Annotated in this window: 44 protein-coding genes, 3 tRNA genes and 1 pseudogene (1 of these 48 running past the window's edge); 17 read left to right on the forward strand and 31 right to left on the reverse strand. The window is 59.0% G+C overall.

Annotation, left to right across the window (positions count from 1 at the left end; genetic code table 11):
- Positions 1 to 29 precede the first annotated feature (29 nt).
- The 3 genes from ACESTR_RS12655 to ACESTR_RS12665 all read right to left on the reverse strand — a co-directional run bounded on the left by ACESTR_RS12655 (position 30) and on the right by ACESTR_RS12665 (position 2,198).
- A complete protein-coding gene (locus ACESTR_RS12655) occupies positions 30 to 1,235 on the reverse strand; it encodes a site-specific integrase (protein WP_130063650.1) in 1,206 nt (401 codons plus the stop codon).
- A 179-nt stretch (positions 1,236 to 1,414) separates the two neighbouring features.
- A tRNA-Gly gene (locus ACESTR_RS12660) sits at positions 1,415 to 1,487 on the reverse strand.
- 108 nt (positions 1,488 to 1,595) lie between these two features.
- Positions 1,596 to 2,198 carry a nitroreductase family protein gene (locus ACESTR_RS12665; RefSeq protein WP_014776542.1) on the reverse strand — a complete coding sequence of 201 codons (603 nt, stop codon included), beginning with the start codon at positions 2,196 to 2,198 and terminating at the stop codon, positions 1,596 to 1,598.
- Positions 2,199 to 2,355: 157 nt separating this feature from the next.
- Here ACESTR_RS12665 and ACESTR_RS12670 point away from each other — a divergent pair, with 157 nt between their 5' ends.
- The 4 genes from ACESTR_RS12670 (at position 2,356) to ACESTR_RS12685 (ending at position 4,923) form a co-directional block, all read left to right on the forward strand.
- Positions 2,356 to 3,339 carry an acyl-CoA reductase gene (locus tag ACESTR_RS12670; RefSeq protein WP_279067177.1) on the forward strand — a complete coding sequence of 328 codons (984 nt, stop codon included), beginning with the start codon at positions 2,356 to 2,358 and terminating at the stop codon, positions 3,337 to 3,339.
- Positions 3,340 to 3,387: 48 nt separating this feature from the next.
- Positions 3,388 to 3,897: an IS1096 element passenger TnpR family protein gene (locus ACESTR_RS12675; protein ID WP_009598246.1), complete on the forward strand. Its 510-nt coding sequence runs from the start codon at positions 3,388 to 3,390 to the stop codon at positions 3,895 to 3,897.
- Positions 3,890 to 4,795, forward strand: a complete 906-nt coding sequence (gene miaA / locus ACESTR_RS12680) for a tRNA (adenosine(37)-N6)-dimethylallyltransferase MiaA (RefSeq protein WP_279067176.1) — start codon at positions 3,890 to 3,892, stop codon at positions 4,793 to 4,795. Before ACESTR_RS12675 ends, miaA begins: the two co-directional genes overlap by 8 nt.
- 42 nt (positions 4,796 to 4,837) lie before the next feature.
- Positions 4,838 to 4,923 (forward strand) — tRNA-Leu (locus ACESTR_RS12685).
- A gap of 185 nt (positions 4,924 to 5,108) precedes the next feature.
- Here ACESTR_RS12685 and ACESTR_RS12690 read toward each other — a convergent pair.
- The 13 genes and pseudogenes from ACESTR_RS12690 to glpK all read right to left on the reverse strand — a co-directional run bounded on the left by ACESTR_RS12690 (position 5,109) and on the right by glpK (position 18,182).
- Positions 5,109 to 5,879, reverse strand: a complete 771-nt coding sequence (locus ACESTR_RS12690; RefSeq protein ID WP_237958913.1) for a S1/P1 nuclease — start codon at positions 5,877 to 5,879, stop codon at positions 5,109 to 5,111.
- Positions 5,880 to 5,915: 36 nt separating this feature from the next.
- A complete protein-coding gene (gene rho, locus ACESTR_RS12695) occupies positions 5,916 to 7,646 on the reverse strand; it encodes a transcription termination factor Rho (protein WP_014776527.1) in 1,731 nt (576 codons plus the stop codon).
- Between the two features lie 377 nt (positions 7,647 to 8,023).
- Positions 8,024 to 9,376 carry a hypothetical protein gene (locus tag ACESTR_RS12700; protein WP_373179343.1) on the reverse strand — a complete coding sequence of 451 codons (1,353 nt, stop codon included), beginning with the start codon at positions 9,374 to 9,376 and terminating at the stop codon, positions 8,024 to 8,026.
- Between the two features lie 31 nt (positions 9,377 to 9,407).
- Positions 9,408 to 9,809, reverse strand: coding sequence for a hypothetical protein (locus tag ACESTR_RS12705; protein ID WP_373179344.1), 402 nt, complete (start codon positions 9,807 to 9,809; stop codon positions 9,408 to 9,410).
- 26 nt (positions 9,810 to 9,835) lie between these two features.
- The gene (locus ACESTR_RS12710; protein WP_282197079.1) at positions 9,836 to 9,970 is read right to left on the reverse strand and encodes a hypothetical protein; all 135 of its coding nucleotides are present in this window, start codon (positions 9,968 to 9,970) and stop codon (positions 9,836 to 9,838) included.
- A 74-nt stretch (positions 9,971 to 10,044) separates the two neighbouring features.
- Entirely contained in the window at positions 10,045 to 11,400 is a 1,356-nt protein-coding gene (locus ACESTR_RS12715) for a fimbrillin family protein (protein WP_373179345.1), read from the reverse strand.
- A 43-nt stretch (positions 11,401 to 11,443) separates the two neighbouring features.
- Positions 11,444 to 11,599 (reverse strand): hypothetical protein, encoded by a 156-nt coding sequence (locus tag ACESTR_RS12720; protein WP_014776523.1) that lies wholly within the window; start codon positions 11,597 to 11,599, stop codon positions 11,444 to 11,446.
- A gap of 71 nt (positions 11,600 to 11,670) precedes the next feature.
- Entirely contained in the window at positions 11,671 to 11,943 is a 273-nt protein-coding gene (locus ACESTR_RS12725) for a hypothetical protein (protein WP_009597718.1), read from the reverse strand.
- A gap of 20 nt (positions 11,944 to 11,963) precedes the next feature.
- On the reverse strand, positions 11,964 to 13,133 hold the full coding sequence (locus ACESTR_RS12730; protein ID WP_130063681.1) for an OmpA family protein: 1,170 nt from the start codon (positions 13,131 to 13,133) through the stop codon (positions 11,964 to 11,966).
- 67 nt (positions 13,134 to 13,200) lie between these two features.
- Positions 13,201 to 13,644: a hypothetical protein gene (locus tag ACESTR_RS12735; RefSeq protein ID WP_014776521.1), complete on the reverse strand. Its 444-nt coding sequence runs from the start codon at positions 13,642 to 13,644 to the stop codon at positions 13,201 to 13,203.
- A gap of 412 nt (positions 13,645 to 14,056) precedes the next feature.
- Positions 14,057 to 15,028 carry a site-specific integrase gene (locus ACESTR_RS12740; protein ID WP_009598960.1) on the reverse strand — a complete coding sequence of 324 codons (972 nt, stop codon included), beginning with the start codon at positions 15,026 to 15,028 and terminating at the stop codon, positions 14,057 to 14,059.
- Positions 15,029 to 15,932: 904 nt separating this feature from the next.
- Complete coding sequence (locus ACESTR_RS12745; protein ID WP_373179346.1) at positions 15,933 to 16,676, reverse strand: MIP/aquaporin family protein; 744 nt, start codon at positions 16,674 to 16,676, stop codon at positions 15,933 to 15,935.
- A 21-nt stretch (positions 16,677 to 16,697) separates the two neighbouring features.
- Positions 16,698 to 18,182 (reverse strand): annotated as a pseudogene (glpK, locus tag ACESTR_RS12750) (glycerol kinase GlpK).
- An 817-nt stretch (positions 18,183 to 18,999) separates the two neighbouring features.
- Here glpK and ACESTR_RS12755 point away from each other — a divergent pair.
- Positions 19,000 to 19,965 carry a hypothetical protein gene (locus ACESTR_RS12755; protein ID WP_373179347.1) on the forward strand — a complete coding sequence of 322 codons (966 nt, stop codon included), beginning with the start codon at positions 19,000 to 19,002 and terminating at the stop codon, positions 19,963 to 19,965.
- Between the two features lie 113 nt (positions 19,966 to 20,078).
- On the opposite strand, the gene ACESTR_RS12760 is transcribed toward ACESTR_RS12755, so the two are convergent.
- The 3 genes from ACESTR_RS12760 to lepA form a co-directional block, all read right to left on the reverse strand.
- A tRNA-Gly gene (locus tag ACESTR_RS12760) sits at positions 20,079 to 20,150 on the reverse strand.
- 66 nt (positions 20,151 to 20,216) lie between these two features.
- A complete protein-coding gene (locus ACESTR_RS12765) occupies positions 20,217 to 22,124 on the reverse strand; it encodes an AMP-dependent synthetase/ligase (protein ID WP_014776519.1) in 1,908 nt (635 codons plus the stop codon).
- 11 nt (positions 22,125 to 22,135) lie between these two features.
- Entirely contained in the window at positions 22,136 to 23,926 is a 1,791-nt protein-coding gene (lepA, locus tag ACESTR_RS12770; RefSeq protein WP_014776518.1) for a translation elongation factor 4, read from the reverse strand.
- Between the two features lie 213 nt (positions 23,927 to 24,139).
- On the opposite strand from lepA, the gene ACESTR_RS12775 reads away from it, so the two are divergent.
- The 3 genes from ACESTR_RS12775 to ACESTR_RS12785 all read left to right on the forward strand — a co-directional run bounded on the left by ACESTR_RS12775 (position 24,140) and on the right by ACESTR_RS12785 (position 27,194).
- Positions 24,140 to 25,012 carry a UbiA-like polyprenyltransferase gene (locus ACESTR_RS12775; RefSeq protein WP_373179348.1) on the forward strand — a complete coding sequence of 291 codons (873 nt, stop codon included), beginning with the start codon at positions 24,140 to 24,142 and terminating at the stop codon, positions 25,010 to 25,012.
- A 49-nt stretch (positions 25,013 to 25,061) separates the two neighbouring features.
- A complete protein-coding gene (lysA, locus tag ACESTR_RS12780) occupies positions 25,062 to 26,222 on the forward strand; it encodes a diaminopimelate decarboxylase (RefSeq protein WP_014776516.1) in 1,161 nt (386 codons plus the stop codon).
- Between the two features lie 72 nt (positions 26,223 to 26,294).
- A complete protein-coding gene (locus ACESTR_RS12785) occupies positions 26,295 to 27,194 on the forward strand; it encodes an EamA family transporter (protein ID WP_237958917.1) in 900 nt (299 codons plus the stop codon).
- Positions 27,195 to 27,339: 145 nt separating this feature from the next.
- Here ACESTR_RS12785 and ACESTR_RS12790 read toward each other — a convergent pair whose 3' ends face one another.
- A complete protein-coding gene (locus ACESTR_RS12790) occupies positions 27,340 to 28,701 on the reverse strand; it encodes a TrpB-like pyridoxal phosphate-dependent enzyme (RefSeq protein ID WP_014776514.1) in 1,362 nt (453 codons plus the stop codon).
- A 523-nt stretch (positions 28,702 to 29,224) separates the two neighbouring features.
- Between ACESTR_RS12790 and pheT the strand changes: the two genes are divergently transcribed.
- Entirely contained in the window at positions 29,225 to 31,690 is a 2,466-nt protein-coding gene (gene pheT, locus ACESTR_RS12795; RefSeq protein ID WP_227042814.1) for a phenylalanine--tRNA ligase subunit beta, read from the forward strand.
- A gap of 129 nt (positions 31,691 to 31,819) precedes the next feature.
- Positions 31,820 to 32,461, forward strand: a complete 642-nt coding sequence (locus tag ACESTR_RS12800) for a lysoplasmalogenase (protein WP_130062764.1) — start codon at positions 31,820 to 31,822, stop codon at positions 32,459 to 32,461.
- A gap of 135 nt (positions 32,462 to 32,596) precedes the next feature.
- On the opposite strand, the gene ACESTR_RS12805 is transcribed toward ACESTR_RS12800, so the two are convergent.
- Entirely contained in the window at positions 32,597 to 34,753 is a 2,157-nt protein-coding gene (locus ACESTR_RS12805) for a beta-N-acetylhexosaminidase (protein WP_373179349.1), read from the reverse strand.
- A gap of 151 nt (positions 34,754 to 34,904) precedes the next feature.
- On the opposite strand from ACESTR_RS12805, the gene mazG reads away from it, so the two are divergent.
- The 6 genes from mazG to ACESTR_RS12835 all read left to right on the forward strand — a co-directional run bounded on the left by mazG (position 34,905) and on the right by ACESTR_RS12835 (position 42,156).
- Positions 34,905 to 35,714 (forward strand): nucleoside triphosphate pyrophosphohydrolase, encoded by an 810-nt coding sequence (gene mazG, locus ACESTR_RS12810; RefSeq protein WP_009598948.1) that lies wholly within the window; start codon positions 34,905 to 34,907, stop codon positions 35,712 to 35,714.
- Positions 35,715 to 35,845: 131 nt separating this feature from the next.
- The gene (locus ACESTR_RS12815; protein ID WP_014776507.1) at positions 35,846 to 36,379 is read left to right on the forward strand and encodes a gamma carbonic anhydrase family protein; all 534 of its coding nucleotides are present in this window, start codon (positions 35,846 to 35,848) and stop codon (positions 36,377 to 36,379) included.
- 7 nt (positions 36,380 to 36,386) lie between these two features.
- Positions 36,387 to 37,694, forward strand: a complete 1,308-nt coding sequence (locus ACESTR_RS12820) for a sensor histidine kinase (protein ID WP_009598958.1) — start codon at positions 36,387 to 36,389, stop codon at positions 37,692 to 37,694.
- The gene (locus ACESTR_RS12825) at positions 37,691 to 38,452 is read left to right on the forward strand and encodes a LytR/AlgR family response regulator transcription factor (RefSeq protein ID WP_009598997.1); all 762 of its coding nucleotides are present in this window, start codon (positions 37,691 to 37,693) and stop codon (positions 38,450 to 38,452) included. Before ACESTR_RS12820 ends, ACESTR_RS12825 begins: the two co-directional genes overlap by 4 nt.
- Before the next feature lie 134 nt (positions 38,453 to 38,586).
- Positions 38,587 to 39,051 carry a DUF4890 domain-containing protein gene (locus ACESTR_RS12830; protein ID WP_130062762.1) on the forward strand — a complete coding sequence of 155 codons (465 nt, stop codon included), beginning with the start codon at positions 38,587 to 38,589 and terminating at the stop codon, positions 39,049 to 39,051.
- Positions 39,052 to 39,201: 150 nt separating this feature from the next.
- Positions 39,202 to 42,156: an outer membrane beta-barrel protein gene (locus ACESTR_RS12835; protein WP_130062761.1), complete on the forward strand. Its 2,955-nt coding sequence runs from the start codon at positions 39,202 to 39,204 to the stop codon at positions 42,154 to 42,156.
- Between the two features lie 168 nt (positions 42,157 to 42,324).
- Here the strand turns inward: ACESTR_RS12835 and ACESTR_RS12840 are convergent, their stop codons facing one another.
- From ACESTR_RS12840 to ACESTR_RS12865, 6 genes are all read right to left on the reverse strand, one after another.
- On the reverse strand, positions 42,325 to 43,560 hold the full coding sequence (locus tag ACESTR_RS12840) for an ABC transporter permease (RefSeq protein WP_014776504.1): 1,236 nt from the start codon (positions 43,558 to 43,560) through the stop codon (positions 42,325 to 42,327).
- Position 43,561: 1 nt separating this feature from the next.
- Positions 43,562 to 44,740, reverse strand: coding sequence for an ABC transporter permease (locus ACESTR_RS12845; RefSeq protein ID WP_014776503.1), 1,179 nt, complete (start codon positions 44,738 to 44,740; stop codon positions 43,562 to 43,564).
- Between the two features lie 9 nt (positions 44,741 to 44,749).
- A complete protein-coding gene (locus ACESTR_RS12850; protein WP_195291505.1) occupies positions 44,750 to 45,739 on the reverse strand; it encodes an HlyD family secretion protein in 990 nt (329 codons plus the stop codon).
- A gap of 12 nt (positions 45,740 to 45,751) precedes the next feature.
- Positions 45,752 to 47,209 carry a TolC family protein gene (locus ACESTR_RS12855; protein WP_373179350.1) on the reverse strand — a complete coding sequence of 486 codons (1,458 nt, stop codon included), beginning with the start codon at positions 47,207 to 47,209 and terminating at the stop codon, positions 45,752 to 45,754.
- A gap of 104 nt (positions 47,210 to 47,313) precedes the next feature.
- Complete coding sequence (locus tag ACESTR_RS12860; protein WP_227042810.1) at positions 47,314 to 48,390, reverse strand: dihydrofolate reductase family protein; 1,077 nt, start codon at positions 48,388 to 48,390, stop codon at positions 47,314 to 47,316.
- Entirely contained in the window at positions 48,381 to 49,550 is a 1,170-nt protein-coding gene (locus ACESTR_RS12865) for a metallophosphoesterase (protein WP_227042809.1), read from the reverse strand. The genes ACESTR_RS12860 and ACESTR_RS12865 overlap by 10 nt, the downstream gene beginning before the upstream one ends.
- Before the next feature lie 385 nt (positions 49,551 to 49,935).
- Here ACESTR_RS12865 and ACESTR_RS12870 point away from each other — a divergent pair, with 385 nt between their 5' ends.
- On the forward strand, positions 49,936 to 51,291 hold the full coding sequence (locus ACESTR_RS12870) for a DcaP family trimeric outer membrane transporter (protein WP_014776498.1): 1,356 nt from the start codon (positions 49,936 to 49,938) through the stop codon (positions 51,289 to 51,291).
- Positions 51,292 to 52,601: 1,310 nt separating this feature from the next.
- On the opposite strand, the gene ACESTR_RS12875 is transcribed toward ACESTR_RS12870, so the two are convergent.
- The 4 genes in view from ACESTR_RS12875 to ACESTR_RS12890 are tightly spaced (at most 14 nt apart) and all read right to left on the reverse strand, a layout consistent with a single transcriptional unit that may run on beyond the window.
- Entirely contained in the window at positions 52,602 to 54,353 is a 1,752-nt protein-coding gene (locus tag ACESTR_RS12875) for a right-handed parallel beta-helix repeat-containing protein (protein ID WP_009598410.1), read from the reverse strand.
- A gap of 14 nt (positions 54,354 to 54,367) precedes the next feature.
- Positions 54,368 to 56,416, reverse strand: a complete 2,049-nt coding sequence (locus ACESTR_RS12880) for a hypothetical protein (protein WP_014774953.1) — start codon at positions 56,414 to 56,416, stop codon at positions 54,368 to 54,370.
- Positions 56,417 to 56,423: 7 nt separating this feature from the next.
- Complete coding sequence (locus ACESTR_RS12885) at positions 56,424 to 57,389, reverse strand: alpha/beta hydrolase (RefSeq protein WP_195285180.1); 966 nt, start codon at positions 57,387 to 57,389, stop codon at positions 56,424 to 56,426.
- Positions 57,373 to 57,671: the 3' portion of a hypothetical protein gene (locus ACESTR_RS12890; RefSeq protein ID WP_373179351.1), read on the reverse strand. It continues 1,273 nt past the right edge of the window; the window shows 299 of its 1,572 coding nt (coding positions 1,274-1,572); its start codon lies off the right edge, out of view — the gene reads right to left on this strand; its stop codon occupies positions 57,373 to 57,375. Before ACESTR_RS12890 ends, ACESTR_RS12885 begins: the two co-directional genes overlap by 17 nt.

The following is a 57,671-nucleotide window of genomic DNA, read 5'->3' on the forward strand; positions in this document are numbered from 1 at the left end:
CGTATATTCGTCGGAGTGCCCTTTTTCGTTCACAATAGATTCTGCATCGCCGCGTCGATTTGGCTGTTCTCGAAACTGTCCAAATAGATTTGGGTAGTCGATAAATCGGAGTGTCCCAACGATTCGGAAATTATCGCAATATTCACTCCCGATCGCTTCAGCACGGTTGCGAACGTGTGCCTTGCGACATAGGTAGTCAGTTCGATTTTCAGCCCCAATAATCGGCTCCACTCATGCAGGGCCTTGTTCACATGTTTCAGCACCTTGCGTACTCGGTCGTAAATCTGTTGCTCGGTCTTGTGTATGCGGCGGTCGAGTATCGGGAAAATATAATCCTCGTCCGCATGGTCGGATTTGGCGTATTTGCCGATAATCGCTTTCGACTGCTCCGAGAGGTGGCAGGTCATCTCCTTGCTGGTTTTGTGGCGGGCATAGTAGATTCTTTCCTCGTCCATATCGCAGTAACGCAGGGTGGCGATGTCCTTAAAATTGATGCCTGCCGAGAGGTAGGAAAACAGGAAAATGTCCCGTGCGAAATCCAAATAGGCTGAACCGTCGGCGGGTATCTCCGCCTGCATCAGCCGTTGCACATCCTCCTTGCGGATAGCACGTTTGCGGGTGGCTGTCCACAACCGTCCGATTTTGAATTGCAGAAACGGACTGTGCGGCGTGGTGAAAATCCCCTCGGCAAGAGCCTTATTATAGACGGCTTTCAGAACGCTGAATTTCGTGGCTATCGAATTGCTTTTGTTCCCCTTTTTCATTAGGAACAGTTCGAAATCACGCAGGTAGCCGACCGTAATTTCGTCGAAACGGATGTTGGTCGAGCGGAATTGTTGCAGGAGTGAAAACGTGACCTTGTGTTTTGATGTCGAGCCGATTTTACCGACTGATTCCAACTGTGCAATCGTGCGACGGAAATATTCGGCTATCGTGCAATAGACCCTCCGTCCGTCGGTTTCCAGCACGTTGTCCAGCGTTACGGGGACCTCCAACGCTTCAAGCCGTTTGATGCGCTTGTCGTATTTCTCGATTTGCTCGTAAATCCGTAGCTGAACGGCAGGATTCTGCGTTTTAAGCGTTTGGGTGTCGAAATCCCAATCGTCGGCAGGGATATTGATTCCCGTGCTTACATAGCGGCTGCGGCGATTGACGGTAAAACGCAGGTAGATGTTCGTGGTGCGGTTTTGATTGATGCGGTCTTTTCTGCAAATGGCATTAATGCTGACACTCATAATGTTGCGGCATTATGCAGACAAGCGCGAACGGTGTTTTACCGCCGTAAAACATGGTTAAACAAATGGTAAAACATTCTTCGGAAAACGGCGCGAAAAAGGCATTACGGGGAGTTTCATTTCGCACCCGTAAAAAGAAAAACGAGCGATAATTTATTGATTATCACTCGTTTATCGAGAGCGGAAAACGGGACTCGGACCCGCGACCTCAACCTTGGCAAGGTTGCGCTCTACCAACTGAGCTATTTCCGCATGGCGTGTTTCGTAATTGCGAGTGCAAAGGTAAACAAAAAATCCGAAACTCCAAATTTTTTCTGCGGGTTCTGCGGATTTTTTATTGCGAAACCGGCCTGAATGCCCTTATCTGAACACCCGGATGCGTTCGTCCAGCGGTTTGAACGTTTTTTCGCCCGGCTCGCCCGCCGGAGTGCCGAACGGCATCTGCGCTATCAGCCTCCACTCTTCGGGCAGACTCCAGCGTTTGCGTACCTCGTTGTCGATCAGTGGGTTGTAATGTTGCAACGACGCGCCGAACCCAGCGTCTTCGAGCATCGTCCATATCGCCAGCTGGTGCATGGCCGAGGTCTGTTCGGACCAGACGGGGAAGTTGCCGGCGTAACCCGGAAATTTCTGCTGCAGGTCGCGGACGACGTTCGTATCTTCGAAGAAGAGCACCGTGCCGTATCCCGCCGCGAAACTGCGCTCGATCTTCTCCTCGGTGCGTGCGAACGCATCTTCGGGAACGATCGCCCGCAGCGTGCGCTTCACGATTTTCCACAACTCCTCGTGGTGTTCGTGCAGCAGCAGCACGGCGCGCGTGGACTGCGAATTGAAGGCCGACGGTACGTGCTTGATTGCGAAGCGTACGATTTCCTCTATTTGTGCGTCTTCGACGGGCGATTCGGGGGCCAGCGCGTAATAACTGCGGCGGTGGCGGAGTGCCTCTTTGAATGTTCTTTCCATAGTCGTGAGTTTTACTTTCCGTATAATACAAATATAGCACAACTTTGGATATTTTATGCGGTTTTCACGATCTTTACGGAAAATAGGATGCGCCTCAGGCAAAAAAATGCAAACGAGTTTTTCTTTTTGCCGTTCGGCTTTCACTATCTTTGTCCCCATGAAAAGCGCAATCGAACTCTTTTCGGCCTTGGGCCGCAGGCTGGCCGACTTCGGCGGCGACGTCCCTACGCAGGAGGTCGCGGAGCGTGCCTGCCGGGCCAACGGCTGGTTCACGCCTGCGGATGTCCGCCGCGCCGTGGCCGCAATCGCCGACGGCATGCTTCGCCGCGACCGGCTCGAAACATGGCTCGCCCCCTACCCCGTTCCGGTCGCCGTGCCGCGCCGCGTGCTGGTCGTCATGGCCGGGAATATTCCGCTGGTCGGCTTCTTCGACTTGTTGTGCGTCTTGGCCGCCGGCCATCGCTGTCTGGTCAAGCCTTCGGCCAAGGACCGGGTGCTGACGGAATATGTCGTCGGGATGCTGCGGGAGCTTGATCCCGAAGTTCCGGTCGGGTTTTACGACGGCTCGTCGCCGGTCGATGCGGTGATCGCCACGGGCAGCGACAACGCTAACCGCTATTTCCGGACACAGTACGCCGGAATCCCCGCCCTGCTGCGCGGCAGTCGCCAGTCGGTCGCCGTGCTGTCGGGCCGCGAGACCGAAGCGCAGTTGGAGGGCCTTGCCGACGATATCTGGGCCTATTCGGGGCTTGGGTGCCGCAGCGTGTCGCTGCTTTTCGTTCCGGAGGGGTACGACCTGCGGCTGCGGATGCCTGCGGTGAACGAAAAATACCGGAACAATTACCGCCAGCAAAAAGCCCTGCTGACGATGACGGGCCGTCCTTTCCGGGATCTAGGGAGCGCCGTCGCCGTCGAAGAGCGGGCTTTTCCCGCCGCGCTGAGCCGCATCGCCTGCTCGCGCTACAAAACGCTCGGCGAAGTCGAAGCGTGGCTCGCGCAGCACGACGCCGAACTGCAATGCGTCGTTTCGGAGTGCGTTTCCCACGGCCGCCGCACGGGATTCGGCCGCGCCCAGTCCCCGGCGCTGACCGATTATCCCGACGACCGGGATGTAATTGCGTTTCTCGCGGCGCTGAATTGACAAAAAGTATTATATTTGTATAGAGATATATTCTAAACACCTACAGCTATGTCGATGGTTTTCCGATTCCGGATGTTGAGCGATGAAAACGACAACTTCGTGCGCGATTACGAAGTGTTGTACGACACGACGTTGCTCGAATTTCATGATTTCATTCTGCGTTCGCTCGAATACGAGGAGTGTATGGCGTCCTTCTTCACGGCCGACGACCGCTGGGAGAAACTGCGCGAATTCACGCGGATGGATATGGACGACGGTGCGGAAGACGCCCCGCTGGCGATGGAAAAGGTGACGCTGGGGCAGATCATCCACAACAACCGCGACCGGCTCATCTATCTGTTCGACATCTTCGGCGACCGGGCCTATTTCCTCGAACTGACGGGCAGCTTCGAATCGAAGCCCGGCATCTCTTACCCGCGCGAGATCTATGCGCAGGCCGAAGCCCCCGACCAGTACGATCCGTCCAAGAATGTCGTTTCGGGTGAAGGCTCGATCTTCGACGACGTGATGAGCGAATTCAGCGATTTCGAAGGGGACGACAATTACGACGATGAGTGACAAACGGCTTATCGTCGTCGTGGGACCGACGGGATCGGGCAAGACGGACCTGAGCATCCGTCTTGCGCTCAACTACGACGCCCCGATTCTCTCGACCGATTCGCGGCAGGTCTACCGTGGGCTGCCTATCGGCACGGCCCAGCCTGCGCCCGAACAGTTGCAGACAGTTGAGCATCATTTTATTGCATCCCATGACATAAACGACAACTTGAACTGCGGCGAATATGAGACGCAGGCGTTGGCGCGTCTCGGCGAACTGTTCGCCGCACACGATTACGTCGTGGCCGTCGGCGGCTCCGGACTCTATGTCCGCGCCTTGTGCGAAGGCATGGACGACCTTCCGCAGGCCGACGAAACCCTGCGGCGGAATCTCGCCGCGCGGCTGGCGTCCGAAGGCGTGGAGAGGCTCGCCGAAGAGCTTCGGACGCTCGATCCGGCCTATTACGTCGAAGTGGACCGCAGCAATCCCGCGCGTGTCGTCCGGGCTTTGGAGGTTTGCCTGCTGACCGGACTGCCCTATTCGCAGCTGCGGACCGGCATGCGCCGCGCGCGCTGGTTCGACATCGTGAAGGTCGGCGTCGATATGCCCCGCGGGGAGCTGTACGACCGGATCAACCGCCGTGTTGACCGGATGCTTGCCGACGGACTCGAAGCCGAAGCGCGCGCCGTGTACCCCTACCGCAGTCTCAATGCCCTGCAAACCGTCGGTTACCGCGAGTTTTTCGACTATTTCGACGGGCGTATTTCGTACGACGAAGCCGTCGAACTCATCAAGCGCAATTCGCGCCGCTATGCCAAGCGCCAGCTGACGTGGTTTCGCCGCGACGGGGAGATCCGCTGGTTCCGGCCCGACGAAACCGACGCGATTATAAGTTACATAGATTTTGGTAAATCGTAAAAAAATCGTACTTTTGCCGACGTCTTTCGCCGAAAGACAGTGGCTCGGATGGTGGAATAGGTAGACACGCCGGACTTAAAATCCTGTGACCAGCAATGGTCGTGCGGGTTCGATTCCCGCTCCGAGTACGCAAAACTCCGGTCAATCGACTGATTGACCGGAGTTTTTTTCTGCCGCGAAGGTGGCTGCACTTCCGGGGCGGACCCGCAAGGTTCATATCTCCTTTCGGTCCTGTATGCCGGTCCCTGCATACGAAAATCCCCGCATATGCTGCGGGGATTTTTCCGTAATTTCATCGTTTGATCCGGCCGGATTATCGATAAATCTCGTTCAGCAGACGTGCCAGCCGGTAGCCGCCGCGCAGGAACTGCAGTTCGATTACGGGCGTGTACTTGTATACGTAGTCGTAGGAGATCTTCGTGCCTTCGGGCGAATCCTCGTAGATGCCGACGCATATCGCGTGCGTCTCCTTGAGCCAGTCGTAAGGTTCGCCGGCCTGAATCAGCATCGCTTCGTCGTCCGTCAGCCGGTCGATCTGCTCCTGCCATTCGGTATAGCTCCATTTGCGGGCGGCTTCGGGAATGGCCGTATCCCATGCCGAATGGAGGTTTGTTTTCTTGCCGAACATCAATACCGGACGCAGGTTGCCGCCGATATCCGAAAGCCGTCCCGCGTGCATCGGACAGTGCATGTCCCCTACGAGGTGAATCAGCATCTTGAGCTTGAGCGTCTCCTCTTCGGGCGGCAGTCCGCCGGCCTTCAGCTCTGCGACGAGCGTCGTAACGGCTTTCAGCACGTCGCCGTCCGGGTTCTCCGGCATCGTGTCGATCGTTTTGCCTTCGTCCACGTTCCGGTAGTGCCATGTTTTCGTGTATGCGTATTCCGGCGTGTGGCTGGCGATGTCGAGCCAGTTGGCATAGTATACCGGTGAATGTCCGTTCAGCGCCTTGTCGATTTTTTCCGCCGCTTCGGGCGTCAGATGACATTCGGCGATGTAGGCCGTGACGTCGTGTCCCTTCTGTCCCCATGCGAATGCGCCGTGGGCGAAAAGGACGCAGGAAAAGAGAATAAGCAGCTTTTTCATTTATGTTCGGGATTTGTGTTGCGGGCGGATCGGTTGTCAGTGGTTCATCGTGGCTAGGAACTCCTCGTTGGTGTCCGTGAGACTCATCTGTTTCTGGAGGAATTCCATCGCTTCGACGGGATTCATGTCCGAGAGGTATTTGCGCAGCACCCACGTACGGTTCATCACGTCGCGCGGCAGCAGCAGGTCTTCGCGGCGCGTGCCCGATGCGATGACGTCCACGGCCGGATATACGCGCTTGTTGGCGAGCTTGCGGTCGAGCTGAAGCTCCATGTTGCCCGTACCCTTGAACTCCTCGAAGATCACTTCGTCCATCTTCGACCCGGTGTCGATCAGGGCCGTGGCGATGATCGTCAGCGAACCTTTCTCCTCCGTGTTACGGGCTGCGCCGAAGAAACGCTTGGGTTTGTGGAGCGCGTTGGCGTCCACGCCGCCCGAAAGCACCTTGCCCGACGCCGGCTGCACCGAGTTGTAGGCGCGCGCCAGACGGGTTATCGAGTCGAGGAAGATCACCACGTCGTGACCGCACTCTACCATGCGTTTAGCCTTGTCCAGTACCATTTCGGCCACCTTCACATGGCGCGAAGCCTGTTCGTCGAAGGTCGATGCCACGACTTCGGCCTTGACGTTGCGCGCCATTTCCGTAACCTCTTCGGGGCGTTCGTCGATCAGCAGTACGATCATGTATACTTCGGGATGGTTGTCGGCGATGGCGTTGGCGATAGCCTGCAGCAACACGGTCTTACCGGTCTTGGGCTGCGCCACGATCAGGGCGCGCTGGCCTTTGCCGATGGGCGAAAAGAGGTCCACGACGCGGGTGGAGAGGTTGTTGTGGCCGTTTCCCGTCAGACAGAACTTCTCGCTTGGGAAGAGCGGCGTCATGAATTCGAACTGTACGCGGTCGCGGATGTATTCGGGCGCCAGCCCGTTGATTTCGTTCACGCGGACCAGCGGGAAATACTTCTCGCCCTCCTTCGGCGGACGGATCGCTCCGTTCACGGTGTCGCCGGGCTTGAGTCCGAAAAGCTTGATCTGCGACGGCGAAACGTAGATGTCGTCGGGCGAGTTCAGGTAGTTGTAGTCCGCCGAACGCAGGAATCCGTAACCGTCGGGCATGATCTCCAGCACGCCCTCGCCTTCGATCTCTCCGGCGAAGTCGTCCTTGGTAATCACCTCCTCCTCTAACGGCCGGGGTGCGGGAGTCTCTTCCGCCTGAGTCTGCCCCTGAGCCGCCTGTGCGGATTCTTGCTCTTGTCCCTGCTCCTGCTTGGGCTTGCGGCCGCGCCGCTTGGGCTCCGGCTGAGCGGCTGTTTCCTGCACGGGCTTCGCCGCAGGTTCGTTCTGCGCGCCATTCGTCGGGAACTCCAGTTCGGCGGGCATTTCCGGTGTCAGCGCCGTTTGCGGCTGTACCGGTGCGGTGTTCTCCGCCTTGGTCATGCGCGGCCTGCGTCCCCGCGGTTTCGCGGGCGCAGCCGGAGCTTCCGCTGCCATCGGTTCCGGTTCCGCCGCTGGCGTCTCGGCCGTTTTCGCAGCCGCTTCTGCCACGGCTGTTTCAGGCGTGGTCACGGCCGGAGTTTCCGCCGCGGGCGTTTCTTTCTTTCGTCCTCGCTTGCCTTTATTCTCTGCGGGGATCTCCTGTGCGGAACCTCCGGTGATCTTTTCAATCAGTTCGCGCTTCTTTACCATGACGTCTTCGATGCCGAGAGCTTTGGCGATTTCGCGCAGTTCGGCGAGACTTTTCCCTTCGAGCGCTTTCAAATCCTGCATATATTTCTATTTCAAAGTGATTTTTTCGAAAATCCCGGCGGTCGCCGGGCGTGTTGGAATTCGCCTGCAAAGATAGTGCATTATTTCGAAATTCAAAATAAAAAGTTGCTGTTCACCTCTTTCCGTCCGACCTTTTCACCATAATTCGGGAGCCGCCGCTCCGAAAATCCCCATTATTGGCGATTGCGCCGTTCGGAAAATACCCGCATCTTTGTACCGAACAAATAATTCAGCCATTCGCGTTGTTTGTATTGTTAATGTTTGTGTGTGCGAAACCTCCCGGCTTTTCCAAGGCCGGGAGGTTTTTTTGGGGGGGGGTAAGGGTGTTTCGGACGGGGAGCGGAAAATGCGCGGTCCGGAGGGCCTGAGGGCGGTTGTTATTCGCTGCGCCGCAGGTCCCATTTGTTGTTGACGCCGATGACGGCCTTCACCAGATCGTCGCCGTATACCCGCATGTTCGAGTAGGTCTGTCCGTAGGTCATCGTGGCGTTTTCGGCTCCGGCGAAGTCCATCAGGACGATACCGGCGTTTCCGCGGAAGTCCTTCCGGTTCAGTTTGTCCGCCGTGTATCTGTTATACAGGTTGGCGCAGTAGTCGTAATCCCCCACGGCTCCGAATATACTGATGCCCGATACGCTGCAGTGCGCCGTGTCGTAACAGCTCACGTAGTTCATGCACCAGCGCGTGACGTCCGTCGCGCCGTACGTGTAGGCGATGCACTCGTCGATCGCGGCGTACTTGCTCACGCCGTCCGACGAGCCGTTCTTGATGTTGTACAGATCATTGACCTTGATCGGCGCCGTTTCGCCCGTATTGCCGTGGAGCGTGGTCTCGAACACGACCTTGTCGTGCGTCCAGTTCAGGTAGGCGCCCAGATACCGGCCGCCGTTGGCGGACTTGTAGTCTTCGCGGATCATGAACAGGATCTTGCCGCGGGCGTCGGCCAGCGTCATCCGGGGATGGAAATCGGCGATATGTCCGCTGCAGTGCGACTTTATCAGGTCTACGACGCTCTTGTCCCAGCCCGTTTTTCCGGTGCCGCTGGTGTTCTCGTATTTCATATGTATCAGCACCGTCTCGTCGGGATGCTCGTTCAGGAAGTTCACGAAGCGGTCGAGCAGGTGCGAGAGCATGAAGGGCGACAGCTCCTGCCGCCCGGAACCGCCCGGCGTGTAGCCGCCGCGGGTCGGGTCGCCCAGCGCGGCGATGCCGTGATGAATCGGAAGGTCCTGCAGCGAACTGCCCGACGCCGACGGACGCAGGTCGAACATGCGGACACCGGCCGCCAGCTGTTTCTCGATCGAAAGTTCCTGCGCCTTGATGATCTTGGTTACGTTCATGTAGCCGAATACGACGTTTTGCAGCCATTTGAAATGATACCTTTCGCCGGGCATGCCGCTCTTGTATTCATAATGCGAGCCGTACATCGTGCATGCGTCGTGTGAGCCGGGCATGGATACCTGCGACAGGTATACGTTGTCGGGCAGGTATTTCATCCAGTCGGAATAGTCCTCCGTGGTCTGCTGCGCCTGCTTCTGCATGTCGCTGATCGTAAACGAATAACGATTGCCTGCCTTAAGTGTCGCTTGAGTCGTGTAACTGTAGGTTTTCCCCTCCGTCGTGACGGCCGTCAGCGTCAGTCCCCGAATGTCCTGCGGCAGCAGGAACGCCGTGACCACGATCTTCGATCCGGCGCCGATCCGGATGTAAGGCTCCTCTCCCGTCAGCATGTGCAACGCCAGCACTTTGGAGCATCTGTCCTCAATGACGGCGGCCCGATGCGTTGCGATGTCGAACGTGAAAGCCCTGCGAGTCGCTGCCCCATGCCATTCCCGTATTGCTCAGGTCGGCTTCGCTTTCGGTCGCGCCCGACACGGCGACCTCCACTTCGGCCCACTGCGGAGTCGTCTGCGGACTGATGATTCCCACCCGGTCGCCCGTGCGCCAGTAAATCGGGAAATAACCGTCGGTAAGGGGACCGTAGGCCGTGCGGGTTTCGTTTTCCGGTCCGGATGTCTGGTCGTTGCCGATCGCAAGACGGCAGCTGACGGCGTCGCCGCCGGCCGCCCGATCTGCGGGACGGGGCTGTTCCGTCGTATCCTTTCCGCAGCCGGAGAGCAGTCCTGCGAGTATCAGCAGGCGGAAGATAGGTTTGTGTGTCATGGTGTCTGGTTTGAATTGGCGTTCGGTCAATACTCGCAGTCGTCCGCATAATCCGCCGAACTCGGACCCAGTTCGCCGCCGTGGGGCTGGGAGATCGCGAATCCCGCTTCCGTCCTGACTGTGAGTATCTCCAGTTCCGGCTTTGTGTAAGCTGTTTTCATCAGATAGGTATTTTTACAGCTGAATCGGGACGGCTGTCACCTCCGTCCCGATAGCTGCATTCATGTCGCCGAAACTATTCGACCGTGTAGGTGAAGTCCGCGAACTCGACCTGGTAGGCGCCGCCCGTACTCAGTATCTTGAGCATGATGCGCTGTCCGTTCGTGACCGTGAACGTGTGGGTCTGAACTCCCGACTTGCATTTCCTGTCGTTGCCGTTCAGAATGTTATTCCGGTCGCGGAGCCAAGCTTCCGTAATCGGGCCGTTGCCCGTTACGCCGATCCGATATTTTATATTCACCAATGCCCGGTTGGTCGCTACTTCAAAGGATATTTTCACGGTTTTCGAACCGTCGCACTGGATCGGAGCCGTCACGAACGCGCCGTTGTTGTCGTCGTTGAATCCTGCCGGAACCTGCAGCTGGATGCGGTTTTTCTTGAGTTTGTCGTCGCCGTTCCTGTCGCTTTTGAGCTCTCCGCGGTAGAAGTACCAGCCGTCGAAGATTCCGTCCGGATCGTACTGGGGATCGACGAAATAGAATCCGTTGTCCTTCCATGTCCCGGTGCCGTACTTCTTGTCGATCGCGTCGGGTACCCCGATCGTTACCGTCTTGCTGTTGCAGGGTACGCTCATCGTATAGTGATGGTTGCGCTTCAGGCCGGCGAGGGTGAACGACTTGTCCGAATAGGTCAGTCCGTCGGCGGTCATGACCTGCACGTTCATCGTCGAATGGATGCTTACGGGCAGCATGCCGATCGTAAACTCTTTCCGGTCCGTGGGAATGGTGATCGAATTGGTTGCCGACGATGCGGTGAAGTTGCCCAGACGGTCGATCGTGCCCGCGGTCGGCATTACGTCGCCGCTGGTGCTGATGATGATCTTCTTGGGCGTCTCGTTGCTTTCCAGTCCGAGACTCATCCTGATGCGTGCCATCAGCGGCCGGAAGGTGAAGTTGACGGGCAGCACCGTCGAATCCTCGTTGATTTCGAACGGGGTCTCCCAGACGTTCGTGTACATGAAGTCGTAGTCGGCCAGATTCTCCGTACAGTAGGATGTGCCCCACGTGTGGTTGAAGACCTTGTTTACGGCGTCGAACGTGGCTCCGCAGCTGTACGGATAGTGTGCCGCCGCCAGCGAGTAGCTGCCTACGGGCACGTCGCCGGTAAAGGTGGTTGTGGCGCCCGTTTTGTCGGCCGTGAATTCGAACTTCTGCGTCGTGGAGCCGTTGTAGAGGAATACGGCGACTTTGTCGCCCTGCACCCAAGTCGTCTCCGTGCCGTCTACGGCGGTGCGGGTTTCGCCGGCGATCGCATCCTCTGGAATGGTTACCTGAATGTATTTCGCCTCTGCCGGAGCCGTCGCAGTCTCTTCCTTGCTGCATGCGCTCATGCCGGCTGCGGCGAGCATCGCTATAACGAATAGTTTTTTCATAAGGCTTTTTGTTTTGAACGTTAATATTCGGAGCTTCGGACCGCTATTCGTAATCGTCGTAGGAGAGCGATCGCGTACCTCCCAGTTCACCGCCGCCGGTTCCCGGCTCGATGTCGCTGCTTACGGCAAATCCTTTTTCGACGCGCACGGAGATCTGGACCAGCTCCGGTGCTTCGTAGGGCATTGATTGTTTTTTCATGGTCATTGCTTTTTTTAATTGATGAGTGTGGCGTTGATTTTATCTGTTCGTGCGTTTCCGATTCGTGCGGATCAGGCCCTTACGCAGAGCACCCTTACGCGGAACGTCTCTTCGTCCCTGCGGAGCTGCACCTCCACCACGGCCGTCCGCCGCCCGGTCCGGTGCAGTTCGCGGAGCTGGGTTTCGATCCTCAGCTCCTCCGCCTGCGGGAGCTGCTGCATGATCCAGAGGCTCTGCCGGCGGGGAGCGTACACGCGCACCCTCCCCTCCTCCAGATATGCCAGCAGGTGATGCGCCGCCCCGGAGGGCGTTTCATTCGTGACGGTTGCTGCGGTCCGGGACATGAATCGGTCGTTTTCGGGGGTTATTCCACGATGACGGCGCGGTTCAGCTCCGGCTCGGCAAAACGGTTGTTCGTATCGCCTTCGGCCTTCTTGATCAGGCGTTCGGGCGCGATGCCGTATTTGTTCTTCAGCAGGTCGTAGACATACTCCATCCGCTGTTCGCTCAGACGCTGGTTCAGCTCCTTGCTGCCCGTGGCCTTGTCCGCCGAACCGATCAGCGTGAAGGTCTTCTCCTTGTCGGCCTTCATGGCGTTCCTGACATAGAATTCGAGGTTCGTCAGCTCCTTGCTGTCGAGCGTGGCCCTGCCGATCTTGAAGAAGAGCGCTACGGGCGATGCGGCGACCTTCTTCTCTGCTACGACCTTGGGCGGCATGTTGCGCAGCTTCTCGTTCTCGTCGCTGAGCGCCGTGTTTTTCGATGCGAGGTCGTTGTTGTTCTCTTCGAGACGCCTGATCCGGTCGAGGTAAGGCGTGAAATCCACCGCTTGCGGTTTCGAGGCGCGTGTGAATCCGCGGCGGTTGAATTTGTACGCCAAACCTGCGGTGACCGAAAGCATTCCCTCTCCGATGCGGCCGCCCGATACGCCGTCGAAACGCTGGTTTACCAGCAGACAGCGCGCTTCGAGCGTGAGGTCGAGCGCCTTGCACAGACGCACGACGTTCAGCAGGCCGACGTCGAATCCGATTTCGTTGTCATGGGTGTCGTTGCCGTAGGAGCGGGCCCAGCCCACGCCGGCGAAAGGCACGAAGTTCCACGTGCGCTCCTCCTTGTAGCCGCCCACGGCGTTCGAGAAGTTCCACAGAGCGTCCGCATGCAGATACGACACGCCGAACTTCTCCTCAAACCAGTCGCCGTCCTGCTTTTTCGCGTACATGGTTCCGGCGGTGGTCCGGCCTTTGGCCTGCAGGCCGGTGTACCCGACGCGCGCGCCGATCGAGGGGGTGAACCATTTGCCGACGTGAATGTCCAGCGCCGGAGCCAGCCGTTTGCCGAATTTTCCCTGAGAGTCGTGCTCGCCGAAATAGAGGTTTATACCTCCGGCGATGCCGACGAAGATGTTGTCGGAGAGCCGGTTGGTTTCGTAGGGGCCGCGTACGACGCGGTTTTGCGCATCCCGGTTGCCGTTCTCCTGCGCCGAAGCGCCGCCGCAGACGAGGGCGAATAATGCAATGAGGTAGAGACGTTTCATTTTTTAATGTTTATTGGTGATTGATGTGTCGTTCCGTCGGTCCGGCCGCAGGCAGGTATGTGTGCGGCTATTTGGCCCGGTTGCGCGCGGAGAGCGCCGGGGAGTCGAGTTCGTCGATATGGATATTGGAAAGATATTCGCGCGTCAGCGATTCGTACTGCTTGTTGGCCTTGTATAAAGGCTGCATGACATGGCGGTTCTCGCACGACCAGAAGCCGTTCGTGACCTCGTGCATTCCGCCCTCCAGCCGCAGCGTCAGGTCGTAGAGCGTCGGCCGCAGGTTGCGATTCCATTCATAGTAGGTCCTTCCCGACTGGATGATGCAGGTCGCATAGTCGGTTTTGGCGGCGAGTTCGCGCAGGACCCGGCGGTACATGTAGGTGTCCGCGCCCGGATTCAGACATGCCGCCATCAGTTCGCGGCTCTTCATGGGAGGGGCGCCGGCTTCCGACGCCTTGCGGAGTGCGAGCAGAATCTTTACTGCCCATAAAATCTTAAGTGAAAGTGTCAATTTGTACCAGCCTTTTAGTCAGATAGTTACACTGCGTCTCCGAGACTCCTTACTGTAAATAATGGGTCTTGTTCGTGTAAAATGCTGGTTGTCAGATGCTAAATAGCAGATTCGGACACAATTGCGGGAGAAAAAATCGAATGCGGTGTCCGGATTTTCGATTTTTTAAACAAGGGACGGGTTATTACGCTAAAAGTCAATTAATTAGCTGTGATGCGTAAATTTTTTTGCATGAAATGTTTGGTTGTGATTATAAATAATCCTATTTTTGCCGATGACGGGAAATGATTATAAAACAATTGTTTACGTTCCGAAGACCCATTATTTACAGTAATGGGCCTTGTTTCTCGCTTCTGCAAAATTTTTTCCTGATACCAGAAAAATCCGAACGCTGCCTGAATCGGCCTGATCGTTACAGGTTGATGATTTTCCGATTGGCCTTGTCGATGACGTCGTGATCGAGCTGCGCCAGATAGATGCGCGTCGTTCGTTCGGAGGTGTGTCCCATGCCGGCGCTGATGACCGTCAGCGGCGTGCCGCAGTCGCGTGCCAGTGTCGCCCATGAATGGCGTGCCGCATAGAATGTCAGCGGTTCGGAAATTTCCAGCATCGCGCCGATCTTCCGGATGAATTTGTTCAGTTCGCGCTGTTGCTGACGGTAGGCGCGGTAACTGTCGTCGCGGGCGAGCACGGGCAGTATATAAGGTGAATCGCCGTTGTAACGGTCGATGATGCGCTGCAGGGGCGGTTCGATGCGCAGCGTGAGTGTCTGGCCGGTTTTCTTTCGTTTGTATGTCAGCACACCGTCGCTGATGTCGCTTTTTCGCAGATAGATCATGTCCACGAACGACATGCCGCGGGTGTAGAAGCTGAACATGAAGAGGTCGCGCGCCAGCGCATATTTCGGATGCAGTTCTGACAGGTCGGCGTCGCTGATCCGCCTGAGCGTTTCGCGCGGCAGCGCGCGCTTGCGGGTCGCCACCTGCCTGATATGCCTGCGGTAGAACGGATTGCCGCGGGATGCGATGAAGCTGCCCCTGTCCGCGGCCTTGTTGTAGACGGCCCGCAGGTAGCGCATGTGGAACACGACGCTGTTTGTCCCCAGTCCTCTTGCCAGAAGCCATCGTTCGTAACGTTCGAGCCATTCGGCGGTAAATTGTTCGGGCAGCAGTTTGCGGCCGTTCATGTATTTGACGAGCATGCGGTATGCCGTCAGGTAGTTTGCGGCGGAACCGTCTCTTCCCGTTTGTTCGCACTCGGCGACGTGGAGTGCGAAGCAGGACATGAAATCGGGGGGCGTTTTACTGCGGGGCTGCCCCGTGAATGCGGGCCGCCCCGTAAACGTGTGTCGGTGCATGCCGACTGAATCCGGTGAATACGTCATAGAATAGAATTTTGTGTGAAATCGTGCACAAGATAGAAAACCGCAAATCAAAGGCCGCACGATGCCTGCGAAGATTTGCGGAAACGGAGACCCGCTCGGCCTCCGGGCACAGTTCCGGGAACGGGAAAGACCACGGAAGGGGCCGGCTGTGCGCTTGGAAAGAATGATCGGAATGTAAAAAGATCGAAAAGTTGCGTTCTATTATTTTACTAACGGCGGCCGTGCGGATAATATTGCACCCTTCCCGGTGTCCGAACAGCGTATTGAGAACCTGTGCGTTGGCCTTTTGCAGATGCCGGGCTGCTTCTCCGTGCGCTTTTTCGCTGTCCGGCGGCTCCCGGCGGTTGGAATCCCGTTTTTTTGTTTGTGCGGGCGGCGCCCCCGGACCTGTCCGCTGCGATGACCCGGCTTTGCCCTCCCCCTCTTTTTCTGCCGCTCCGTCTTGCCGCTCCGTCTTGCCGCTCCGTCCTGCTGCTCCGTCTTGCCGCTCCGTCCTGCCGCCCTGTTCTGCCGCCTTGTTCTGCGCCCCGTCCTGCCGCTCTGTCCTGCTGTCCATCTTACTGCCCCTTCCTGCCGCTCTGTCTTGCTGCCCTGTTCTGCCGTTCAGTCCTTCCGTCTCGTCCTGCCGTCCATCTTACTGCCCCTTCCTGCCGCTCTGTCTTGCCGCCTTGTTCTGCGCTCTGTCCTGCTGTCCATCTTACTGCCCCGTTCTGCCGCCTCGTTCTGCCGCCCCACCGTCCGGGTTCGGCAGGATTCGCCCGGACGGCGCATGCCATTTCCTCCCTCTTCCCTCGGTCCGGGGAAAATCCGCCTGCGGTGAAACTCCGTTTTTGCATGACTTGACACGTGCGGCAACAAAAAAACGACCCCGTCGAGGGTCGTTTTCATCGTGTCGCGTCTCCGCTCAGCCGCAGATATAGACGCATCCGTAGGCCAGCGCCGCCGCGAGCGCGCCTAGTACGGGGCCTGCGACGGGCACCCAGCTGTACTCCCAGCCGCTCGGCCCTTTCGCCCTGATGGGCAGGATGCTGTGGGCTATGCGGGGCGGCAGGTCGCGCGCCGGATTGATCGCATAACCCGTCGTTCCGCCCAGCGACATGCCGATCGCCATGATCAGCATCGTCACCGGCAGGCTCCCCAGACTTCCCAGTCCTATTTCGGGCGTGTTCTGTTCGTTGCCGATGGCCAGAATCACGAATACCAGCAGGAACGTTCCGACGAATTCGCAGAAGAGGTTCCGCGGCTTGTCCATGATGGCGGGCATGGTGCAGAACACGCCGAGCTTCGCGCCCGGATCGTCCGTCGCGTCGAAGTGGTCCTTATAATAGATGTATACCAGCACTGCGCCGCAGAATCCGCCCAGCAGCTGCGCCGCGACGTATCCCGGCACCGACGCCCACGGAAACGTACCCGCGGCGGCCAGCCCGATGCTGAGCGCCGGATTGAGGTGCGCGCCCGAATAGGGTCCCGCGATCAGTACGCCGCACATCACGGCCAGTCCCCACGCGATGGTGATTACGACCCAGCCGCCGTTGTACCCTTTCGATTGTTTCAGGACCGTCGAGGCCACTACCCCGTCGCCCAGCAGTACCAGCACGAGCGTTCCGATGAACTCGAACAGGCATTTTGTGAAAAATGTGATTTCCATATGCGGTTCCGATTGGTTGGTTTAACTGCGCAATACCCGCCGTACGGCGTCTTTCCACCCTTCCACGGCCTCGGCGATATGTGCCCGGTCGGTCGTCGGCTCGAAGATACGCTCGGCCTGCCACTGCCGTTTGATGTCGTCGATGCTGTCCCAATACCCTACCGCCAGCCCTGCGAGGTAAGCCGCGCCCAGCGCCGTGGTCTCCGTCACGCTGGGGCGTATGACGCGCGTGTCCAGCAGGTCCGACTGGAACTGCATCAGCAGGTCGTTGCGCGCCGCGCCGCCGTCCACTTTCAGCTCCCGGAGCGTGATGCCCGAATCGCGCTGCATGGCCCCGACGATGTCGAGCGTCTGATAGGCAATCCCTTCCAGCGTCGCCCGCGCGATATGCGCCGCCGTCGTGCCGCGGCTGATGCCGCTTATCGCGCCCCGCGCATACTGGTCCCAGTACGGAGCCGCAAGCCCCGTCAGCGCGGGCACGAAGTAGACGCCGTTGGTGTCGGGCACCGACGCCGCCAGCTCCTCGATTTCCGACGACGAGCGGATGATCCCCAGCCCGTCGCGCAGCCACTGTACGACCGACCCGCCGACGAAGATGCTCCCTTCGAGGGCGTAGTCGACCTTGTCGCCGATCTTCCATGCGATGGTCGTCAGCAGGTTGTTCGCCGAGGCGATCGGCTTCTCGCCGCTGTTCATCAGCAGAAAACACCCCGTGCCGTACGTGTTCTTCACCGACCCCGGCTCGACGCACATCTGCCCGAACAGGGCCGCCTGCTGGTCGCCCGCAATACCCGCGATGGGCACCTTGTGCGCGAAAATCGTGGTCTTGGTCGCTCCGTACACCTCGCTCGACGACTTCACCGCGGGCATCATCGAAGCCGGAATGTCGAACAGCTCCAGCAGCTCCTCGTCCCACTGCAGGGTGTGGATGTTGAAAAGCATCGTGCGCGACGCATTGCTCACGTCCGTGACGTGCACCTCGCCGCGCGTCAGCCGCCAGATCAGCCACGTATCGACCGTGCCGAACATCAGCTTGCCCTTCTCGGCCCGTTCGCGCGCTCCGGCGACGTTGTCCAGAATCCATTTTATCTTCGTCGCGCTGAAATAGGCGTCGATTATCAGTCCCGTTTTTTCACGGATGAATTCGGTTTTGCCGTCGGCTTTCAGCCGGTCGCAGTACTCTGAGGTCCGGCGGTCCTGCCAGACGATGGCGTTGTAGACCGGCTCTTCGGTCTCCGCATCCCATACGATCGTGGTTTCGCGCTGGTTGGTGATGCCTATGCCCGCGATGTTCAGTCCGTTGATGTCGATTGCGGCGATCGCTTCGGCGATCACCGACGCCTGCGACGATCATATCTCGTGCGGATTGTGCTCGACCCATCCCGGTTTGGGAAACAGCTGGGTGAATTCGCGCTGCGCGACCGACCGAATCAGCCCTTTGCGGTCGAATACGATCGCACGGGAACTGCTCGTTCCCTGATCCAATGCCAAAATGTACTGTTCCATATGCTTGTGTTTTTGTGCTGCTTTCTCCGCCCGGCGCGGCGTTTCTATCCCCTCCGTCTACAAATCTATCAAAAAATTCCGGGATTCGAAACGAAACCGCAAAGTTTTTTTTCGAAACCGTCCCTTGCTTTACATACGGGCGTCGGACTGACAGCCCCGGCGCGAAAGTTGCTCGCTCCACAGTCAGGCCTTCGTCTGTCGCACGCCACGCGCTGTGCCTTCGCACACTCCACGCCGGGTCGATCGCGCCGAACGGATGCCGCAATGGATAAAAAATGCCCGTGTATTGTTGCCCGAATGGATTTTTTGTGCTACATTTGGACGACGATTCGCTGTAAGGGCGGATTGTTGCTTTGCTTCACGTGAAAACGGCTAATTTTCTAATGTCGAGGCGAAGGCACATGGACGCTCCCACGGATCGCCGGGTTCACGCTCGGCAGCGCGGGGAAAATCTATCGTACACGGACTTCACGTTACCGGCGTGGGCCTCTTGTGCTTGTATTTCGACATGGGTTTTAGCCGACCTTCACGTGAGTATAAGTACAATGCCCACGCCCTTTTTATGCGCTGTCGTGCCCCTGCGATATGTTACGGCTTCGGTTCCATCTTCCGCTCTTCGACGGCGCCCGGCGCGATCCGGACGTCGCATGCGTCCGCGGAAAATCGGCCGCGGCAACTTGCAGGATAGACGCTGATGCGGGCAGGTTCCATGTGTCGGATACGGCGGTCGTGCCGAGGCGTCACGATCCGTCGGGATTCTGCATAATCCCCAGCCTGCCCGCTTTTTTTCGGATGTTTTGCTTTTACGATACGGCCCATGCCTGAATTTACGATCGGATTTCTGGGGCGGTTCCAGTTCACGCCCCGGATGCGGGATTGCTTCGATACGCTCGTCTCCCGCTACGCATGCGACGGCCTGCACTTGCGGATCGCCGTCGAGCTGGGGTCCAAACAGCAGCTGTTGATGGCCGAACGTGTGCTGGCCCTCAGGCGCATCCTCCCCGGCCTGCGGTTGCTGGCCGTGGTCGCCCAAACGCAGGAGAACGCCTGCCGCCGGCCCGCGAGTCTGTCGGCCCGGCGCCGCCGGGAGATATTGGACGCCGCGGACGAATACGAGCTTCTGCCCGGCAATGCCGGGGAATTCCTCCGCGTCGTGCAAGTCAACCGTCTCTTTGCCGCACGCTGTGACCTGATCGTCTACAGCGCCTACCTCGCGCCGAAGTACGCGACGGACAACCTCCGCCTGCAAGTCGCTTCCCGGCCCGATCCGCCGCGCGTGCGCTGTCTTTCTGACGAATTTCCGGTGCGCCGCCCGGTGAGTTTCGAACCGGAGCTGGCGTTGGCCGAAAGCATCGGCTACCTCCGCCGGAACCGCTGCCGGATCATGTCCGGCGACCTGCCGCCCGAACTGCTCGCAAAGTGGCTCGCCGCGTGCGACGAACCGCGCCTTTACCCCCGGCTCGCTTCGCTGGAGGACGTTGCTGACATCTTCCGGCTCGACGGCGCCCCGGACTGCGATTACCTGCTGTTCAAGGTCTTTGCCTATGCCTATGCCCTGCACCGCGATTTGTGGGTCCTGCCCTGCCGCGGATGCGGCGCCGACGCCGTGGCGTCCGTCCTCTACAGGCAGTTCCGCCGTCTGCTGGAGCTGGTCGCCGAAGCCCGCGAAGCCGGCGTGGACATCGGTAATCACGACCTGCTGGATTTCGCCCGTTACGACTCCCTGCTGAAAATATGCGCCCTGCCGCAGCGGCTCGGCGAATTGTCCGGCCGGTTTATCTGACGGGGCGTTTTGCGCTTTTTGTTTCTGGCGTTATCGGATTTGAACGAGAAAAGCCCTGCGTATCGTCGATACACAGGGCTTTTGCACGTTTGCCCTCTTTCGCAGGGCTTTAGAGCGGGAAACGGGGGTCGAACCCGCGACCCTCAGCTTGGGAAGCTGATGCTCTACCACTGAGCTACTCCCGCATTTCGGAGTACAAATATACTCCGCATTTTTCGATTTTTCAAGGTTTCGGGGCGGTAAATTTACCTTTACGCCACGATTTTTTTCAGCGATGCGAGGTTTTTCGCATTTTTGAGACTGCGGCCTTCGGGCGTGTAAAGGTAATCGAGACGGTCGCCGAAATGCGCTTCCACCTTGTTGCGCACGACCTTCATGGTGCTGTTCACCAGCCCGTTCTGCTCGGTGAACGGCTCGTCCACGATGGCCAGCCCCGCCGGCAGCCAGCGTTCGGGGAACTCCCCGCCGAATACGCCGCCGGCCCGGTAACGGTCGATTTCGCCGCCGAGGATCTCCGCCGCCGTCTCCGCCCGCTTTTCGCCCGCGATTCCGCGGCTGTCCAGCTCCCGCCGCAGCGCTTCGCGGTTCGGCACGACGATGGCGCCCGTAAACGGACTCTGGTTGTTGTGTATGATGATCTGGTCGATGTAGGGCGACTTGTCCACGATCGCCTCCTCCATTCCTTCGGGGCTGTATTTTTCTCCGTCCGAAGCGATCAGCAGGCTTTTGAAGCGGCCCAGCACATAGAGGAAGTCGTCCTTCGAGACATACCCCATGTCGCCCGTGTGCAGCCATCCGTCGCGCACGGTCTCGGCCGAAGCTTCGGGATTCTTCCAGTAACCGGCCATTACGTTTTCGCCGCGGATCACGATTTCGCCCTTTTCCCCGCGCGGCACCTCCCGGCCCGCTTCGTCCACGATTTTCAGGTCGAGCGGAATCAGGATTTTGCCCGACGAGCCGAAACGGTGCCAGTGGTATTTGGGCGAATTGGTCGAGATGACGGGCGTGGCCTCCGAAAGTCCGTATCCCTGAAACATCGGAATGCCGATGGCGTAGAAGAACCGCTGCAGCTCCGCGTCGAGCAGCGCGCCTCCGCCCACGAAGAAGCGCAGGCTTCCGCCGAAGGCTTCGCGCACCTTGCGGAACAGCACGGCGTCGAACAGCCTGACCGCAGGCCACAGCAGGACGCGCCAGCCCTGCCCCCGGCCGTAGCCGTCCTTATTATATAGGTAGGCCGTGCGGAGCGCCAGATTGAACAGCCGCTCCGTGAAACGGCCCTTGGCGCGGATCGAACCTTCGATGTTCTTGCGGAAATTCTTGGCCAGCGCCGGCACCGACAGCAGGAAGTGCGGGCGCACTTCGCGGATATTCTGCGGAATGTTCTTGAGCGTCTCCATCGGCGTCGCTCCGACCTGCACCGTCGCCACCGTGGCGCCGCATGCGATCATGATGTAGAACCCCACGACGTGTGCGAAGCAGTGGTCCAGCGGCAGTATGATGAGCGTCCGGAACGACGACGGAATGTCGATGCGCGAAAGCGACTGCTCGACGTTGGCCGTGTAGTTGCGGTGCGTCAGCACGACGCCCTTGGGGTCGGCCGTGGTGCCCGACGTGTAGGTGATCGTCGCATAGTCGTCGTTCCCGATCCCCCGCCCGATGGCGAGGAACTCCTCGCGGTGCTTCGACAGATAGTCGCGGCCCAGCCTGCGGAGCGTTCCCAGCGCGGTTTCGCCCGGCTCCAGCGGTATGTGGCCTATGACGATGATATGCTTGACTTCGGGCAGCTCGGCGCGTATGCGGCGGATTTTCGGCAGCTGGTATTTCGATACGAACAGCGCCTTCACTTCGGCGTGGCGCATGCGGAACAGCAGGTCGTTCGACTCTTCGAGCTTGACCGACAGCGGCACGCTGACCGCCCCGGCGTAGAACATGCCCAGCTCCGAGACGATCCATGCGTTGGACCCTTCGGCCAGTATGGCGACTTTGTCCTTGGGGCGAATCCCGATCGCGGCCAGCCCGGCCCCGGTCTCCAAGGCCAACTCCTTGGTCTCGGCGTAGGTCGTAGGCTCGAACGCCCGGTGTTTCTTCTCCAGCAGGAATGTCTTGGCACCGTATTTCTCCACGGAGCTTTCGAACAGGTCGATGATGGTCTTCTTCATGGTCGGTTCGTTTAGTCCATTTTCAATACGGCGAGGAATGCCGACTGCGGCACCTCCACGTTGCCGATCTGGCGCATGCGCTTCTTGCCCTTCTTCTGTTTTTCGAGCAGCTTGCGCTTGCGCGAGATGTCGCCGCCGTAGCACTTGGCCGTCACGTCCTTGCGTACGGCTTTCACCGTCTCGCGGGCGATGATCTTGGCGCCGATGGCGGCCTGTATGGCGATGTCGAACTGCTGGCGCGGGATCAGCTCCTTGAGTTTCTCGCACATTTTGCGTCCGAAGTCGTAGGCGTGGTCCGTATAGGTGAGCGACGAAAGCGCATCGACCGGTTCGCCGTTGAGCAGGATGTCCAGCTTGACGAGCTTCGACGGCTGGTATCCCGTGCGGTGGTAGTCGAACGACGCATAGCCTTTCGAAATGCTCTTGAGCTTGTCGTAGAAGTCGAAGACGATCTCCGAAAGGGGCATGTCGAAGTTGATCTCCACGCGGTCCTGCGTGATGAAGGTCTGGTTTTTCATCACGCCGCGCTTGTCGATGCAGAGTTTGATGACGTTGCCCAGAAATTCGGACTTGGTGATGATCTGCGCGAGGATATAGGGTTCTTCGATCTTGGCGATCTTGGTCACTTCGGGCAGTCCCGACGGGTTGTGCACCTCCACCACGTCGCCCTGCGTCGTGGTGATGCGGTACGACACGTTGGGCACGGTCGTGATGACGTCCATGTCGAATTCGCGGTAGAGGCGCTCCTGAATGATCTCCATGTGGAGCAGTCCGAGGAAACCGCAGCGGAATCCGAATCCCAGCGCCAGCGAACTCTCCGGCTCGAATGTCAGCGACGCGTCGTTCAGCTGGAGTTTCTCCAGCGACGCGCGCAGGTCTTCGTACTGGTCGGCTTCGACGGGATAGACGCCCGCGAAGACCATCGGTTTCACGTCCTCGAATCCGGCGATCGCTTCCCGCGCGGGGTTCGTCACCGTCGTAATCGTGTCGCCGACCTTCACGTCCGACGAGGTCTTGATGCCTGAGCAGATATACCCCACGTCTCCGGCCTTGATCTCGTCGCGGGGCTGCATCTTGAGTTTCAGCACGCCCACCTCGTCGGCGTCGTACTGACTGCCCGTGTTGAAGAACTTCACGTGCTCGCCTTTGCGGATCCGGCCGTTGAAGACGCGGTAATAGGCGATGATGCCGCGGAACGGGTTGAACACCGAGTCGAAGATCAGCGCCTGCAGCGGTGCGTTCTCGTCGCCCTCAGGAGCCGGGATGCGCTGTACGATCGCTTCGAGCACCTCCTCGACGCCCAGCCCCGTCTTGCCCGACGCCAGCAGGATGTCCTCGTCCTTGCAGCCGATCAGGTCGATCACCTGATCCTTGACCTCGTCGATCATGGCCGAGTCCATGTCGATCTTGTTCAGTACGGGGATGATTTCGAGGTCGTGTCCCACAGCCAGATAGAGGTTCGATATGGTCTGTGCCTGAATGCCCTGCGTGGCGTCCACCACCAGCAGCGCGCCTTCGCACGAGGCGATGGCGCGCGAAACTTCGTACGAGAAGTCCACGTGTCCCGGAGTGTCGATCAGGTTGAGCGTATACAGCTGTCCGTCGCGGGCCTTGTATTCCATCTGGATCGCGTGGCTCTTGATGGTGATGCCCTTTTCGCGTTCGAGGTCCATATCGTCGAGCACCTGCGCCTGCATTTCGCGCTGGTTCAGGGTGTTGGTTTTTTCCAACAGACGGTCCGCCAATGTGCTCTTACCGTGGTCGATGTGGGCTATGATGCAAAAATTGCGTATGTTCTTCATATATTCGTCTAAAAATGTGTGCAAATATACGAATTATTTTGGATTTCCGGGGATGCGTCCGCCCTGCCCCGCCGGAAAATCGTGCGATCCTGATTTTCCCCTTTCGTCGCGCCGGTACCGTCCCGCTTTTCCGGCCCGTCCCGGCAATCAGCGATCCCTTTTGCGATTGCCCTCGGCTTTCGCTATCTTTGCAGCCGCAAACATCGTTTCCGCATGAATACCGTATCGAAATACCTTTCGCTGGTGAAGTTCGCCCATACGATCTTCGCCATGCCTTTCGCCGCCGTCGGCTTCGTCTACGCCTATGCGACGCTGCCTGCCGGGGCGCACGACGCGGCGTGGTGGCTCACGCGCGCGGTGCAGGTCCTGCTCTGCATGGTCTTCGCCCGCAATACGGCCATGGGCTTCAACCGCTGGGCCGACCGTCGCATCGACGCCGAAAATCCCCGCACCGCGGGCCGCGAAATCCCCGCCGGCGTGATTCCGGCCCGGCATGCCCTCCGCTTCGTGGCGGTCAATGCCCTGCTGTTCATCGCCGCCGCTTCGACGATCAACCTGCTGACGGCCCTGCTGTCACCCGTGGCGCTGTTCATCATCCTGTTTTACAGCTACTGCAAACGCTTTACCGCGCTGGCCCATCTGGTGCTGGGGCTTTCGCTCGGCATCGCGCCCGTCGGGGCCTATATCGCCGTCACGGGGCGTATCGCCCTCGAACCCTGCATCCTCTCGCTGCTGGTGATGACGTGGTGCGGCGGCTTCGACATCATCTACGCCCTGCAGGACGCCGCCTTCGACCGCGAAAGGGGCCTGCACTCCATTCCCGCGCGCTTTTCGGCTCGCACGGCGCTGGCGTTGAGCTGCGGCCTGCACGCCGTGAGCGTCGCCGCCCTGTTGTGGTTCGCCTCCTGCTGCCCCGGTTCGGCGTGGTTCTGGACCGGAGTCGGGATTTTCACGGGCCTGCTGGTGCTCGAACACCTGCTCGTGACGCCCTCGCGCCAGCGCAATATCGGCATCGCTTTCGGCACGCTCAACGGCCTTGCGAGCCTCACGCTGGCCGCCGGAATAATCGCGGATTTGCTCAAATAAACCAAATAGCTTATATTTGCAATTTCAATCAGGTAAAAGTTAGGATAAAATGCTGAGCAGACAAATCGCACAAAAGCTTCGGGGCTACGAAACCCCTTTCTATCTCTATGATACGGCGCTGTTGCGCCAGACCCTCGAAAGCGTCGTCTACGAGTCCAAAAAGTACGGCTACAAGGTGCATTATGCCATCAAAGCCAACTATGACGACCATCTGCTGGCTATTATCCGCGAATACGGGCTGGGCATCGACTGCGCGAGCGGCAACGAGCTGCGCAAGGCCGTCGAAGCCGGATTCGATCCCAAGGGCATCGTTTACGCCGGCGTCGGCAAGCGCGACAAGGAGCTGCGTTACGCCATCGGGCAGGAGATCATGGCGATCAACTGCGAATCGATCGAGGAGCTGGAACTCGTGGACCGGCTTGCGGGCGAGGCCGGCAAGAAGACCGACGTGGCGCTGCGCATCAACCCCGACATCGACCCCAAGACCAATCACTGCATCGATACCGGTCAGGCCGACAGTAAGTTCGGGATTTCATATGAAGAAGTGCTTGAGCATGCCAAGGAGATCAAGTCGCTCAAGCATATCAATATCGTAGGCATCCACCTGCATATCGGTTCGCAGATCCGCGAGCTGCATGTGTTCGAGAACATGTGCAACAAGGTGAACGTCATCGTCGAGAACCTCGAAAAGCTGGGCTTCTCGTTCCGCTTCGTCGATGTCGGCGGCGGCTTGGGCGTCAATTACGACGTGCCTGAGAACGAGCCTATTCCCAACTTCGCGTCACTCTTCTCGATCGTGCACAACCACCTCGCCGTCGGCGACCGCGAAGTGCATTTCGAGTTCGGCCGTTCGATCGTCGCCGAGTGCGGCGAGCTGATTACGACGGTGCTTTTCAACAAGACCACCGCCACGGGCCGCAAGCTGGTGATCGTCGATGCCAGCATGACCGAGCTGATCCGCCCTGCGCTCTACGGTTCGTACCACAACATCGAAAACATCACCTCGGAAGACGAGGTGCGCGAAAAGTACACCATCGTCGGCACGGCCTGCGAATCGACCGACGTATTCGACGAAAACGTCACGCTCCGCAAGACCCGCCGCGGCGATCTGCTGACCCTCAAGTCGGCCGGGGCCTACGGCATGTCGATGGCGTCGCGCTACAACCTCCACGACCTTCCGGGCGCGGTTTACAGTGACGAAATCCGGTAGCCGGGCTGTCTGTAACCCGAACCGCCGAACGCTCCCGAACCGAACCGGACGTCAATCCGCCGAATTCGCATTATGTGGCTGACCCTCGCCTTCACCTCCGCCGCGCTGCTGGGCTTTTACGATGCGGCCAAGAAGCAATCCCTCACGGGGAATGCGGTGCTTCCGGTGCTGTTGCTCAACACCCTCTTCTCGGCGCTTTTCCTGCTGCCGATGATCGTCTCGGCCGAGTGCGGCTTCGGATGGTTCGACGGCACGATACTGGCCGCCACTTCGGGTACGCTCCGGGCACACGGACTGGTGCTGCTTAAAGCGGTCATCGTCCTCACTTCGTGGATTTTCGGCTATTTCGCCATGAAGCACCTGCCGATTACCATCGTCGGTCCGATCAATGCCACGCGCCCCGTCATGGTGCTTGTCGGCGCCATGCTCATCTTCGGCGAGCGGCTCAACGCCTGCCAGTGGACCGGCGTCGTGCTGACCCTCCTCTCGCTCTTCCTGCTGAGCCGTTCGAGCCGCCGCGAAGGGGTCGATTTCCGTCACAACGTCTGGATACTCTGTATCGCGGTGGCGGCTCTGGCCGCCGTCGTAAGCGGACTGTACGACAAATATATCATGGCGCGCCTCGACCCGGTCTTCGTGCAGGGCTGGTGCAACCTCTATCTGTTCGGCCTGATGTCGGTCGTCGTCGGCATCCTCTGGTGGCCGCGTCGCCGGACGACCACCCCGTTCCACTGGACTTGGGCCATTCCGCTGATCTCGTTCTTCCTTGTGCTGGCCGATTTCGCCTATTTCTACGCCCTGCACCAGCCCGACGCCATGGTCTCCGTCGTGTCGATGGTCCGCCGCAGTTCGGTCGTCGTCTCTTTCCTGTGCGGCGCCGTGCTGTTCCGCGAGCACAACCTCCGCTCCAAAGCCTTCGATCTGGCCTTTATCCTCGTCGGCATGTTCTTCCTCTGGCTGGGGTCGAGGTAACGGCGGCTGTGTCGAAGCGCGGGATTTGCATGTACACCCTTCCGTTTGGGCGCAGACCGGAAGCCGGTCCCGAAACCACCGGTGTCAGAATAAAAAGACAGTCCCGAAGGGCTGTCTTTTTTATTTGCGGTATTGTCGGCTCCGGTCATATCAGCTGCTCCAGCCGGCTGACCGTCTTTGCGATTTCCGCATCCCCCGGCGCATAGTCTTTCAGCGCACCCGCCAGATACTGTTCGTAGGCGTAGAGGTCGATCACGCCGTTGCCTGAGAGGTTGAACAGAATCGTCTTGGGCGTCCCCTCCTCTTTGGCCTGCATGGCTTCGCGGATGGCCGCGGCGATGGCGTGCGTCGATTCCGGCGCCGGGATGATGCCCTCGGTCTTGGCGAAGAGAATGCCTGCGGCGAGGGTCTCGGTCTGCGGCAGCGACTGCGCTTCGACGAGTCCGTCTTTGAGCAGCTGGCTGACGATCGACCCCGCGCCGTGGTAACGCAGTCCGCCCGCGTGGATGTCCGACGGCTGGAAATCGTGCCCCAGCGTATACATCGGCAGCAGGGGCGTGAATCCCGCCACGTCGCCGAAGTCGTACTGGAAACTGCCGCGCGTGAGTTTCGGGCAGCTCGATGGCTCGACCGCCACGATCCGGATTTTTTTGCCTTCCGTGAGGTTCTTGCGCAGGAACGGGAATCCCAGTCCCGCGAAGTTGCTGCCGCCGCCGAAGCATCCGATCACCACGTCCGGTTCGGCGTCGGCCATCTCCATCTGCGCCACGGCTTCCTGTCCGATCACGGTCTGATGCAGGATGACGTGGTTCAGCACGCTTCCCAGACAGTACCGCGTATCTTCGGGGTGTTGCAGCGCCACTTCGATCGCCTCCGAAATGGCCAGTCCGAGGCTTCCCGAACAGTTCGGGTCGCGTTCCAGCGCCGCGCGGCCCGATGCCGTGAGCGTGCTGGGCGATGCGATGCACTCGGCGCCCCAAGTGTTCATCATCAGCCGCCGGTAGGGTTTCTGGTCGTAGCTGACCTTGACCATGTAAACCTGCAGGTCTATGCCGAAGTGCTTGGCCGCGAATGCGATCGCCGCGCCCCACTGCCCCGCGCCCGTCTCGGTGGTCAGGCGGCGGATGCCCTGCTTGTAGTTGTAGTAGGCCTGCGGCACGGCGGTGTTGGGCTTGTGCGATCCGGCCGGCGAGACGCTCTCGTTCTTGAAATAGATTTTCGCGGGCGTGCCGAGCGCCTTCTCCAGCCCCGTAGCCCGCACGAGCGGCGTGGGTCTCCATATTTTGTAAATCTCCTGCACCTCTTCGGGAATGTCGATGAACCGCTCCGCGGACATCTCCTGATCGATCAGCTCTTCGGCGAAAATGGCGCTCATCTGCTCTTTGGTTACGGGCTGCTTGGTCGCGGGATGCAGCGGGGGCAGCGGTTTGTTGGGCATGTCGGCCACGATGTTGTACCATTGCGCGGGCATCTGATTCTCGGTCAGGCAGAATTTTTTCGTTTTCATAGTCTTTTTTATTTTTCCGTTTGTTTCGTGAAAGTGCAAAAGAAAAAGCCCGCTGTTTACTCTCTCGTAAACAACGGGCTTGTGGCTGGTATCAGGTTTCAACTATACACGCACGGAGCCGCACTCATTGTCCACGAGAGTCAACGAGCGCCACCACCAAGCCTGTATGTTGAAATTGCGAATCATATTCTTTTCGGCAAATATAACGGGTCCGATCCTTAAATCCAAATTTTTCGGCGGATATTTTCGATACCTACATATATGGCGTCGCTCCCTTTTCCGTGTCCGCCTGCCGAAATGCCGGTCCGAAGCGTCGGCGCGATTTAGTGCGCCAATCTCGACGAGATTAACAATTTTTATGTATCTTTGTTCGATTTTAGCATGCCGTTCCGGACGCTGTGACGGCGGCACTTCCCGCCAAGGCGGGGATTCCGGGGCGGCCGGACCTGCAAACGCGGCCTACCGCCGCGGGGAAGGCGGTCCGGCATGTTGAACTGCAAGAGGAACATTAAAGCTTTTAATTATGAATATTTCGTATAACTGGCTTAAACGCTATCTCGACACCGATCTTCCGGCCGAAGAAATCGCACGGATACTGACCGACATCGGACTCGAAGTCGAGGGTTTCGAGAAGATCGAGACCGTAAAGGGCGGGCTTCACGGCGTCGTGGTCGGCGAGGTGCTGACCTGCACGGACCATCCAGATTCGGACCACCTGCACCTCACGACGGTCGATGTCGGCGCCGGTGATCCCCTGCAGATCGTCTGCGGCGCGCCCAACTGCCGGGCCGGGCTGAAGGTGCTCTGCGCCACGGTCGGCACGGTGCTCTACCCCGGCGGCGGCGACGAGGAATTCAAGATCAAACGCAGCAAAATCCGCGGCGTGGAGTCGCTCGGCATGCTTTGCGCCGAGGACGAACTGGGCATCGGGGCCTCGCACGACGGCATTATGGAACTTCCGGCCGACGCCCGCGTCGGTATGACGGCCAAAGAATACCTCGGCATCGAGGACGACTACCTGATCGAGGTGGGACTCACCCCCAACCGCGTCGATGCCGCGTCGCATATCGGCGTGGCGCGCGATTTGGCGGCTTACCTCAGGAGTCAGGGCCTGAACGCCGAAGTGAAGATGCCCGACGTCTCGGCCTTCGCTCCCGACAACCATGACCTGCCGGTGACCGTCCGCGTCGAGAACCACGAAGCGGCCCCCCGCTACGCGGGCGTGACGGTGAAGAACTGCAAAATAGGCCCTTCGCCTGAGTGGATGCAGAACTGCCTGCGCGCCGCGGGCATCAACCCCAAGAACAATCTGGTCGATATCACCAACTTCGTGCTCTTCGAGCTGGGGCAGCCCCTGCACGCGTTCGACGCGGCGAAGATCGAAGGCCGCGAAGTCGTGGTCCGCACCTGCACCGAAGGCACGCCTTTCGTGACATTGGACGGCGTGGAGCGAAAACTGACGGCCGACGATCTGATGATCTGCTCAGCCGAGCGTCCGATGTGCATCGCCGGAGTCTTCGGCGGACTGGATTCGGGCATCGGCGACACGACGACCGACGTATTTATCGAGAGCGCCTATTTCAACCCCGTGTGGGTGCGCAAGACTGCCAAGCGTTTCGGGCTGAACACCGATTCGTCGTTCCGTTTCGAGCGCGGCGTCGATCCCAACATGCAGGTCTATGCCGCCAAGCGCGCCGCCCTGCTGATGAAGGAGCTGGCCGGGGGCGAGATTTCGAGCGACATTACCGACATCTATCCCACTCCTGTCGAAGACTTCAAATTCGACATCTCCTTCGCCCGCATCGACTCGCTGATCGGCAAGAAGATTCCCGAAGATACGGTCCGCACGATCCTCGCCGCGCTGGAAGTGAAGATTCTCGCCGAGAAAGAGGGTGTGCTGAGCGTCGCCGTGCCGCCCTACCGCGTGGACGTGCAGCGCGAAGCCGACCTCGTCGAGGATATCCTCCGCATCTATGGCTACAACAATGTCGAGATTCCCTCGCGCGTCCGTTCGACGCTCTCCTATGCGCCGAAGCCCGACCGCAGCAAGCTGATGAATCTCGCGGCCGATTTCCTGACCTCCAACGGCTTCACCGAGATCATGTCCAACTCGCTGACCAAGGCGGCCTACTACGAGGGGCTGGAGTCCTACAAGCCCGAAAACTGCGTGCGCATCCTCAATCCGCTGAGCGCCGACCTGAACGTGATGCGCCAGACGCTGCTGTTTAACATGCTCGAAGCCGTGCAGCTCAACGCCAATCGCAAGAACGGCGACCTGAAACTCTACGAGTTCGGCAACTGCTATATCTACGACGAGTCGAAACGCTCGGAGGAGAACCGCCTCGCGGCCTACTCCGAAGAGTACCGTCTGGCGATCGCCGTGACGGGCGTGGCCGAGCCTGCGTCGTGGAACGCCCGGCCGCAGGCCGCGTCGTTCTTCACGCTGCGCGCCGTGGCCGAGAAACTCCTGCGCCGCTTCGGCATCGACATCTATGCGCTCCGGACCGAGACGCTCCAAAACGACCTCTTCGGCGAGGCGCTCTCGATGTCGCTTGGCGGCAAGGAGCTGCTGCAGATCGGCACGGTAAGTTCGAAAATCCGCCGCCGGCTCGACGTCAAGCAGGATGTTTACTATCTGGAGATGAATTTCGACGCGCTTGTGAAATCGACCCGCAAGCATAAGATTGCGGCCGAGGAGCTTTCGAAGTTCCCCGAAGTGAAACGCGACTTGGCTCTTCTGATCGACAAGCAGGTGACCTTCTCGGCGCTGCGCGACGTGGCGTTCGCCACTGAGCGCAAACTGCTCAAGAGCGTTTCGCTGTTCGACGTCTACGAGGGCGACAAACTTCCCGAAGGCAAGAAATCCTACGCCCTGAGCTTCATCCTCGAAGACAAGACCCGCACGCTCGACGAGAAGACGATCGAAAAGGCGATGAAGAACCTCACCGCGCAGTTCGAACAGCGGTGCGGAGCTCAGGTCCGCGGTTGATCCCAATCCGAATGCCGCTCGTCGCATCTCGGTGCGGGCACACGCCCGCCACGGTCATGCCGGCGAGCTTATTGACCATAAATCGAAGCCGCCTGTACGTTACGAACAGGCGGCTTTTTTACCGAAACCATGCAACGAACCTCCCGAATGCTCTGCCTGACCACGCTGCTTTTTGCAGCCGGCGCCGCGCTGTTCTTTACCAACGCGGCGGTGATTCCGTACAAGGTCGCTTATCCGGTCCTGCTGCTGTCGCTGTCGCTCTTTTATCTCCGGCTGAAACCGCTGATTCCGGTCGGCGCGGCGCTCTTGTTGTCGGCCGTCGGCGATGCGGCGGGCGCCGGAGGGATGTTCATTCCGCAGATGCTGTTTTTCGCTTTGGCACACGGAGCCTACATGTGCTACTTCTTGCCGCAGGCGCAAGTTGCGCCCCGGCCTTTTGTCTGGCCGGTGCTGACAGCCCTGCTGCTGTTTCTGTTCGTCTGCATCGTTCCCCGCGCCGCCGATCCGGCCGAACGCGCGGGCGTCGCCGTCTACGGACTCGTCGTCGCGGGCATGCTGTACAGCGCGCTTCAGTACCGCGGAGCGTATGCCGCATGGTTCCGCCTTGCGGCCCTGTTGTTTGTCTTTTCCGACTCCGTGATCGCATGGGGACGCTTCGTCGCGCCCGTTCCCTGCCGGACCTATGTCGTGATGATTACCTATTATGCCGCGCAATACCTCTTCTACCTCTTTGCCGTCAGAGCGGCGACTCTTTCCGACTCTCCGCATTGATGCGGCCGTTGAAATGCCGAGCGGTATTGTAGTGCGATATTGTCATCGCTTATTTAGGCCGGAGGCACACTGTTCGCGTTAGTTGTCTCCGCCAAGGCGGCTCCTTCCGTGTCATAGTCGCTTTTTCGCTCCGTCTTACAGTACCGGCTTTATCTGCGGCGGCTGGATCGTGACGTAGGGCGTGCCGTTGTCGTCGCAGGTCGAGACGATGCGTACGGCTTTCACCGGCCGGCCGGGCTTTAAAGTTATACTGCCCTTTTCCAGATCGCCCGCATGCTCGTATGTCGTGCCGTCGTACGACACCTCGGCATAACCGGTGGTTATAATGGTTTTGGGCAGCTGGCGGTTTCCCGTCTGCAAAAACATTTCGCGGCACTTCACCGGCTGTTCATAGGTGTAGAGTATCCAGTCCTGCTGACGGCAGGCGCGGCGCGTGCGCGCAAGTCCCTTGTAGGCCGAGGCGTTCGTGTAGGGGAACTGCGTGCTTTCGCCCATCGAGGTGGTGATCGTCACGGCGGGCGCAAGGGTCCTGTAGTAGGATTTGTCGGCCGCATAGGGACTGCGTCCCGTCTTGTAGCGCGTCAGGAAGCGGTAGAGATGCGGTTTTTCGGTTTTGACGGGGCCGGTGTACCGATGCTCTTCGGGCGAATCGCCTTCGAGGTAGAAGATTTTCGAGCCGTCGTCCGCCACGACGGTGAAGGCGCCCTCCTTGTAGCTTACCTTGGGCGGGAAAAGCCGGAAGCGGATGCCCATGGCCGCCATGCGGTCGTAATGGTCGGTCAGCTCCCTGTAATAGGCGTCCCAGCCTTCGCAGTTGCCGCGCCAAGCTATGCGGGCGAGCGCGCAGATGCGCGGAAAACACATGTAGTCCAGATAGTCGGGCTTTTCGGGCTCGTGCGAAACGTAGGCTTCGCTGAAGAACGTCCCCTGCAGGCCGACGACGTTGCGCATCTGTTCATCGCTGAAGCCCTTTTCGGTGAAGTCGAATCCGAAGACCTTTTTAGCGTCGAAGACCGCCGCCCAGTCGTGCCCCTCCTCCTGCGGCGTCTGCCGCATGTCGAAATAGAAGTATTCGCCCGGCATCACCACGGTCTTGTAGCCTTTCGCCGTTGCGTCGAGACACGCCTTGACGCTCTGCCAGCCGTATACGAGACATTCGCGCGAGAGGCCGCCCGTGGTCACGGCTTCGTTCCACACGCCGGGACGCTTGCCGTTGGCCGCGAGAATCGCCGCCATGCGCTCCATGAAGAGGTCTTCCAATCGGTGCGGATCGGTCATGCCCCGCCGGCTCATCAGCGCCTGACAGTCGGGGCAGCGGTTCCACTGGGTCATGTCCACCTCGTCGCCGCCGACGTGTATGTACTCCGAGGGAAACAGCGCGCATAACTCGCCGAGGATGTCGGTCAGCAGTGCGTAGTTCTCTTCGCGGGCCACGCACCACGCCGAACGGTAGTCGTAACCGTTGGTCGAAACCGTGTCGGGCGGATAGTTGCAGCGTATTTCGGGATGCACCGACGCGATGTTGCGGCTGTGCCCCGGCAGGTCGATTTCGGGGATGATCTCGATGTTGCGCGCCGCCGCATAGCGGATCAGGCCGCGCATCTCGTCCTGCGTGTAATACCCGCCGTACTTCTCGTCCCATTTGCCGTAGACCGGACGCACGGGCGAATCGCCGCCGCGGAAGCCGCCGATTTCGGTCAGTTCGGGATGCGATCTGATTTCGATACGCCACCCTTCGTCGTCTGAAAGATGAAGATGCAATTTGTTGATTCCATGATAGGAAAGCAAGTCTATGTAACGCTTCACTCCAGCTGCGTCGATCCACGTGCGGGCCACGTCCAGCATCATACCGCGGTACGGGAAGCGCGGCGCGTCCTCGACCTTCGTGCAGGCGATTTCGACCGGAAGCGGACAGTTCTTGGCGTATATTTCGGCGGGCAGCAGCCTGAACAGGGCCTGCACGCCGTTGAATACGCCGCCGTACGAACCGCCCGCGATTTCGATCCGCTGCGGGAGCACCGTCAGGCGGAAGGCTTCGCCGCCCAGCGTCGGATCGGTCGAAAGCACGATCGCGTCGTCGGCCGACATACTGTCGCTGGCCGTTTCGACGTTGATATATTCGCGCAGGTAGGCGGCCAGCGGCGCCAGCGGCGTTTCGTAACAGAGCATCGTCCGGGGGCTGATGCGGCAGGCGCCCTCGTAGAAAGCCTGACGGGCCGGCGACGGCTGGGCATGTGCCGTGAGGAAGGTGCAGAGCACACCTGCGAGGGGCAGCAGGTATCGCAGTTTCATGGCGGTACGGAATTTTGTTTCGGACAAAGTTACTTTTTTTCCGCCGAATTGCTACCTTTGCTGAAAATAAATTCCGGCATGGACGGGCGCGCTCAGGCAGATCGGCCGACTCCGCTTCCCGAACAGCCATTGCCGTAAACTGTAACTGAGCATGGAAGATAAACGACTGGAGGCTACGGCCCGTTTGCTCGAAGTGATGAATACGCTGCGCCGCGAGTGTCCGTGGGACCGCGAGCAGACTTTCGATTCGCTGCGGAGCAATACCATCGAGGAGACGTACGAGCTGGCCGACGCCATCACCGACCACAATATGGAGGGCATCAAGGAGGAGCTGGGCGACCTGCTGCTGCATGTGGTGTTCTACTCCAAGCTGGGCGAGGAGGCGGGAGCCTTCGATTTCGGCGAGGTCGCCGATGCCCTGTGCGACAAGCTGATATACCGTCATCCGCATGTCTACGGCGATATTCACGCCAATACGCCCGACGCGGTCAAGGAGAACTGGGAAGCCCTGAAACTCCGCAAGAAAAACCGCAAGAGCGGCACGCTGGGCGGCGTACCCCGCTCGCTTCCGGCCATGGTCAAGGCTTTCCGCGTGGGCGAGAAAGCCGCCGCGACGGGTTTCGACTGGCAGCGGCGCGAGGATGTGTGGGACAAGGTGAAGGAGGAGATCGCGGAGGTCGAAGCCGAGATGCGTTCGGAAGCCCCCGGCAGCCGGGAGAAGCTCGAAGGCGAATTCGGCGACCTGTTCTTCGCGCTGGTCAATGCGTCGCGGCTCTACGGCATCGACCCCGAATCGGCGCTGGAACGTACGAACAAGAAGTTCATCCGCCGCTTCAATTACATGGAGGAAAAGGCTGCCGCCGAAGGACATACGCTCCACGAGCTTCCGCTCGAAAAGATGGAGGAGTACTGGCAGGAGGCCAAACACGAAGAGACATTTAACAGCATGTGTCCGCACTAATGCCAAGTCCCCTCCGAGGAGGGGATTTAGGGGAGGGTCAGACCTGAAAACACGGCTTTGCCGTGAATGTCCGCCCTCGGACACGCGGAGACGATACAAAAGCGAAGTGACATTTAATAGCATATAAACTTATGGCTTTGATTAAAAAGGTGCGGGGACATACGCCCGCAATCGGTGAAAATACGTTTCTGGCCGAGACGGCCGTCATTCTGGGCGATGTGACCATCGGCCGCGACTGTTCGATCTGGTACAACGCCGTATTGCGCGGCGACGTGAACAAAATCGTCATCGGCGACCGCACGAATATTCAGGACGGCGTGGTGCTGCACACGCTTTACGACGGCTCGCCGCATCCGTCGCAGACCATTATCGGCAGCGACGTGTCGGTGGGCCACAACGCTGTCATTCACGGTGCGCGCATCGGCGACAACTGCCTGATCGGCATGGGCGCTACCCTGCTGGACAACGCCGTGGTTCCGTCGGGCTGCATCATCGCGGCCAACGCGCTGGTGCTCTCCAACGCCCAGCTGGAACCCAATTCGGTGTATGCGGGCGTGCCGGCCAAGAAGGTCAAGGAGGTGACGCCCCAGCAGCGCGAGGAGATCATCCGCCGCACGGCCCGCGACTACATGCTCTATGCGTCGTGGTTCAAAGAGGAGGAGTAAACGGCGGATGGGGCTGCAACCGAAATATTCCGACCTGATTCTCAATCTGCTGGTGGCGCTGGCCGTCAGTCTGGTCGTCAATTTCTCCTACGTGCTGCTGCTGATCGTCGATCAGAAGAGCGACGGACAGCCGCGTCCGGCCAAGGCGAGCGTCATTGCGCGCGGCGAGGAAGGAACGCTGCGGGTAAGTCCCGACGGCCACGGCTACATCGTCTACGAGAACGGCGACAGCGTCTATGTGATGATGCAGCGCATCTACCGGATGAACCTGAAGGACGGCGACCGTCTGGTGGCGAATCTGGCCGCGCCGCGCCGTCACGGGGCGCATCCGGTGATGACCGAACTGCGCATGCGCAACGGCGAGGAGTTCGATTACAGCACGCTTTTCAACCGGCCTTCGAAAACGACGGAACTCGCGCTGCAGCTCTTCTATTATCTGGTCGTTTCGTTCATCATGCTTTCGATCCTCACCTCCGTCCGCCGCAGGTACACGCCGGGCCGCTTCGTGCGCCACTGCATATGGTGCGTGCTGGCCGCCGCCGCGCTGTATATGGTCGCGCCGGTCACGGAGTGGCGTTCGGGACGCATCATGCTGAACTGCATGGGCGACCATATTTTCGACTACATGCTGCTGCTGAAGTGTTCGTTCGCCGTGGCGGTGTCGATGCTCTACGGCTGGGTCTACGTGCTCAATTCGAAGCAGCAGGCCGTCGTCATGGAGAACGAGCGGCTCAAGAACGAGAACCTCACGACCCGCTACAACATGCTCGTGGGACAGATCAACCCCCACTTCTTCTTCAATTCGCTCAATTCGCTGGCGATGCTCGTGCGCGAGAAGCACGACGAGAAGGCGCTGACCTACATCGACCAGCTCTCCTATACGTTCCGCTACATCATCCAGAACGGACAGAGTACGCTGATGACGCTCGACGAGGAGCTGAAATTCGTCGAGGCGTACAGCTACCTCTTCAAGATACGCTATGCCGACAAGCTCTTCTTCGACATCGACATCGAGGAGAAGTACCGCACGTGGACGCTTCCGGCGCTCTCGCTGCAGCCGCTGATCGGCAATGCCGTCAAGCACAATACCATAACCCGCAGCAAGCCGTTCCATATTTCGATCCGCACCGAGAACGGCTGGCTGGTGGTCTCCAATCCCAAGGTGCCGAAGCTCGAACCCGAACCTTCGACCGGCATCGGACTGGAGAACCTGCGCAACCGCTGGCACCTGATAACCGGCCGCGACATCGAAATCATCGACACCGACAAGGAGTTCGTCGTGCGGATGCCGCTGCATACCCCCCTTGCAGGATGAAAGCACTGATCATAGAGGACGAAACCGCCGCCGCACTGAACCTGAAAGCCATTCTGAAACAGGCGGCTCCCGACATCCGTGTCGTCGATACGCTCGAAAGCGTCGAGGAGAGCGTCGATTGGCTGCGCGCCAACCCCCAGCCCGACCTGCTGTTCATGGACATCCATCTGGCCGACGGCGATTCGTTCCGCATATTCGACGCCGTGGAGGTCACGGCGCCGGTGATCTTCACGACAGCCTACGACCGCTATGCGCTGGAGGCCTTCAAGGTGAACAGCATCGACTACCTGCTCAAGCCGCTCAATGCGGCCGACGTGCAGCGGGCGCTCGGCAAGCTCATGCGGCTGTCCAAGGGCGAGCGCAGCGATTACGGTTCGCGCGTGCGCACGCTGGCCGCGGCGCGCCGCGAGCAGACCTTTCTGGTGCATGTCCGCGACAAGATCATTCCGCTCAAACGCGAGGATATCGCATTCTGCTATACCTGCAACGAGAAGGTGACGGCCTATACCTTCGCCGGGGCGTCCTATCCGCTCGACAAGACGCTCGAAGCGCTGCAGGCCGTCCTGCCCGAAGCCGATTTCTTCCGCGCCAACCGCCAGTTCATCGTGGCGCGCCGCGCCGTGAAGGAGATCGCCGTGTGGTTCGGCAGCCGTCTTTCGTTGAGTCTCGTGCTCGAAACTCCTGAGCGCATCGTCATTTCCAAGGCCCGCGTCCCCGAATTCAAGGCGTGGCTCACGTCCGTTCAACCCGCCGAATAGGCGTTTGACCCTGAGCTTCGGGCGTTTGACCCGCATTGCCGTTCCGTTTTTCCGGTTTGGCCTTACCTTTGCATCGTAAGGGGACCGAAACGGGTCCGATTGCCGGATTGAATTAACCATTGATATTTGAGATTATGAAAAAGAGAATTTTTGCAGTCGCCGCGGCTTTGTGCCTGCTGGCCGGAACGGGCGCTTTTGCGCAGGATTCGAAGAAGGCTCCGATGATGAAGGAGCGGCCGACGGCCGAGCAGATGGCCCAGCGCAAGACCGAACGCATGACCGAGAAGCTGAACCTCAGCGAAAAGCAGTCGAAGCAGCTCTATGAGGTCAACCTGCAGGATATAAAGGAGATGCAGGCGCAGGCCGAGCAGATGCGCGCATACCGCAAGACGCAGGCCGAGAAGATGAAAGGCATCCTCACGCCCGAACAGTTCGAGCAGTGGAAGCAGATGCAGGGCCCGCGTCACGGCATGAACCGCGGTCCCCGGATGAAGGACGGCCGGGGCGACAAGGCCGCCGTGCGTGAAGGCCGCAAGTGCGCCCCCTGCGCGGGGGACAGGAAATGCGACGGACCGCGCTCCGGAAAGGAGAAAAAGTGAGGTTAGGAAAATCGACCGGTTTGTTGCAGTCGGGGCGTCGGTTGTCGGCTGACGCCCTTTTTTTGTCGATTCACCCCTTGTCGGAGGGCCGTATGCGGGAAAAAAGTTATTTTCGCATGCGCAAAATCAGAAAGTACACAGAACATTAAGATGAAACGGCTACTACTCTCAACCCTATTCCTGTTTTTCGCCGTGGCCGCATTCGCCCAAAAGGGTGCGGTCAGCGGAACGGTGCTTGACGCCGATACCGGCGAAAGCGTTGCCGGAGCCGTACTGGAGGTCGCTCCGGTCAAGACTCCGGATCAGAAACAGTATTTCACTTCCGGCTATAAAGGCGCCGTGGCGATTCCCTCGCTGCCCTACGGCGAATACAGACTCACCGTCTCCTTCCTCGGTTACAACAATTACGAAACCACCTTCCGGGTGGCGGCCGGCAAACAGAACATCGGCAGGATCGAACTCAAGCCCGGCGTGCAGATCGAAACGGTCGTCAAGGAGGCCAAGGCGCTGCGCACCTCGCAGAAGGGCGATACGGTAAGTTACAACGCCGGAGCCTTCAAGGTCACCAACGACGCCGACGTCGAGGGGTTGCTGAAGAAGATGCCCGGCATCACCGTGTCGGACGGTACGGTCGAGGCGCAGGGCGAGCAGATCAAGAAGGTTTTCGTCGACGGCAAGGAGTTCTTCGGCGAGGACGTGACGACGGCCATCAAGTCGCTTCCGGCGCAGGCCGTGGACCGTGTGGAGGTCTATAACAAGCTGAGCGACGCGGCCGAATTTTCGGGCATGGACGACGGCGAGGGCTACAAGGCCCTCAACATCGTTACGCACGCCAACATGCGTCAGGGGCAGTTCGGCAAGCTCTATGCCGGTTACGGTTACGACGCCGACACCAAGACCGAAGCCAAGAACAAATACGTCGTGGGCGGCAACGCCAATATCTTCAGCGGCAGCAGCCGCGTGTCGGTCATCGGCCTGTTCAACAACATCAACCAGCAGAACTTCTCGTTCGAGGATATTCTGGGCGTTTCGGGCGGTTCGGGGCGCGGACGCCGCGGCGGCGTGGGCCAGTATATGGTGCGCCCCCAAAGCGGCGTGGCGTCGGTGAACGCCATCGGCGTAAACTACTCCGATACGTGGGGCAAGCGCGATCAGGTGTCGTTTCAGGGCAGCTATTTCTTCAACAATACCGACACGAGAAACCGTTCGACGATCGACAAATGGTACGAGTCGCCGATGCCCGTGGATACGCTCTCGACGCGCGGCTACTCGGATACCGAGTCGTATAACCACCGCTTCAACGCCCGTCTGGAGTGGAAAATCTCCGACAACCAGAATCTGATGGTCCGTCCGAGCTTCAGCTACCAGTCGAACGACCCGCTGAGCACGACGCAGGGCTGGCAGTTCGGCGAAAGCGGTTACAGCCGCACCGAGAACCGCAGCGACGCCCTGCGCCACGGTTACAACGTGCGGACGAACGCCGTTTACCGCGCCAAACTGGGCAAGGACGGCCGTACGATCACCGTGGACGGCGACGTGAACTACTCGGACAACACCAACAACTCGAACTCCTTCTCGAACGTGCTGCCGCTCTCGGACCTCCGGCCCGACGGCGTCGACGCGCCGTGGGGATGGGACACGACGGGCTACACGCGCCTGCGCTACCTGCGCGACCTCGCGCCGTCGAGCAGCTACCGCCTGCGCGGACAGTTCTCCTACACGGAACCCGTCGCCAAATATGCGCAGGTAAGCCTTCAGTACCGCATTTCGTACGATTATCAGGAGCGCGACAAGAAGTCGTATATCACCGGCGCGGATTATTCGATCGCGGGACTGGCGCCCGACGGAGCGCTTTCGAACTCCTACCGGAGCAACTACCTGACGCAGAGCGCAGGTCCCGGCTTCCGCTATTCGAAGGAGCGCAATACGTTCATCGCCAATGTCTTTTATCAGCGTTCGTCGCTCGACGGGCAGATCGTGCGGGACGACGCCGACAAGATCAGGCATTCGTACAACAACGTGACCTATTTCATGATGGGACAGTTGAACATCAACCGCGAGAATTCGCTGCGGCTCTACGTATCGTCCTATACCGACAACCCGTCGATCACCGACCTGCAGAACGTGGCCGACGTATCGGACGCCCAGAATATCACCAAGGGTAATCCCGATCTGAATCCGACCTACAGCCACCGCGTCAATTTCCACTACATCAATTCCAACGTCGAGAAGGGCCGGACCTTCATGTGGATGTTCTCGATGCAGAACACCTCCGACTACAATGCGACGCACGTGGTGTCGAATCCCGGCACGATCACGTTGGGCGGCGTGCAGTACAAGCCCAACTACTACTCCACGCCCGTCAATCTCGACGGCTACTGGAGCCTGCGGACGCACCTGAGCTACGGTTTTCCGATCGGCTTCCTGAAGAGCAACTTCAACGTGATGGCGGGCGTCAGCTACTCGCTTACGCCGAGCATGCTGGGCGGAGAGGTGGACGCCGACGGATTCATCACGGGCGGCAAGCGCAACGACACGAGCAATATCGGCTACGACTTCAACACGGTGCTGGGCAGCAATATTTCCGAAAACGTGGACTTCACGCTCTCGTGGAACGGCACCTACAACGAAGCGACCAACTCGCTGGGCGAGTCAGGTTCCAAAAACCGCTACTTCAACCACCGGGCGCAGGGCAACATGAAGTTCGTCTTCCCGCTGGGCTTCACCTTTACGGGCAGCGTGGCTTACACGCAGTATATCGGTTTCACGAACGATTACGACGATTCGTACCTGCTCTGCAACGCATGGATCGGCAAGAAGATATTCAAGAACAAGCGCGGCGAGATCATGTTCGGCGTGAACGACCTGCTCAACCGCAACAAGGCTTTCGCCCGCACGACGGGTTCGGGATGGACGCAGAATGCGACCAACAGCGTGATCGGCCGTTATTACATGGTGCAGTTCACCTACAACCTGCGCCGCTTCGGCAAGAAGGGGTCGAAGAACATCTCCGATTACGACGGGGTCGTGCAGTCGGGACCCCGCCGCATGGGACCCGGCGGTCCGGGCGGGCCGCCTCCGGGTATCTTCCACGGTCCGCGGTAACCAGTGCGGTTCGGACAAAAAAGACGTCAGGTGCAATGCCTGACGTCTTTTTTGTGATTATGCCGGAAGCCTGCTTCCGCTTCGTCCTTGTGCCGGTGTGCCGGGCCGATGGCCGTCCCTTTTTGCGGACGGGACGGGGCGGTTCCTGCGGATGCTTGGGTGTCGCCGTCACTTTTCCGGTTCGGAGGTGTGCGGCGCCGGGATGTCGTCCTTGTCCGCGCGGTTGAGCACCAAGTGGATGCCGATGCAGGCCAGACCGCCGTATACGAGGGCCAGAATGCAGAGCATCCTGATTTCGGACAGCACTTCGGAGAGCGACGCTCCCATGCTCTGGATGCGGATAAAGGCGTTTACGCCGTGGCTGCTGGGGAATATCTGCCCCAAGTTGAACAGCCAGTCGGGAATGCCTTCGCGGGGATAGGAGACGCCGCTGAGCATCAGCAGCGGAATCGAGGTCCACAACAACAGCAGCAGCGAATTCTCGCGGTAGCGGAAGAGCGTCGAAATGGCGATTCCCAGCGCGATGCAGGCCGCCATGTACGCCAGCATGAAGACCACGATTGTGCCCGTCGCGCCGTTCATCGGATAGTGGAACAGCCTGTAATGCAGACCGAGGATGTAGAACGTCGTCACGGAATAGATCATGCCGTAGACCAGCGCTTTGCCCAGCACGATCGGGAGCGTGGACATCCGCTTGCGGTCGGGCGGACAGAGTTTGCGGTACAGCCCGAATTCGCGCCATGTGCCGCCGATCATGCCGATGCCGATGAGCATCGTCTGCTGGATGATGACCATGATGATCGCGGGCATGACGAACGTGCCGTAGCCCAGATAGGGGTTGAACAGGTTGTGGGACTGGTAGATGACCGGCTGGGTCGTGGCCTGCGCCTGCGGGAGGTTGGCTCCCTTGGCGATCAGACGCTGGAATTCGACCATCGCGCCCGTGGCGCCGATCGAAGTCACGACCTCCTGAAACACCTGCCGGTACATGAGGAAGTAGCTGGCGTCGGCGTAGATCGCGACGTTGGCCTGCAGGCCGCCGAGCAGTTTCTCCTCGTAATCCGACGGAATGTAGACCACGCCGTAGATCTTGCGTTTGAAGAAGAGATCCTTGGCCTCCTCCATGCTCGTCGGGTTGTAGGCCACATAGGTGTTCGGCCCGGCGTTGAAGGTCTCGATCAGGCTGCGGCTGGTCGGCGTGCGGCATTCGTCCACCACGCCGATCGGCACGTTGCGGAGCACCTGCGCCCCGTAAGCCATCGAGTAGACGGTGGCGTAGATGATCAGCGCGAGAACGAGGATCAGGACCACGCCCGCATCTGTGAAGATCGTGCGGAACTCGTTGCGCATGACCGACAGCATCTGCTGCCAATAAGAGGTCATCTGATGTGTGAAACGGCTCATGCTATAACCTCCCCCAGTATTTTTCCTCCGTGCAGATGGTCCGCAGGCGCGGCAGGCACAGAAGCGGTAAGACAATGAACAGCGACATGTAGCACATGTCGGGCAGCGAGCAGACGACCGGGGCGCCCCGCAGCATCTGATCGACGAAGATGTCGGTGTAGTAGGTGAACGGGAAGAGCCTGCTCAGGTACTGCATGGCGGGCCACATGGCCATGATCGGGAACGTGAGTCCCGAAAAGGTGAAGGCCAGCACCGAATAGCCGCCGCCGATCGAGAGCGAAAGGCGCAGGTTCGACAGCAGCGAGACGATGAAGACCGCGATGGCCTGATAGCTCATCACGAAGAGCAGCGTGCTCAGCAGGATGACCGTCAGACTGCCGTTCAGGGGCACGCCGACGACCTTGAAGATGATCAGGAACATGACCAGCGACATGAGGAACATCACCACCGTCACTGGCAGGACCTTCCCCAGCAGTGCGGCCGATACCGAGCCGTTGCCCGTCTCGATCCATTCGCGCGCCGTACCCTTCTTAAGCTCCGTGCCGATGGTGAAGACCGTCACCATGACGATGAAGATCAGGAGCATCATGGGCATAAAGCTCGGCGAGAGGTAATAGCCGTAATTGATATAGGGATTGAACAATACGTGCTTGTTGAACCGCACGGGCATCAGCTGCGCCATGGCCTGCAGCTCGGTGAGTCCCTGTTTGGTGAGCAGCTGGATCTGGATGCCGCCCGAAAAGGTCGTCACGGCGGTCTGAATGTCTTTCGACAGCAGGCCGTTCACCGTGATGTTCGTTCCCGATATGTAGGTCTCGATATGCGTCTGGCTGTTGCTCAGGATGTTTTTCTCGAAGAATGCCGGAATCTGCACGATCGCCATGATCTTGCCTTCGCGCATCAGCCGTTCGCCTTCGTCCATGTCCTGAATGCCGTACGACACCATTGCCGTCGCCGTGTCGTCGATCATCTGCGTGACCTTGCGCGAGAGCGAGGTGTGGTCCTGATCCAGTACCGCGATCGGAATGTCGCGCGCCACGCCCTTGTTGAACAGCAGGGCGAAGAACGCGAACGACACGACGGGCAGCACGAGCATCAGCACGAAATACATCGGCTGGTGCGCGAGACGCGTCAGTTCCCGTCGCAGAACGGCATAGGTATTACGCAGGAAATTCAGCATCGCACTCTCCTACTTCCCGATCAGGTCCCAGTCCACGAGTACGCTCATTCCCGGACGCATGTTTTCGATATGCGTCGTGGGCTTGGCTTTGACGGCGAAGGTGCGGATGTCGAAACCGCCCTGCGTGCGGGTCGCCGACCACGTTGCGAAGTCGGCCTGCACGGCGATATAGGTCACCTCGAACTCCACGTCATACCCCAGCGCCGGCACGTAGCCGCTCATGCGGGTGCCGACCCGAATCGCGGGGAGCAGGGTCTCCTTGATATTGAAAGTCACCCACATGTCGCTCATGTCGAGGATCGCCACCACGGGATAGCCGCTGCCGACCAGCTCGCCCTGCTCGGCGATGATGGTCGAGACCTCGCCCGTGACGGGCGAATAGACCATGGCGTCGCTGATGTAGGATTCGACTTCGCTGACGGCTCCTTCGGCCTGACGGACACGGGCCGCGGCAGCCTCCTTGTCCTCCTTGCGGGCGCCGTCCATGGCCAGATTGTACTGCGCTTTGGCGGCCAGCGCCGTGGCTTCCATGGCTTTGTAGTTGGCCGACGCTTCGTCCATCTTCTGTTCGGGGACTACGCCCTGCTCGTAGAGGTTTTTCACGCGCTCGTAGGTCTTGCGCGCCAGTTCCAGCCCGGCCTGCGCCTTCTCCCACATGTTCATGGCCGCTTCGATCTGCTGGATGCGGGCGCCGGCTATGGCGGCCTGATCCAACGCCGCGGCCGCGCTCTTGACCGCTTCGGCCTGCTGGAGCTTGGCTTCCAGTTCGGGCGTCGAGAGCGTGTAGAGCAGCTGCCCCTTCTCCACGCGGTCGCCCTGCTCGACTTTCATGTCGTCGATGCGGCCCGGCACTTTCGACGAGGCCTTGTAGGTCGTGCACTCCACCGTGCCCTGAATCAGCGTCGGGGTCGATCTGCGGAGGTACCAGCTGATCAGTACGACCGACACGATGATGACCACGGCGGCCGCGATGATTCCAATGATGTTGCTGCGTTTCATATTTTTCGGTTTTTATTTTTTATCGAACAGAACGGGCCGTGCGTCGCTGCGGCGCGCATAGGCCGGGAATTCGTCGCTGATGCCTGCGGTTTCGAGCAGCTGCGCCAGCAGCAGGTCGAAATTGTAGGCCGCCTGCAGACGTTCGGTGCGCACTCCCGCGAGGTTCAGCTCGGCGTCGATCAGGTCCGACGACGAGCTCATGCCTTCGAGGAAGGCGGCGTTTTTCATGCGGAGGTACTCCTCGGCGAAGTTCAGCGACGCGTCGATCGAGGTCATCTGGTTGCGGTAGTTCATCATCTGGTTGTAGAGCTTCTCGACCAGCACCGAAATATCCTTGCCGGCCTTGTTCTGCAGGGCGCCGACGCGGCGGGCGGTCTGTTTGGCCGCCGAATATTTGTATTCGCGGTTCAGGCCGTCGAAGATCTTGATATTGACCCCCACGCCCACGGCCCAGCGGGGCACGATGCCCGAAACCTGATAGTTGTAGAACGAACCGCCGCCGATGGCCGCCACCTGCGGCAGGAATTCGGCGCGCTGGACGCGGACGCCCTCCTCGGCCAGCTGGCGTTTGAGCGAAACCTGATTGAGCAGCGGGTTGCGGTCCTGCGCCAGATCCTGATAGTAAGCCAGATCCTCGACCTTGTCGATCATGAACATCGACGTCACGGGCTGCCACGCGTTTTCGCGTCCCAGCGTGTTGGAGAGTGCGCTGGCGATGGTTTCGGCCTGCAGCTTGGCGTTGGCCAGCTCGCGCTCGGCCTCGGCCATCTTGAATTCGACGTAGAGCCGTTCGCTCTGGGCGATCATGCCGTTCTTTTCGAGGGCTATGGCGTCTTCGAGGTGGCGGCGCACGCCGTCCACGACCTGCCGGCGCACCTCGACGACCTGCATGGCGAGCGCAAGGCCGAAGTAACGCTCCACCAGCTCGGAGATCAGGGCATTGCGCGTCTGGTTGCCCTGCTCTGCGGCGGTGCGTTCGTTGATGCGTGCGGCGCGGTTGGCGGCGTTGATCTTACCGCCCAGCCAGATCGGCATGGTCACCCCGCCACCCACGAACCCCAGACTCCGGTCCTGCAGCGTGAGGAACCAGTCGGCGTTCAGCAGCGGGTTGAGCAGGCCGTTGATCGAAGGGATCGCTTCGGGCGGTATCAGCCCGCTTCCCAGCAGCTGTCCCGCGAGGTTCTTGGCGGGACCTTTCATCTCGTTGAAGTCGAATCCGATGTCCTTGCCCAGATAGGCATAGGCGCCCGTGACGTTGATTTGGGGCATGCGCAGGCCGATGGCCGCGCGACGCTCCTGCATCGCGGCCTTCTCCTCGAACTCGGCTGCCTTCATCGCGGGATTTTCCGTGAGGGTGACGGCGATCGCCTCGTCGAGCGAAAGCGTCTGCTTGACCTCCTGCGCCGACAGCGGGGCGACGGTTGCGAATGCCGCCGCAAAAGCTATTCCGACTGCTGTTTTCATATTCATCAATACGTTTAAAACACAAATATATAAGTTATCCCGATATGTTGCGCGATTTTCCGGTAAAAGAGGCCAATTTTAGGCCCTTATGGACATAAATTGCGCCGGTTTCAGCGCTTCAGGTGGGCGTTGGCTTCCCACACTCCCCCGGCCAGTCCGGGATAGACCCGTACGTCGACGCCCGCTTCGCGCAGGGTGAGCGCACCGCGGCAGCAGACGAAGCAGCCGGGTTCGTAGAGCGCGAAGACGGCGTGGGCGAATCCGTATTTCAGCAGGAGCTGCGTGCAGCTCTCCGGTTCGCTGGCCCGCTGCGAGCAGGGTTCCATCGAGGAGTACATGGCGGCTCCGCGGAGCGCCGCTCCGGCCGCCAGCGCCTTGGCGATGGCTTCCTGCTCGGCGTGGTGCGTCGGCGAGGTTTCGTGCGTGTGCCCTGCAAAGATCCGGCCGTCGGCCGTGACCACGACCGCGCCGACGCAGTAGGACGTGGCGCTGGGAGTGCATTTGCGGCCTTCGTCCACGGCCTGCTTCAGGAAACGCAGGTCTGCGGCGGAGGTGTCGGGATGCAGCGTGTAGGTCGTGACCTCCATGCCGCCCAAGTTTTCGCGGGTCTGCGGAGTGCCCTGCGGCGGTGTGAAGCGGAATTCCGCGCCGCCCGCCGAGCCGAGCCGCAGTTGCGGGTTGACGGCCAGCCGCAGGGTGTCGGCCATGCCTTCGCCGAGGAACATGCGGAGGACCGCCGCCCCGCCCTCGACCATCAGCCGTTCGACGCCCCGCTTCTCCAGCTGGGTGACGATCAGCTTCGCCGTAATTGGTTCTCCGGTTGATATAACCGTCGCAATGCGCTGTAAACTATCTATTTCGTGCGGGGAAAACACATAGCGTTCGGCCTCGCCTTCGGTGAAGAAACGCAGTCCGGGCGAAAGTTCGCCCGTGCCGGTTAGCGTCACTTTGGCGATGTCGGGCGGCAATCCCTGCTCCCTGCGGCGGGCGCGGACCTCTTCGTCGCGCACGAGCAGCGACGGGTCGTCGCGCCGCAGTGTTTCGGCGCCGACCAGAATGGCGTCGTGCGCGGCGCGCAGACGGTAGACCTCCGCCCAGTCTTCGGGCGTCGAGATAATCAGCCTCCGGGGGCTGTTGTCGTCCAGAAAGCCGTCGGCCGTAACCGCGGCGGAAAGTGTTATCCGCATCTTTTCAGCGTTATGAGTGTGATTTCGGGCCATGCGCCCAGACGCATCGGGAATGCGACGTATCCCGTGCCGTCGTTGATATAGAGTGTGCGGCCTTTTTCGTCGTAGCGGCCGCTCCACCGCGTGTAGATCAGCTGCGCCGGGGAGAAGGCGTGTCCGAAAAGGCGTATTTTCAGTTGCATGCTGTGTACATGGCCCGAAAGGGTCAGGTCTCCGTATCCCTCTCCGGCGATTTGGTCCCAGAGCTGGGGAATATGCACGGCGGTGATGTTGTAGAGCGAGTCGGGGACGCCGCGGTAGGCGGCGTTCAGGTTCGCGGGCGGCAGGTCGGGAGCGTGGCGCAGGTGCCGCAGTGCGGGGTCGAACGAAAGGCCCGTCAGCGAGATGCTGTCGCCGCTGCGCCGCAGGTAGACGGTCGTGTCCTCCAGCACGCGCCACCCCATTTCCCGCTGGCGTGCGACGACCTCGGCCAGACTCGCTTGGGCGGGATGCGCGATGCTGTCCTTGATGTACACTCCGGCGTCGTGGTTGCCCGTGACCGACACGACTCCGTACGGTGCGCGCAGGCCGCCCAGCAGGCGCATGGCGCGGGCGTCCAACTCCGAACCGCGGATATTGACCAGATCGCCGCAGAAGACGACGAGGTCGGGATGCAGGCTGTTGATGCTGTCCGCGATGCGGCTCAGCTCCGCTTCGGGGCAGACGAGCGTGCCGAGGTGGACGTCCGAGAACTGGACGATGCGGAAACCGTCGAATCCCGCGGGAATCCGTTCGGAGCATACTTCGGTGCGGCTGACGCGGATTTGCGTCCTGCCCCGCGTGGTGCCCCAGATCAGGAGCGCGGCCACGCAGATGCCGGCGGCGATGCCGGCGTGCGGCAGGCCGACGAGCCGGAAGAAATAGCAGGCGATGCGCGGCAGGACGGTGATCATCCATACCCAGAACGCCCACATGGCGAAGAGCATGAATCCCGTGGTGTTGTCGCGGCTCAGGGCGTCGGTCAGGGCGATGACCGGCGGCAGGGCGTCGGTGGCGGCGGCCAGCGCGACGAACAGGCGCAGGTTGCGTGCGGAGGTTCCGCGCCGCCGCAGCCGGCGGTAGTGTATGATGTCTGCGGCTGCGGCCGCGAGCGTCAGAATCGAAATAAACCAGAGAAACATACCTTATTTTAATTAACGCACGAAGACGATGCGGGCCGGGTGCGGAACCGGTTTCCGGGCGTCTGTCCGTGCGGCGGTTTATCCACGGCAAAGATAGTGCAAGTCGGGGGCTGGGGCAAATCGTTTTGCCGCTGCCGGGGACGCTGCCTGTCCGTGCGGGAGTTTATCTTCGGCAAAGATAATGAAAACCGCGTGCAAATCAAGCCCGTCCGGAGCCGGCGGAGCGCCTTTTGCCGCGGGAGGGAAGCGCCGCGCGTTCCGGCAGATCGAATGACGTGCGGGATCCTTTGGCATATAACTTGCTGATCGGGGATTTGAACATCAACTGCTTGTGCTCCAAAAACAAAACATATCGGACAAATTTAAAACCAAATCAATTCAGCTTATGAAAACATTTCGACTTTTGATTGTGGCTCTGCTGCTTGCGTCTTCCGCTTCGGCCCAGCGACACATGCGTGACGGCCGCAACGGAGAGTATTCGCCCACGGTCTACCTTATCTCCGTGCACGAAGTGGACACGGTTTACAACTGCGGCGGCTGCGGCAGCCGTCAGGCCGCGGCGCTCAACCGGCTGGCGATGGACAACGCCACGCAGGACTATATCGAGACGCACCGCCCCGGCTTCCAGCAGTCCGAGAAGCCCCAGTTCGTATTCGCGTCGAAGAACAACCGGTTCTCGTTCTCGCTGGGCGGCTTCGTGAGCCTGCGCGCCGGATACGACTTCGACGGCATCGTGGACAACATCGACTTCGTGCCCTACGACATTCCCGTTCCGGGCAATTACAATTCGAAACAGAAGCTGATGATGGACGCCTCGACTTCGCGTCTCTTCATGAAGGCGATCACCAACACACGGGCACTGGGCCGCGTGGTGATTTACATGGACGCCGACTTCCGCGGCGGCGCGGAGGGCAGCTATACGCCCCGTCTGCGCTCGGCTTACGTGTCGTTCAAGGGGCTGACCCTCGGACGCGACGTGACGACGTTCTGCGACCTGCAGGCCGCGCCCACGACCATCGACTTTCAGGGACCGAACGCCTACAACTTCAATTTCGCCACGATGATCCGCTATGAGGTTTCGTTCGCCCGCCGGCACATGACCTTCGGCGTTGCGGCCGAAATGCCCAATGTGAGTGCGACCTACGGCGAAAACTTCAAGCCGATGCACCAGCGCGTGCCCGACTTCCCGATGTATCTGCAGTATGCGTGGGGCGACGACCGCAGCAGCCATATCCGCGCGTCGGGCGTCATCCGCAACCCCTACATGCACAAGGTTTCGAAGAATTCGACCACTTCGCTGCTCGGCTGGGGCGTGCAGTTCAGCGGTACGATCAAGTGCTGCGACTGGTTCCGGCTCTTCATGAACGGCGTTTACGGCGAGGGCATCACCCCCTATATTCAGGACCTGACGGGTTCGGGACTCGACTTCACGCCCAATCCCGAAGATCCGTCGCTCGTGCGCATGATGCCGATGTGGGGCTGGCAGGCCGCCGGGCAGATCAACATCACGCCGCGCCTGTTCGTTTCGGGCGGCTATTCGACCGTCCGCGTGCAGCGCAGCCACGGCTATTACACCGACGACCAGTACAAGCAGGGGCAGTATATCTTCGGCAACATCTTCTATTCGCTCACGCCGCGCTGCAAGGTGGCCGGCGAGTACCTCTACGGTTCGCGCAAGGACATGAACAGCATGAAGAACCACGCCAACCGCGTGAACGTGATGGTGCAGTACAGCTTCTGACGGCCTTGTCGGCGTCATTTATTCGGGCGGTCCGGTGCGGAACGGGATTAAAAAACTGTAACGATTCGATTTATCGGGTCGTTACAACTTTTATATAGGAAAATAGGTAACGCGAAGGTAACGATTTATTTTCAGCTTATTGCGTCTAAATGCCGCATTTCAAATAACCTACTGCAAGCTACGAAAAATTTTCCGACCGAGCAAATTTGCTAAAAACAATAGCGTGTTTGCGGTTCAGTACGACATGCTTATACTTATCGGAATCATTTATCTAGATGTTGATCATCCATGTGAACCCTTCTACAAACAGATCCAAAGAAGTCTGCGAACCGTCAAGACATCGTCCGGCACCGAGTTCCTGCATCGGAACTGCTATCTCCCATAAGATCTGTAGGTGTAAATTGCTTTGCCCAATAAATCGGAGATTTCGGAATTGCGATTTTCTTCCGCAGTCCATGACTACAGGATGGTTTACTTTCAACCAGACCATTTTCATCTCGAATTCCCTCAATGCAATGACAGTCCATAGTAGCGATTTCATTCCTGGAATCACTTTACTGATTCATCTCGGATATTCATCAGACGTCGTCTTACTTTTGCCAACGTATGAAGTGTATTTTTTCAGATCGGAGCAGCGGCTAAATATAGTTGATATAACGTTTGAAATAAAAAGTCTGGAATGGAAATACTTTTACATCGGAAGATATTTTCGAGGCTATAAAATTGGAAGATCTGCGTCGTATTATTGGTAACACAAGCAGGAAATTAACTTGGACATCAATTAGCCGATTTACTCAATATATTGAATCATGGCTGTATCATTATCGGAGGCAAATTGCGCCTTATCATTTTCTACAGCCTGAAAAACTTGCTGTCTATAATATTCACTCCGGTTGATGACCCAATATTTTTCTATTGTTTCATTTCAGTCAGGTGCTAAGCCGGAGTTATTGGGATATGTGACAATATGGAATAAAATCCAGATAATGAGGCAATTTAGAGAGTGCGCATTCGACATAAATGCCAGCCCCCCTAAAAAAGTTGAATGAAGATGTAACCACCAGTTTATCTTCAACCTGCTACGCTCAGATTTTATAGTGCTCCATGGAAATATGATGAGTATCCTCCTCTGTTTTTGCTACGGCCTATGTTATATTATTCACGACGGAATGAAATCCTACATGAGAATAATGTATCCAACTTCTTTAGCTGTGTCTTGCGGACTTTTATTCCAAAGTATGGGAAAATAGGAGTTGCAAACTTTTATTGTTGCAACTCCCATCTGATATCGATTTTTTAGAAGGACTCTTTCAACGCTGTTCAGCCATTTCAATCTGTCGTGGAATCTCGATGTGATCGCATTGGTCGAATACGAAATGGAGCTTCGGATCGAATGTCGCAGGATAGTCTGACGTTCGCACGATGCGATTGCTCGCAGAGAATTGGAATCCGTCTACGCAATACAGATTAACAATGCGGGGATCGAATACTCGGAACAGATTTCCATCGACCTGAATATTGCGGTGATAACGACTTGTCTGCCGCTGGGAAATTCCGCTGCCGACAGCAATGCAGGCACTTCCCCATCCCCGGCTTCCATAATTGCCGTTTGCGAAGATGTTGTTGCGAATTGTTACGTCACGGACACCGGATTGTTCGAACCAGAAGTTACCGTCGCCCTCAAAGAGGATCGAGGCTCCGGCGATATGGAAATAGTTGTTTTCGATGATAACCCGTCCGCGGGAACCAATCAGCAAACCGCGGGCGCGGTTTCCCGACATCCGGCAACCGCTGATGTGAACATCGGGACCGGGTTCGTCGGCTGCAATCAGATGGCCGGGACGAATGTTCTCGGGTAAGGGTTCAGTGAAGGTTACCGCAGAATACTCCTTGTTGAACCGTTCGACCTTAGCAACAATCCGCCGGGCATAGGCTTCAAGCGTGTGGTTGTCGACAATTTCCACCGCCATCCCCGGGACGAGGAAATCTGTGCCGTATTGCCCGCTGTGTCCCCAGCGAACCCAAATCCGCTCCCGATCGAAAATCGTATCGACGGGCATATATAGTCCATGAATATTGGAGGCATCATCCTTCTGATTTTCGAACGTACAGTCGATTAGACGGATCTGTCCCCCGCAATTGGAGAAATGCGTGGCGTCGGCCGTGATGCTGATCATGCGTTTTTTGCCGGGAGCCGGAACAACTTCCATCCGTTCAATTCCGATGTCGCGGCTGCGTTGTGCGATGACCCCCATCCCTCCGCAGTGATGGAGCTTCACGTCGAGGATTGCAATACCCTGCGAATCGGAAACGGTGATCCCGGGATTGAGCCGTCGGGCGGCCCCGAAGACCATCGTATTCCCGATCGCGGCCTTCAAATCACTGCGGAAAATCCGAATCCATCCGTTAGGACGCCGTTCAGCAGGAATGGTATGGGCCGGGAGCCAGTAGTCGTCGACGTGGAAAGCCGGTTCGCATCGTTGGGTATCGAACTCCAACAAACTGGAATAGGGGTAGACACGACCTTCGTCATCGAGGAAACGCAAGCATCCGTCCGTCAGATCGCATCGGTATTTGTCCGGGAACTCCAAATCGAGCCATCCGTTTCCGGCCGCCCGTACGGTACCTTCGGAGTGAAACGTGCGGGTAAAGTCGATCGAAAGATTGCGGATCGTGATGTTGCGGCAACGTTCGAGGTTGAACGGTGAAACGAAACCTGTGAAAAGGAGTTTCGTGTCAGCACCTTCAATGGTGAAATCTTGCAGGCCGACCAAATCAAAGGCAATCCGTTTCAAACCTTCGTCGTTGTTGCTGATGAACTGGTACTTTTCGACCGCCAGATCGGGTCGTATCCGGAGTTCTCCACCCGGAAGAATAAGCCGTGCGGCCCGGATCCGGGCACAATGGGACAAGGCGGCCCGAATGGCCGGTCCTGCGTCGGTTTGTGCAGTCAGGTCGTCAAGGAAATCATTCAAGTAGACATCGCCACCGGATGTCGGGGCCTGACAGGCTGCAAAGAGCCCGACAGCAAACAGCAACAGGGTGTGAAGCAGTTTTTTCATCAGGATATTGTAAATTATGGAAGTTTGATACGCAGGGACGCTCCCTGTCGAAGCCGGAAAGCTCGGGGATTGCATCCCGAAATCGCAAGCGTGACTCGCAGAAACCCGTCCGGCTGTTTCTCGATGACAAGGTCGAAGTTGTTTTCAAAGGCCCGAATGTGCCGCAACGCCATGCGATTCCATCCGGAAGGCATTGAAGGGGTAAGATCGAAGCTCCTGAACCCGGTGGGGCGAATCCCGAACAATCCCTCGGTGATAACGCGGCAGAAAAGCCCGCTTTCGGCGGCCAAGTGGCGTTGAGAGCCCTCGGGCCATGCTTCGATCGGATAGGGAACATGATCGCCCAGGAGTCTGCGCCGGGCATAATGACTGAGGAATTCCGTTGCACGGTCGGCCTGCCCGGCGATGTAGATTCCCCGCAGAGCATAAAGGGTCGAACGGTCCCAGAAGGTCGAACTGCCCTGTTCGGTGAGGAGGCCGTTTTCGGTCATCAGCTCTTTTCCGAGCAGCGCCCGAACAGTCCCTTCGCTGCGGTTTTGCAACCCGGCGATCAACGGCATGCATATCCACGAGCGGAGTTTCGTACAGCCATCGAAATAGCGGTAAGTTTCGTATCCGGCAACCGTGGCGCCGAAATGGCATTCAATCGCCTCAGCGAGCTCCGAAGTCTGCCGTTTGTAAACTCGCAGCGTTTTACGCGGACATCCGAGCTCCTGTCCGAGATAGACGGCCGACCGCAAGGCATCATAATAGAGTGTCGATGTACAGAGATTGGCCTTGCCGGCAGGGAATCGGCCCTCCAATTCATCGGTATCGGAAGCGACGACCCCTTCGGGAGTGAGTTTGCGCCGGCAGTATTCGAGACACCATTCCACCAAAGGCCACAGCTCTTCGGCTTCGTTCCGTTCCCCGCGGGCCAAGGCGTAGCGCGCAGCGCCGTATGCGATCATCGCGGCATCGCCTCGATCGCCGGCCCCGTTCCAGATGTCGTCGCCCTCGGCGATGATCGAACTAGGAATAGGCCGGTATTCAGCATTCATGAAACGGGCGAAGTGGCGGAATGCGTTGAGTGCCGATCGATTCCCGATGTCGTATCCGAGCATTGGGAAAAAAGGGTTGACGTATTCGGCCTGATCGTTGGCCCAAATAGCCGCGTAGTAACATTCGCCGCCCGGAGCATGCATGTAGCCGCCGCGGGTCTTGATAATGCTTTCGGCAGCCCGGATCTTGGCAAAGCGGAATTCCGTGTCGACTACCGGATCCGGGGTCTCCAGGACCAGTTTGTCCGAGATTGCAGACACGAACTCCCTACGAGAGCGGAGTTCGGCTCCGACATCTGCGGGCGGAAGTGTCTCTCCGACTCGACAAGCCCGGAAGAGGGCATCCACCACGGTCGAATCTCCGGGCTGCAGTATGCGGATTCCGGCATCGAGCAATTCGGCCCGAATGACGTAGCCGCCCGTAATGCCTCGTTCCGAAGGGGTCGTCACGATTTGCGAAAACTCTGGGATGGAAATCTCCAGCGTTTGCGAACCGATATTGCGGATAAGATACCGTTCACAGAGGGCGGGTTGTGTCGGCGAAGGAAAGATCGTGCGCTCCATGGCCAAGACCGGAGCCGGATGCTCCACCTCCTCGTATCCGGCCCCCACGGCATTAAAACTCCATTGACTAAAGACCCGGACCGTACCGTCTATGACGATCTTTTCGACCCGTTCGAACTGCAGGGCCGAAGCATTGAAACCCGAGGCGGAGGTATTCACGGCCAACAGCGAGGGAATATCCGTGGCCACGCGGCACATCAGACTGGCATGCGTATCATTGGGACGGACACGTAACAGCGGGAAGATCAGCGAACGTTCGACGCGAAAGGCTCCTCGGTCATCCACAACCCAGCGGAGAACCGTCGAGATCTGCTCGCCGGTCATTTCGAGATGATCCCTGTGGGGCGTATCGTTTCCGGGTCTCCAGACGATGCCTCCGTCCGGATCAATCTGCCAGCGTTGTCCTGCAACAGGAAGTCCGAGCCCGGTGCAAAAAAGAAGGAACAGCAGTTTTTTCATTGTCATTTCATTGTTCAAGGATGGCGGGGCATTCGAACCAGTGCTCCACGAATGTGCGGACGCGCTGCGCATATATCTGCGGATCGTGGAGATAGGCGGCACCATGATCGACGCCGGAAAGTATCCAGAGTTCCTTGTCTCCGATTTTCGCTTCGTACAGCCGGTGAACCATTTCCACAGGGACGACCGAGTCCTTGTCGCCGTGAATGAACAACATAGGCAACCTGCATCGGTGCACGGCATCGAGCGGAGAAGCCTTTGCGAAACTCCATCCGTAGAGGACCCGGCACCAAAGGTCCGATAGATGGAAGAGCGGAAAGAGCGGCAGTCGGCACTGCTTCTCCCAAGAATCGGCAAAGATATCCCGGGTTGAAGTGTAGCCACAATCCTCCACGGCACAGCGGACACATGCGGGCAGCGACTCTTCGGCAGCGGCGATCATCGTAGTGGCGGCACCCATCGAAACGCCGTACAGGACGATCTGCGTATTGCCGCCGAAAAGCGAATCTGCCGTTCGGATCCAGTCCACCACTTCCGTTCGTTCAGTCCACCCCATGCTGATGGCCGAAGGTTCGCTTTGCCCATGACCGCGCAGATCGGGAATCAGAACATTGAATCCGAAATCATGGTTGAAGAGATAGCCGATCATGAGCATGGTTTCCGCCGAACCCTGATAGCCATGAAAGAGCACGGCGGTCTTTTCGGTAGGCTCCGGAGCCCATAGCCACCGGGCATGGAGTCGCTCTCCGTCGGCATTCAACCGTACGATATCATGCAGCAATCCGTTGCTGCGGATGCTGTCGAGCCATTCTGTGGTATGAGGATATTGCCGGGTGAGCCAGCTGAGATCGGTCAGGCGGGGCGGATGGAGTGTCCTGTAACAGAGTACGAAACTCCAGCACAATGCCCCGATGACAAGCAGCCCGAAGATTGCGCTCAGTGCAGCAATGATTTTCTTATTTCGCTTTTTCATGACAGATATTATTTGGGTTCATATGGATCAGTTCGAAATCGGGTTTGCCGTAGCCGATAAACCGGTTCTCGGCGATGCGCACATTTCGACACCCCTCAAGGCAGAATGATTGGCGTTGTGCGGCTGTGGCGGGGAAATCGCATGTTTGTTCGACACAGTTTGCCACGAACTGCAGTCCCTCAACCGATCGGGCGTGGAGCAGCGGACGGTCATAAGTGAGAATGCGGTTGTTGCAGATCCGGATATTGCGATGATAGACCGGGCTGCTTTCGTCTGCCGGAC

The sequence above is a fragment of the Alistipes sp. DJF_B185 genome (assembly GCF_964250025.1).
GTDB lineage: Bacteria > Bacteroidota > Bacteroidia > Bacteroidales > Rikenellaceae > Alistipes > Alistipes finegoldii.

Coding starts and splice junctions, on each gene's coding strand:
- ACESTR_RS12855 (WP_373179350.1), bottom strand. CDS start 47,209: ATGAATATGAAAACAGCAGTCGGAATAGCTTTTGCGGCGGCATTCGCA.
- ACESTR_RS12785 (WP_237958917.1), top strand. CDS start 26,295: ATGTGGCTGACCCTCGCCTTCACCTCCGCCGCGCTGCTGGGCTTTTAC.
- ACESTR_RS12850 (WP_195291505.1), bottom strand. CDS start 45,739: ATGAAACGCAGCAACATCATTGGAATCATCGCGGCCGCCGTGGTCATC.
- ACESTR_RS12700 (WP_373179343.1), bottom strand. CDS start 9,376: ATGCTGACGGGAGAGGAGCCTTACATCCGGATCGGCGCCGGATCGAAG.
- ACESTR_RS12790 (WP_014776514.1), bottom strand. CDS start 28,701: ATGAAAACGAAAAAATTCTGCCTGACCGAGAATCAGATGCCCGCGCAA.
- ACESTR_RS12720 (WP_014776523.1), bottom strand. CDS start 11,599: ATGAAAAAACAATCAATGCCCTACGAAGCACCGGAGCTGGTCCAGATC.
- ACESTR_RS12765 (WP_014776519.1), bottom strand. CDS start 22,124: ATGAAGAAGACCATCATCGACCTGTTCGAAAGCTCCGTGGAGAAATAC.
- ACESTR_RS12710 (WP_282197079.1), bottom strand. CDS start 9,970: ATGAAAACAGCTTACACAAAGCCGGAACTGGAGATACTCACAGTCAGG.
- ACESTR_RS12745 (WP_373179346.1), bottom strand. CDS start 16,676: ATGGAAATCACATTTTTCACAAAATGCCTGTTCGAGTTCATCGGAACG.
- lepA (WP_014776518.1), bottom strand. CDS start 23,926: ATGAAGAACATACGCAATTTTTGCATCATAGCCCACATCGACCACGGT.
- ACESTR_RS12830 (WP_130062762.1), top strand. CDS start 38,587: ATGAAAAAGAGAATTTTTGCAGTCGCCGCGGCTTTGTGCCTGCTGGCC.
- ACESTR_RS12835 (WP_130062761.1), top strand. CDS start 39,202: ATGAAACGGCTACTACTCTCAACCCTATTCCTGTTTTTCGCCGTGGCC.
- ACESTR_RS12755 (WP_373179347.1), top strand. CDS start 19,000: ATGCCTGAATTTACGATCGGATTTCTGGGGCGGTTCCAGTTCACGCCC.
- ACESTR_RS12725 (WP_009597718.1), bottom strand. CDS start 11,943: ATGTCCCGGACCGCAGCAACCGTCACGAATGAAACGCCCTCCGGGGCG.
- ACESTR_RS12880 (WP_014774953.1), bottom strand. CDS start 56,416: ATGAAAAAACTGCTGTTCCTTCTTTTTTGCACCGGGCTCGGACTTCCT.
- ACESTR_RS12800 (WP_130062764.1), top strand. CDS start 31,820: ATGCAACGAACCTCCCGAATGCTCTGCCTGACCACGCTGCTTTTTGCA.
- ACESTR_RS12690 (WP_237958913.1), bottom strand. CDS start 5,879: ATGAAAAAGCTGCTTATTCTCTTTTCCTGCGTCCTTTTCGCCCACGGC.
- ACESTR_RS12655 (WP_130063650.1), bottom strand. CDS start 1,235: ATGAGTGTCAGCATTAATGCCATTTGCAGAAAAGACCGCATCAATCAA.
- pheT (WP_227042814.1), top strand. CDS start 29,225: ATGAATATTTCGTATAACTGGCTTAAACGCTATCTCGACACCGATCTT.
- ACESTR_RS12875 (WP_009598410.1), bottom strand. CDS start 54,353: ATGAAAAAACTGCTTCACACCCTGTTGCTGTTTGCTGTCGGGCTCTTT.
- ACESTR_RS12740 (WP_009598960.1), bottom strand. CDS start 15,028: ATGACGTATTCACCGGATTCAGTCGGCATGCACCGACACACGTTTACG.
- lysA (WP_014776516.1), top strand. CDS start 25,062: ATGCTGAGCAGACAAATCGCACAAAAGCTTCGGGGCTACGAAACCCCT.
- ACESTR_RS12805 (WP_373179349.1), bottom strand. CDS start 34,753: ATGAAACTGCGATACCTGCTGCCCCTCGCAGGTGTGCTCTGCACCTTC.
- ACESTR_RS12865 (WP_227042809.1), bottom strand. CDS start 49,550: ATGTTTCTCTGGTTTATTTCGATTCTGACGCTCGCGGCCGCAGCCGCA.
- ACESTR_RS12670 (WP_279067177.1), top strand. CDS start 2,356: ATGAAAAGCGCAATCGAACTCTTTTCGGCCTTGGGCCGCAGGCTGGCC.
- ACESTR_RS12885 (WP_195285180.1), bottom strand. CDS start 57,389: ATGAAAAAGCGAAATAAGAAAATCATTGCTGCACTGAGCGCAATCTTC.
- ACESTR_RS12675 (WP_009598246.1), top strand. CDS start 3,388: ATGTCGATGGTTTTCCGATTCCGGATGTTGAGCGATGAAAACGACAAC.
- ACESTR_RS12705 (WP_373179344.1), bottom strand. CDS start 9,809: ATGACACACAAACCTATCTTCCGCCTGCTGATACTCGCAGGACTGCTC.
- ACESTR_RS12825 (WP_009598997.1), top strand. CDS start 37,691: ATGAAAGCACTGATCATAGAGGACGAAACCGCCGCCGCACTGAACCTG.
- ACESTR_RS12840 (WP_014776504.1), bottom strand. CDS start 43,560: ATGAGCCGTTTCACACATCAGATGACCTCTTATTGGCAGCAGATGCTG.
- ACESTR_RS12775 (WP_373179348.1), top strand. CDS start 24,140: ATGAATACCGTATCGAAATACCTTTCGCTGGTGAAGTTCGCCCATACG.
- rho (WP_014776527.1), bottom strand. CDS start 7,646: ATGCAGGATTTGAAAGCGCTCGAAGGGAAAAGTCTCGCCGAACTGCGC.
- ACESTR_RS12815 (WP_014776507.1), top strand. CDS start 35,846: ATGGCTTTGATTAAAAAGGTGCGGGGACATACGCCCGCAATCGGTGAA.
- ACESTR_RS12845 (WP_014776503.1), bottom strand. CDS start 44,740: ATGCTGAATTTCCTGCGTAATACCTATGCCGTTCTGCGACGGGAACTG.
- ACESTR_RS12665 (WP_014776542.1), bottom strand. CDS start 2,198: ATGGAAAGAACATTCAAAGAGGCACTCCGCCACCGCCGCAGTTATTAC.
- ACESTR_RS12870 (WP_014776498.1), top strand. CDS start 49,936: ATGAAAACATTTCGACTTTTGATTGTGGCTCTGCTGCTTGCGTCTTCC.
- ACESTR_RS12820 (WP_009598958.1), top strand. CDS start 36,387: ATGGGGCTGCAACCGAAATATTCCGACCTGATTCTCAATCTGCTGGTG.
- miaA (WP_279067176.1), top strand. CDS start 3,890: ATGAGTGACAAACGGCTTATCGTCGTCGTGGGACCGACGGGATCGGGC.
- ACESTR_RS12715 (WP_373179345.1), bottom strand. CDS start 11,400: ATGAAAAAACTATTCGTTATAGCGATGCTCGCCGCAGCCGGCATGAGC.
- ACESTR_RS12860 (WP_227042810.1), bottom strand. CDS start 48,390: ATGCGGATAACACTTTCCGCCGCGGTTACGGCCGACGGCTTTCTGGAC.
- ACESTR_RS12730 (WP_130063681.1), bottom strand. CDS start 13,133: ATGAAACGTCTCTACCTCATTGCATTATTCGCCCTCGTCTGCGGCGGC.
- mazG (WP_009598948.1), top strand. CDS start 34,905: ATGGAAGATAAACGACTGGAGGCTACGGCCCGTTTGCTCGAAGTGATG.